This is a genomic window from Rhodococcus baikonurensis (assembly GCF_040489275.1).
GTDB lineage: Bacteria > Actinomycetota > Actinomycetes > Mycobacteriales > Mycobacteriaceae > Rhodococcus_F > Rhodococcus_F baikonurensis.
The window spans coordinates 624,217-666,713 of the sequence record NZ_JBEUOQ010000003.1 but is presented as its reverse complement, the minus strand read 5'-3'; the positions used below and the strand labels follow the sequence as shown (position 1 = coordinate 666,713).

Genomic DNA, 42,497 nt, shown 5'->3' with positions numbered 1-42,497 from the left:
ACGACTCGTCACCGAACCGCACCGCAACCCGATCACCAAACCGCGCAGCAGCATCATCGAACCACGCCGACAACGTCGAATCCACACCACCATCGATCTGGCCAGCGCTGAAGCGGGACAGCAGGTTTCGTTCACCATCGACCAAGATGTCAACGTCACCCACCGCTACGGTGGGATCAGCAGTCACCGCACGGAAGGTCCGTACCAGCCGATCACCGAATTCCAGAACGGTCGACTCGTCGAAGAGATCCGTCGCATACGTCAAGGCGGCTGACATCCCTGCGGGTGCGCCGGCCTCGTCGGTTCGTTCGGTCAAGGTCAACTGGAGATCGAATTTCGCCAGCGCAAGATCGGCACTTTCGATCGACACTTCGAGGTCGCCCAATTCGAGCGTTGTCTGTTCGTGATTCTGGAACGTCAACGCCACCTGGAACAACGGATGACGAGCCTGCGAACGAACCGGATCGAGCGCTTCCACGATCCGCTCGAACGGAACATCCGCATGCGCGAACGCCTGCAGATCCACCTCACGCGCAGAAGCCAACAACTCCGCAAACGACATCGACGGATCAACCTCGGTACGCAACACCAAAGTATTAACGAACATACCGATCACATCGTCGAGCTGCGCCTCACCACGACCCGCGATCGGGGCACCGATCGCGATATCCGTGGTTGCGGACAAGCGCGAGAGCACGACGGCGAGAGCCGCGTGGACAACCATGAAGGGTGTCGAGTTACTGCTGTGCGCAATCGAATTGACAGCTTTGTGCAGAGCGGCGTCGATCTCGAACTCGACCTCCGCTCCGTGCCCTGACGCGACCTCGGGGCGCGGACGATCACCAGGCAGATCCAACTGCTCCGGAAGATCAGCCAACGCACCCGACCAGAACGCAATCTGCTGCGCGATGACGGACTGCGGATCGTCCTCGGACCCGAGAACCTCACGCTGCCACAACGAGTAATCCGCGTACTGCACCGGCAACGGCGTCCAAGCCGGCACCGACGCTCGTGTACGTGCTTCGTACGCAACCATCACGTCGCGGGTCAACGGACCCATCGAGAAACCGTCGGTCGAGATGTGATGCACCACGAAAACCAGGACGTATTCGCTGTCGCCGACTTTGAAGAGCTTCACGCGCAACGGAACTTCGGACGTCACGTCGAAGCCGTCCGTGGCCAGCTCGGCGACGCCTGCAGCCAAGCGATCTTCCGTGATCGACACGGGGCTGAGATCGACCACAACGTCTCGAACGTCGCGGACTTCCTGGTACCCGACGCCGTCGACGTCCGGGTACAGCGTCCGCAGTGATTCGTGTCTGCCCACGACATCGATCACGGCGGCTTTGAGAGCTGCCACATCGAGGGCGCCGGAAATCCTGATCGCCGCCGGCACGTTGTTCACAGCCGACGCCGGTTCGAACCTGTTCAGGAACCACATGCGCTGCTGCGCCAACGAAAGTGGGATCCGAGCTGGCCGGGGCTGCGGCACCAGCGGCGCTGTGGCACCCGAGCCGGCGTGCAGCTCGAGCCGGACGGCGAGTGACTGCACGGTCGACGCTTCGAAGAGCGCACGAACCGGAACGCTTGTGTCGAGCGCCTCCCCCAGTCGTGCGGCGACCCGGGTCGCGACCAGCGAGTTGCCTCCGAGTTCGAAGAAATCATCGTCTCGGCCGACCTGTGCCACTCCGAGAACTTCGGAGAACACCTGCGCGACAGTCTCTTCGACGGTCGTGACCGGCGCTTGGTAGACCTTCGACTCGAACACGGGCGAAGGGAGAGCTTTGATATCCGTCTTGCCCGCGGTGGTCAACGGAATCGAATCGAGCACCAGAACCGAGTCGGGAACCATGTAGCCGGTGAGGAACGTCGACACCGACTCGATGACCTGTGCGGGATCCACCTCGGCGCCGGTCTGTCGCACTACGTAGGCAACGAGGCGATCGCCGAAGTGATCGTCGGAGCGTACAAGAGCTACAGCTTGCGCAACGCCCGCGCATCGGGTCAGTGCGGCCTCGATTTCGCCGAGTTCGATACGGAACCCACGGATCTTGACCTGGAAGTCGCTGCGGCCCACGTACTCCACCGCGCCACCGTCGATCCACCGGACCACATCACCCGTGCGGTACAACCGCTCAGCGGGCGCCCCGAACGGGTCCGCGACAAAACGACCCGCTGTCAATGCCGGCTGTCCCAGGTATCCACGAGCGACCTGAACACCCGACACGTACAACTCACCCGCGACACCAACCGGAACGGGCTGCAAGCGGCCGTCCAAGATCCGCGCGGCCATACCCCGAATCGGGCCGCCGATGTTCATGCGGTCAAACGCGGTCAGCGCATCACTGATGTTCGACGCGACCGTCGACTCCGTCGGACCGTACGCATTGAAGAATCCACGCACACCGCCGTCCGGGAGTGGCACCGCCCACTTGGCAACGAGAGACCGCGAACTGGCTTCGCCACCGACGACAACCACCCGCAACGCGTCGAGCCCACTCGGATCCACCGATGCCAGAGCAGCGGGCGTCACGAACGCATGGGTCACGCCCTCCGCGCGCAAGATCTCAGCCAATTCCGCGCCGCCGTACACCGTCGTCGGCGCAATCACCATCGTCGATGCCGCTCCGAATGCCATCAGCAACTCGAGAACAGAAGCATCGAAACTCGGCGATGCGAAATGGAGCGTCCGAGCATCGTTAGTCAACGCATAGCGATCGACCTGCTCGGCACAGAAATTCGCCACACCGGCATTGGTGACCACAACGCCCTTGGGCAGACCCGTGGTGCCGGAGGTGTAGATGACGTAGGCAGGCTGCCGCTCGTCGATCGCACTGCGTCGATCCGAATCACTCACCGGCGCGCAAGATTCTGCCGCACACGCCGCCGCTGTCTTCTTGTCGTCGAGAACAACCCACGTCAACGCCGACGGCAATCCTGCCTCGACGTCACTGAGGGCAAGACCCAGTACCGCACCGGAATCGGTAATCATGTGGGCGATACGGTCAACCGGATACGTCGGGTCGACGGGCACGAATGCAGCACCCGTTTTCGCCACTGCCCACAGGGCGAGAACCGAATCGGCCGAACGCGGAATCGCGATCGCGACCCGATCCTCCGGCCCGACGCCCTTCGCAATCAGAACACGAGCGAGTTGCGACGACCGCTCGTCGAGTTCGCGGTAGCTGATCGACTGACCGTCGAAGCGAATCGCATCCGCCGACGGATCCACAGCGGCCGCCGCTGTGAGGATCTCGACCAGGGTTCCCGAGACCGCCTGACCTCCACGAACATCGGCCAGCGCACCACGTTCAGCCGCATCGAGAATGTCGATGTCACCGACGACAATCGAGGGAATCGATACGACAGTCTCTAGAATACGAACCAGTCGCCGAGCAAACCCTTCGACCGTCGACACGTCGAACAGATCTGCAGCAAACGTGAATTCGGCCGAGAGCCCTTGCTGGATCCCGTCTTCGCCGATCGACTCGGTTACTGCGAGTTCGAGGTCGAACTTTGCAGTGGTGGTGTCGATTTCGGCGGCCTTGATAGCCAGGCCCGGTAGTTCGAGTGTCGTTTGCGCGAGATTCTGCAAGGACAGGACAACCTGGAACAGCGGATGTCTGGCCTGCGACCTGGCCGGAGCCAAGACGTCCACCAACCGCTCGAAGGGCACGTCCGAGTGAGCGAACGCTCCGAGCGCAGAATCACTCGCCGCAGCCAGCAGATCCGTGAATGCCTGGGCCTGGTCTACCTCGGTGCGCAGAACAAGCGTGTTGACGAACATACCGACGAGATCGTCGAGCGCCTCGTCGCCGCGACCGGCAACGGGAGTGCCCACGGCGATATCCGAGGTTCCGCTCAGTCGGGCCATCAGAACGGCAAGCGCCGAGTGCAACGCCATGAAGAGCGTCGCGTTGTTCTCCCGTGCCAACGCGTCCAATCGACGGTGCACATCACCGGAGATCTCGAAGGCGAATCGTTCGCCGCGCATCGAGGCTACGTCGGGTCGAGGCCGGTCCGACGGAAGCTCGATCACATCCGGTAGGTCAGCCAGAGTCGAGGTCCAGTAGGAAATCTGCTGCGAGATCAATGATTCCGGGTCGTCTTCGGACCCCAGAACCTCACGCTGCCACAACGAATAGTCGGCGTACTGCACAGCCAACGGGTGCCACGCCGGCGCAATCCCGTCCTTGCGTGCCGAGTAGGCAATCATGAGATCGCGTGCCAGAGGCGCCATCGACCAACCGTCGGCGGCGATGTGATGAACCACGATCGCGAGGGTGTGCTCGGTGTCGCTCACCGTCAACAGGCGGACACGGATCGGCACGTCGACGGTGACGTCGATCGCCGAGGATCCGATTGCAGCGACTCGACTTTCGAGCTCGTCCTGATCCGAAACCGACTCCACGGTCAGTCCGCCGAACGCCTCCGAAAGCGACAGAATCGACTGCTTCGGTCCGGAGACCCCGTCCGGATACACCGTCCGGAGAACTTCGTGCCGGGCCAGTACATCCTCGAGCGCCATTTCCATCGCGGCCACATCGAGATGGCCAGTCAGGTGCAGTGCGAAAGTGATGTTGTAAGCAGCGGAGTCGGTATCGAAACGGTTCAGGAACCACATGCGCTGCTGCGCCAACGACAACGGGATTTCTGCGGGACGCGCCTGTGCGACGAGTGCCTTCTTCCCGCCGACACCTACGTGCGACTCGATATGTGCGGCGAGCGCCTCGACGGTGGAAACGTCGAAAAGCGTCCGCACCGGCACGGTGGTATCGAGCGCCCGTCCCAACCTCGAGGTGACCTGGGTGGCCACCAGGGAGTTGCCACCGAGTTCGAAGAAGTCGTCGTCGAGGCCGACTCGTTCCACGCCGAGAACATCCGCGATCACCTGCGCGACAATCTCTTCCACCGGAGTGGTGGGCGCACGGAACTCGCGAACCTCGAAAACAGGCTCCGGCAAAGCCCGGCGATCCAATTTGCCCACCGGTGTCAACGGAACCTCGGCGAGCTCCATGATGACGGAAGGAACCATGTAGCTCGGCAGAGATTCTGCAACGAACGAGGCGAGCAGGTCCCGATCGAAACTCGAACCGTCAGCCAGTTCGACGTAGGAAACGAGGGTTGTGACACCCGCCGCGCCTTCGCTTCCGATCGTCACCGCGAAGCGCACAGACTCGTGCGAGGACAGAACTGCGTCGATCTCACCGAGCTCGATACGGAATCCGCGAACCTTGACCTGGAAGTCACTGCGGCCGACGTATTCGAGGACCCCCGCGTCGCCTTGCGTGTCTCCGCCTGTCCAGCGCACGACATCGCCGGTCCGGTACATCCGTTCGCCATCCGGCGAATACGGGTTGGCCACAAATCGTTCCGCGGAGAGACCTCGCCGCTCGTGGTAGCCGCGAGCCAATGCAGCGCCCGCAAAGTAGAGCTCTCCCCTGGTACCGACTGGAACCGGATGCAGACGCTCGTCGAGTACCAGTGCAGACATGCCCTCGACGGGACGCCCGATGTCGATCGATCGGCCGATCGCGAGATCGCCGAACGACGAAATGATAGTGGTCTCGGTCGGACCGTACCCATTGAAGTAGGCGCGCCCTGGAGCCCATTTCGCCAGCAACTCGGGAGTGGTCACGTCACCGCCGACGGAGACGACTCGCAATTCAGGCAGCTCTGCCGGCTCCATGGTCCCGAGTACTGCGGGTGTGATGATGGCGTGTGTGACCTTCTCGGCATGAAGAAGATCCGACAACTCGTGTCCACCGATTATCGTCGACGGAACGATCACCAAAGTTGCACCCGCTGTGAAGGCAACCATCCATTCGAGCACTGACGGGTCGAAGCTCGGTGAACAGATATGCAGGAACCGCGAGGTCTGATCCACCCCGTACCGACGCTGAGCTGCGTCCCTGACACCACGGAGACCACCGTGAGTGACGCTGACACCCTTCGGTTTTCCCGTGGAACCGGATGTGTAAATCACATATGCAACGTGTGAACTGTGAATCGGAGCGATTCGGTCCTCGTCCGTGACCGGCGCTGATGATTGCGCCGACAGTTCTCCGTTCAGAGCCTGGCTGTCGAGGACCAACCAATCAGTGACCGCAGGGAGTTGATCAACGAACTGTGCCGACGTGAGTCCGATCGCGGCCGAAGAATCGGCCAGCATGTGCCGGACACGATCTTCCGGATAGCTCGGGTCGACTGGCACGTACGCCGCCCCTGACTTCGCCACCGCCCATACTGCACAGACCATCTCGTACGAGCGAGGAAAGGCGAGAGCAACGATGGTCTCGGGGCCTGCGCCACGTCCGATCAGAACCCGTGCGAGTTTCGACGACTGCTCATCGAGCTCGCGGTAGGTGATCGATCGACCCTCGAAGCGCACAGCAACCGAGTCCGCTTCAGCCGTGCCGGACAGGAAGATGTCGACGAGACTCTGCCGGGGCATCGCGTCGTCCGAGGTAACGACCGTCAGATCGGTGCGCTCAGAGCGTGAGAGCAGGTCTATATCACCGACGACCGTTTCAGGTCGGGTAGCCACTGCATCGAGAATGCGCACGAACCGAGTAGCGAATGTGTTCACCGTGGCCGGATCGAACAAGTCCGTGGCGTAGGTGAAGGTGGCACTCAAGACATCCGAGTCTTCGGTTCCTTCAGGATTCTCGGACACCATGAGTTCGAGATCAAATTTGGCGACCGGAACTTCCAATTCAGCTGCCACTGCTTTGACGCCCGAGAATTCCAGTTCGCGTCGTCCACTGATCTCCGCAGTGAGCGCAACCTGGAAGAGCGGGTGACGAGCCTGCGAACGCGCTGGGCTCAGCACCTCGACCAACCGCTCGAACGGTACATCGGCGTGCCCGTAGGCAGACAACCCCGATTCCCTTACCCGAGCGAGCAACTCGTCGAACCGTTCGTTCGGATCGACCTCGGTGCGGAGCACCAGGGTGTTCACGAACATGCCGATCACGTCGTTGAGGGCTTGATCGCCTCGCCCGCCGATCGGGGCACCGATCGCGATGTCGGAGGTACCACTGATCCGGCTCAACAATGTTGCATAGGCCGCCTGCAACACCATGAACAGCGAGACGCTCCTCGAGCGCGCCAACTCGTTCAGCTTGCGCGTCGTGCGTTCGCTGATCTGAAAATGGTGCTTGGCACCGTGATTGGACGCGACGGCAGGACGAGGTCGGTCTGTGGGCAGATCCAACTGATCCGGCAGATCAGCGAGCGCCCGGCGCCAGTAGTTGATCTGGCGAGACGATTCCGATCGGGGGTCTTCGTCGGATCCCAGTGCTTCGCGTTGCCACAGCGCGTAATCGGCGTACTGAATCGGCAGCGGCGTCCACGCCGGCGCCGTCTTCTCACTTCGCGCCGAGTATGCGACGAGAAGGTCACGTGCGAGCGGACGGAACGACAGTCCGTCTGCAGCGATGTGATGGAGAACCATCACCAGCACGTAGTCCGTCGGAGACACCTCGAAGAGGGCAACCCGTACCGGAATTTCGAGCGTCACGTCGAAGCCGCGAGACGCCACGTCGAACAGGGCCGCGTCGAGATGCGAATTCCGAATCTTGACCGGGTTCAACTCCACTGCAGCCCGGTCGACCGGCAGAACCAGCTGTTGCGCGGTTCCGTCGACATCGGGGTAGATCGTGCGCAGAGACTCGTGCCGCTCGAGAAGGTCCATCACCGCGGCATGCAGGGCGGACGGGTCCACCGAACCGGTGAGCCGGACCGTGAACGGAAGGTTGTACGCGGGTGTCGACGGGTCGAGACGGTTGATGAACCACATACGCTGCTGCGCAAGCGAGAGCGGGACGACCTCGGGACGAGGCTTGGCGATCAGCGGGGTGAGCTGCCTGGCGTTGCCCGCCACCGACTCGGCGCGGGCCGCCAAGGTAGCGACCGTGGTGGATTCGAAAAGCTCCCGAACGCCGAGTTGCACTCCCAATGCCGAACCCACTCGGGTCACCAATTGTGTTGCAACCAGAGAGTTTCCACCGAGATCGAAGAAGTCGTCATCGATACCGACGCGCTCGACACCGAGCACGTCGGCAAACACGTCAGCCACGACGCGTTCGATTTCGGTGCGGGGCTCGCGGTACTGCTTCGCACTCGCGAACACCGGCTCGGGCAACCCGGCACGATCCAATTTGCCACTCGTGTTGAGCGGCAACGCATCGAGCACCATCAACGCGGCCGGAACCATGTACGACGGGAGGCTTCGACCGGCGAACTCGCTGAGGACAGCAGCATCGATGTTTCGGCCAGGCCCCGGTACGACGTAGCCGACCAATTGATCACCGGTCGGGGTGACGGTCACCAAGACGACAGCCTGGGAAACATCGGGGTGTGCCAGAAGAACGGTCTCGATTTCGCCGAGCTCGATGCGCTGCCCACGGAACTTCACCTGGAAGTCGGTACGCCCGATGTAGTCGAGATTTCCGTCCTCACGGCGTCGGACAAGGTCGCCGGTCCGGTACATACGCTCACCGGCCGTGCCGTACGGATTGGCGACGAACCGATCCGAGCTCAGATCAGGTCGACCCACGTACCCACGCGCGAGTTGGACGCCCGCGAGGTAGAGCTCACCCGGCTGCCCGATGGGCGTCGGTCGAAGTTGCCCGTCCAGTACGTGTGCCTGAGTGTTCCACTGCGGCATACCGATCGGCACGGAAGTAGTGTCCGAGGACACGGCCTCGTAGTACGTGACCGACACCGCGGCTTCAGTCGGACCATACAGGTTGTGCAGTCCGGCTCCACAGAGTTCACGGAAGGCGGAAGATGTCTCCGGTGGGAGCGCCTCGCCGATGACGAACACGTGGCGCAACGAATCACAAGATCCGGCAGGTGCGTTCGCAGTGAACAGCGTGAGCATGGATGGCACGAAGTCGGTGATCGTGACGCCGAGTTCCGCGATCTTGTTTGCCACGTAGATCGGGTCTCGATGACCGTCCGGAGTCGCAACTACCAGTGTGGCGCCGACCTGCAACGGCATGAAGAATCCCCACAGCGACACGTCGAATGTCGTGGCGGTCTTCTGCAGGTAGATGTCCGACGCCGAAAGCCCGTACTCGGTGTTCATCCACTGAAGCTGATTGTTGATCGCTGCATGAGTGACCGCGACACCCTTGGGTCGCCCGGTCGACCCCGAGGTGTAGATCACGTACGCAGTGTTCGAGAAATGCAAGGGAGACAGGCGATCTGCGTTGGCGATCGACCTACTGTCGAGCTGTTCGTAGTCGAGGGTGTCGATCTCGATCACCCGTGTCCCCTCGGGCAGATCCACATCGTCCCGCGCAGTAGTCACAACACACGTGGGCTGCGCCGACTCGAGAATATATGCGGTGCGGTCGGCTGGATGGTCGGGATCTACCGGCACCCAGGCTCCGCCGGCCTTGGCGATCGCATACAGACCGACCATCAAGTCCAGAGACCTGCGGATCGACAGTCCCACAAGCGATTCGGGCCCAACACCCATGCCGATGAGCTGACGGGCCAAACCGTTTGCGCGGGCGTCGAATTCGGCGTACGTGAGGCTGGCGCCTTCGAAAACAACAGCGGTGGCATCGGGAGTACGCTCGACCTGACGCTCGAATGCTTCGGTGATGGTTTGCGAGGCAACGTGGAAGCCGGTGCGGTTCCACAATGCAACCTTGTTCCGCTCCTCGTCGGTTGCGACAGGGAGATCCCAGACCTTGCGGCTCGTTTCGGCCGAGACGAACTTCTCGAGGAACTCCACGAACCGCGAGTGATTTCGCTGGGCGTCAGCGGGCCCGTACAGATTGGGATTCGACTCGAAGTCGATGTGCGTACGGGTGTCGCCGACGCTCTGGTACAGGTTGACACCGAGGTCTTCGATCAACCCCGTGGACAGGATGTGAAGCTCGCCGACGAGGGGCCCGAACGCCAACTCGGTGGAAAACATCATGATGTTGATCCACGGGCCGAAGAATCCGCCCCGACCCGGCCCGTCACCGCCGCGAACCATGTCCTCGTGTCGGTACCGCTGATGGCGCAGTGCGCCGGACATTTCGTTCCTGACGTCGTCCAGAAGATCCTGGACGGTGGTGTCCGCAGTGACGGTCAGTCGCAGCGGAACGACGTTGGAGACCATGCCACCGGACCGGCGCAGCACGGCTGTCGTTCGACCGGAAACGGGCAAACTCAGCGACACGTCCTCTCGTCCGGTCATCTGAGCGAGGTACGCCGCAAACGCCGCGACGACAGTGCCGGCAACAGTGGTCTTCTCTACGCGCTCGAGGAACCGCCCGAGCAGCGCCTCGACGTGGTTGGACAGCGCTGCACTGTCGATCCGACTGACCGGAGCAGGCGCGGCACTTCGACCCGCGAGGCTCGAGATCTCGTCGAGATTCTCGATCTTGTCTGCCCAGTACTTGCGATCGGTTTCGAACCGACTCGACTGGCGGTACTTGTTGTCTACCTCGTAGACGTTCCGGAGATCGGAGGCCTCACTCGGCTCCGGATCCCGGCCCTCCACGCGCGCCGAGTACAACTCCGCCACACGAGTGACGAACGTCGAGGCACCGAAACCGTCGAGAATTGTGTGGTGAACCCGTGTGTACCAGTAGTAGCGGTTCTCACCGAGGCGCAAGATCGTGGCAGAGATCAGTCGGTCCGCAAGCATGTCGATCGGCCGACTGCGATCTGCTCGCATCCACCGCATGGCTGCGTCGTGTGAGTCGTCTTCACTACGAAGGTCGACGTAGCCGACGGAATCATCGAGTGTGGGGTCGATGATCTGGTACGGCTGGGCGTCGATCTCGAAGATCCGAACGAAGGCCGACCCAATTTCGCGACCGGCGTCTGCACAGGCCTGACGAAGAGCATCAAGCTCGAGAGCACCACGGAGTTCGACGTACTGAGCGATGTTGACCGGTACGGCGGGATCAAGGTGCTGCGCGAACCACATACCGAGCTGGGCCGCTGAAAGCGGGAATGCGTCTGATCGCTGAACGTCTTCCGGCGAGCTGCCGACCTCCGGCTTGCCGCTCCCCAGTTCTCCGTTACCCAGCGAATTCACGCCCACAGCCTCTCTTCCACACCATTGCGCACCCGTGCGAGCCGAACGTCCGATTCGCAGCAGCTACCGACCTCATCCAACCTCGACGAGCCAGAACCACCCATTGTCTCCGATACATAGGTGACAAGAGAAATCCATACCCCGGTATATCGACGGTTTTGCTGCAATTCGTTACAAATCGCCCAGCGCATCTACCCCCCGATCGCCTTGCCGAAACGCACGGTTCAGACGCTGTGCGCGACATCTCCACCCCTGGAACAATCAATCTGCAGCCGACGATCTGCACCCCCATCCACATCAGTCACCTCGGACAATTTACAGGCCCGTCAGCTACTCGGCGCCCGAGCTCGAACCAGATTCGACAGTTGCTGATCGAGACTATCGGTACACGCCGACAGACCGACGAAAGAACGCGCCGACCAGCGGTCGGCGCGTTCTTCGATTGGAGGCACGAAGCTTCAGGAAAAGCCCACACCAGTCACACTCTTCAGGTGTTCGCTGGTGACCCCTGGAGCTAGCTCCACAAGCTCAAGCCCGTCCGCGGTGACGTCCAGCACCGCGAGGTCGGTGATGATCCGGTGGACGACTCCCTGCCCGGTAAGCGGCAGGGTGCACGCCTCGACGATCTTGGGGTTGCCGTCGCGATCGGTGTGCTCCATCACGACGATGACGCGGCGGGCTCCATGGACCAGGTCCATCGCCCCGCCCATACCCTTCACCATCTTGCCCGGCACCATCCAGTTGGCAAGGTCGCCGGTCTTCGACACCTGCATCCCGCCGAGCACCGCGGTGTCGATGTGTCCGCCGCGAATCATCCCGAAGGAGAGGGCCGAGTCGAAGAACGCGGCACCGGGATTGACGGTGACGGTTTCTTTACCGGCATTGATGAGGTCGGCATCGACCTGATCGTCCGTCGGGTACGGCCCGGTGCCGAGGATGCCGTTTTCGCTGTGAAGGACCACCTTGACGCCCTCGGGCAGGTAGCTGGGGATCAGCGTCGGCAGGCCGATGCCGAGGTTGACGTACTCACCCGGCCGCATCTCGGCGGCAGCGCGAGCGGCCATCTCGTGGCGGGTCCAGCCGATACGAGTTTCCTCTGCACTGGTCACTTGGTACCTCCTGAGACGGTCCGCTTCTCGATCCGCTTCTCCTGCGGGCCTGTATGCACGACGCGCGCGACGAACACTCCAGGTAGGTGCACGTGCGCGGGGTCGATGTCGCCCGGCTCGACGAGGTTCTCCACCTGCGCGATGGTGATCCGGCCGGCCATGGCAGCAAGCGGGTTGAAGTTCATCGCCGTCTTGTTGAAGACGAGATTTCCTTCGGTGTCGCCGTAGTCCGCGTGCACGAGCGCGAAGTCAGCGGTGATCGCCTCTTCCAATACATACGTGCGGCCACCGAACACTGCCGTCGCCTTCGGTGGCGACGCCACGGCGATCGAACCGTCCGGGTTGTATCGCCACGGCAAGCCGCCCTCGGCGATCGGTGTGCCGACGCCGGCCGGAGTGTAGAACGCCGGAATGCCGGTACCGCCTGCTCGCAGCCGCTCGGCCAGCGTCCCCTGCGGCGTCAACTCCACTTCGAGCTCACCGGCGAGATACTGGCGGGCGAACTCCTTGTTCTCCCCCACGTACGACGCCGTCACCCTGGCGATCCGGTGCGCGCCGAGCAGGATGCCGAGACCGTAGTCGTCGACACCGCAGTTGTTGGAGAACACCTCGAGATCGGTGGCGTCGCCGTCGGCGATCGCCGCGATCAGTGCGTCGGGAATACCGCACAGCCCGAAGCCGCCCACTGCGAGCCTGGATCCGCTCGCGATGTCGGCAACTGCCTCAGCTGCCGTATTCACGACTTTGCTCATCCGCTAGTTCTCCTTCTGCTGAAAGATTCCGGCTCGGTGAAGAAGCTTCTCGGCGTGACGAAGAACGGGAGCGTCGACCATCTTGCCCTCGAACGCGAACACACCACGTTCAGTAGACACCGCGGCAAGCACTCGTGTGGCCCAGTCGATCTCTTTTTCCGAAGGTGCGAAGGCACCACGGATGACCTCGACCTGACTCGGGTGGATCGCAACCTTCACGTCGAAGCCGACTGCGACGGCGTCAGCGGACTCGACGCCGAGGCCCACGAGGTCCTTGATGTCGAGGTACACGGAATCGACCGCCAACCGGCCGTAGCTCTTCGCGGCCAGCAGAGACGTAGATCGGACATGCTTGGCAACGTCGCGGTACGAACCGTTCGGGTGCCTGCTCGAGTTACCACCGAGACCGGCAACCAGATCCTCGGCTCCCCACATGACACCGATGGCGTTCGCAGCAAGCGCGATGTCGGCCACGGCGAGGGCTCCTCGCGGGGACTCGACGAGCGCAACCACGTCCGCCGGTGCGAGCGAGAGGACGTCCTCGGCCGATTCGCACTTGGACAGCATGAGACGCGAATAGTGTGTGCCGTCCAGCGCGATCAGATCGAGTTCGTGATCAGGCGTCCCGACCGGATTGACGCGCACGACCGTCCGCTCCGGATCGAGAGGAGTGTCGATCAGGGCCGCACGTGCGGCTTCCTTGTCGGCCGGAGCCACACCGTCTTCGAGATCGAGGATCACGACGTCGGCAAAGGCCGCGGCCTTCGCGTAACGTTCGGGACGATCCGCCGGGCAGAACAACCACGCCGGCCCCGGCGGCGTCCACGTCATGAGGACACCTCAGCCGGGCGGAGCTGCACCAACGTCTTGCGCGTGGCAAGTGCGACGACGTCACCGTGCTGGTTGCGACCGGTGTGCACCAGCGTCACGATGCCTTCACCTGGACGGCTCTTCGACTCACGCTTGTCTGCGATGAGCGTCTCGGCATACAAAGTGTCGCCGTGAAAGAGCGGCTTCGGGAAGCTGATCTCGGAGAAGCCGAGGTTGGCGACGATGGTGCCCTGCGTCAACTGCGCGACCGAGAGGCCCACGATGGTCGACAGGGTGAACATCGAATTGACCAGCCGCACACCGAATTGAGTGTCCTCGCTGTACGCGGCATCGAGATGCAACGCCTGCGTGTTCATCGTCAAAGTCGTGAAAAGGACGTTGTCAGCCTCGGTCACCGTCCGGCCTGGGCGGTGCTCGTAGATCGCGCCGACCTCGAACTCCTCGAACCAGAGCCCGCGCTGAGTGATCTTCTTGGGGTTCGTCACAGCCCTGCCTCACGGGCGATGAGCATCAACTGCACCTCGGTGGTTCCCTCACCGATTTCGAGGATCTTGCTGTCACGGTAGTGGCGCGCGACGGCGTACTCGTTCATGAAGCCGTATCCGCCGTGGATCTGCGTGGCGTCGCGCGCGTTGTCCATGGCAGCTTCGGAGGAGATGAGCTTGGCGATGGATGCCTGCTTCTTGAACGGCTTGCCCGACAACATGAGTGCGGCCGCGTCGTAGTACGCGGTACGTGCGACGTGGGCGCGAGCCTCCATACGCGCGATCTTGAACGCGATGGCCTGGTTGTGTCCGATGGGGCGACCGAACGCCTCGCGTTCCTTGGCGTATTTGATCGACTCGTCGACGCAGCCCTGGGCGGCACCGACACTCAACGCTGAAATGGCGATGCGGCCTTCGTCGAGGATGCGCAGGAAGTTCGCGTAGCCGCGGCCGCGCTCACCGAGCAGATTCTCTTCGGGGACACGAACATCCGCGAACGTGAGCGGATGGGTGTCGGAGGCGTTCCAACCGACTTTGTTGTACGCCGGTTCTGCCGTGAAGCCGGGCGTCGTGGTCGGCACCAGGATCGTCGAGATCTCCTTCTTGCCACCGTCCTTGACACCCGTGACCGCGGTGACTGTCACGAGCTTGGTGATGTCGGTGCCAGAGTTGGTGATGAACTGCTTGTTGCCGTTGATGATCCACTCACCGCTGTCGAACTTCGCGGTGGTCTTGGTTCCGCCGGCGTCGCTACCCGCACCGGGCTCGGTCAGGCCGAAGGCCGCCAACGACTTGCCGCTGGTGAGCTGCGGAAGCCACTCCTGCTTCTGTGCCTCGTTACCGAAACGGTAGATCGGCATTGCGCCGAGGGACACACCAGCTTCGAGAGTGATCGCGACGCTCTGGTCGACCTTGCCCAACTCTTCGAGCGCCAGGCAGAGCGCGAAGTAGTCGCCGCCCATTCCGCCGTACTCCTCGGGGAAGGGCAGGCCGAACAGTCCCATGTCGGCCATCCCGGCCACCACCTCGTACGGGAAGGTGTGGTTGGCGTCGTGCTCGGCAGCAACCGGTGCCACGACGGTCTTGGCGAAGTCGGCAACGGTCTTGGCGAGCTGCTGGTATTCGTCCGGAAGCGCTCCGGTGGCAAGGTAATCGGACATCAGGCGTCTTCCTTCTGCGTCGTGTTCTCGGTCTTTGCTTCTGCAGTCTCTTCTTCGGCAGGTACCACGCGGGCCAGAACCTGATCCACCATCACCTGATCGCCTTGACGGACAAGCACTTCCACGATCCCGTCGATCGGGGACGTCAGGGAGTGCTCCATCTTCATGGCCTCGACCACGACGAGTGGTTGTCCCGCGCTCACTGCCGCGCCGTTCTCGACGTTGACCGCGATGACGGCACCGGGCATGGGGCTGGCGATTTCGGCATCACCGGCATGCTTGTCCTCACCGCGGACGCTGACTTCGGCAACCTCGCGCACGTGCCAGGTTCCGCTGCCCGCGAGCCACAAACCACCGTCGGTCTCGGCGACGACAAACGTGCGTCGACGTCCGTCGATCACTACCGCCAGTTCGGATCCCGTCAGGGTCGCGCTGAATGCGCGCGGCTGGGAACCTTCGACATCGACCTTTGCATCCGCGGGAACCCCGACGATCGCAACGTGCGCCGTTCGGGTGCCGGCGGAGAGCCTGATGCTGGTCGGAGCGGGAGTTCCGACGCGCCATCCACTCGGGACGTCCCAGGGATCAACGGATTCCGAAGTTGTCCACCGCGAGAGCCAGCGATAGGCCGCGGCAGCAATGAGAACCTCGTCGGAGGCGTCGGCTGCGACGAAGTCTTCGACGCGACGATCGAGCAGACCGGTGTCGAGGTTGCCCGCGATCACGTCCGGATCAGCGAGAAGGAATCGTGCGAACTCGATGTTGGTCACGACGCCGAGCACTGCGGTGTCACCGAGTGCGCGATCGAGCTTGCGCAGTGCGCCCGCGCGGTCGGGAGCGTGGGCGATGACCTTGCTGAGCATCGGGTCGTAGTCACTGCCGACGACGGTGCCCGCGAGCAGTCCGGAATCGACGCGCACGCCGGAACCGGACGGCTCGACCAGATCGACGACGCGGCCGCCGGTCGGCAGGAACCCACGGCCCGGATCCTCCGCGTACACACGAGCTTCGATGGCGTGCCCGGTCAGTGTGATGTCGCTCTGGGAGAAGGCCAACTTCTCCCCTGCTGCCACACGAACCTGCCATTCGACCAGATCCAGTCCGGTCACCATTTCGGTGACGGGGTGCTCGACCTGCAGGCGGGTGTTCATCTCCATGAAGAAGAACTCGTCCGGCTTGTCGGCGGAGACGATGAACTCGACAGTGCCGGCGCCGGTGTAATCGACGCTTCGAGCGGTGTTGCACGCTGCCGCGCCGATCCGGTCACGGGTCACCTGATCGAGCAGTGGCGACGGAGCCTCTTCGATGACCTTCTGGTGGCGTCGCTGCAGGCTGCATTCGCGCTCACCGAGGTGAACGACGTTGCCGTGCTGGTCGGCGAGAACCTGGACCTCGATGTGCCGGGGCCGCAGGACGAATCGCTCGAGGAACAGGGTGTCGTCACCGAACGACGAAGCGGCCTCACGGCGGGCACTGCGAAGAGCCTCAGCCAGATTGGCCGGATCCTCGACCAGTCGCATTCCCTTGCCACCGCCGCCTGCCGAAGGCTTGACCAACACCGGGTAGCCGATGTCCTCGGCCGCTGCGATCAGTTCTTCGTCGGTCAGATTCGGGCGCGCGATACCCGGGACCACCGGCACGTCGAACGCGGCAACCGCGTTCTTCGCGGTGATCTTGTCGCCCATCACCTCGATAGCCCGCTCGGAGGGGCCGAGGAAGGCGATTCCGGCAGCCGCGCATGCAGCCGAGAACGCCGAGTTCTCCGACAGGAAGCCGTAACCGGGGTGAATACCCTGAGCACCGGTGGACTTGGCAGCGTCGATCACCTTGTCGATGACGAGGTAACTTTCACGCGCCGCGGCCGGTCCGATGTTGACGGCAGTGTCGGCCTCGCGGACGTGGCGAGCATTCGCGTCGGCGTCGCTGTAGACGGCAACGCTGCGAATTCCCAACTCACGCAACGTGCGGATCACGCGAACCGCGATCTCACCGCGGTTGGCCACGAGAACAGTATCGATAGTGCGCAACTCAGTCATTTCGCTCACATCCGGAAGACGCCGTAGGAGACCGGCTCGATCGGCGCATTTGCGCACACCGAAAGGGCCAGGCCGAGAACAGTTCTGGTATCTGCGGGGTCGATGACACCGTCATCCCACAGCCGTGCGGTGGAGTAGTACGGATTGCCCTGAGCCTCGTACTGCTCGCGGATCGGCGCCTTGAAGGATTCTTCGTCCTCGGCCGACCACGGATTACCCGCACTGTCGAGCTGGTCACTACGAACGGTCGAGAGCACCGACGCGGCCTGCTCGCCGCCCATGACCGAGATGCGCGCGTTCGGCCACATCCACAGGAAGCGAGGTGAATACGCCCGTCCACACATCGAGTAGTTGCCGGCGCCGTACGAGCCGCCGATGACAACCGTCAGCTTGGGGACCCGTGCACACGCAACTGCCGTGACCATCTTGGCGCCGTGCTTGGCGATGCCGCCTGCCTCGTAATCGCGTCCCACCATGAAGCCCGCGATGTTCTGCAGGAACAGAAGCGGCACACTGCGCTTGTCGCACAGTTCGATGAAATGTGCTCCCTTCATGGCGGATTCGCCGAAGAGCACGCCGTTGTTGGCGATGATGCCGACCGGATGGCCCTCGATGTGGGCGAAACCGGTGACGAGCGTCTTGCCGTACTCGGCCTTGAACTCCTGGAACGCACCACCGTCGACGAGCTTGGTGATCACCTCGTGCACGTCGTACGGAGTACGGGGATCGGTCGGAACGACGTCGTAGAGCTCGCTCTGATCGGCGACGGGCGGAACGGTGGAGATGACGTCCCACGGGCGTTCGGAGCGGGGGCCGAGTGTGGCAATGATGTTGCGCACGATGCGAAGTGCATCGCGGTCGTCCTCGGCCAGGTGGTCGGTGACGCCGGAAACCTTGGAGTGCAGGTCGCCGCCGCCGAGCTCTTCCGCCGTGACGATCTCACCGGTGGCCGCCTTCACCAGCGGCGGACCACCGAGGAAGATGGTGCCCTGGTTGCGGACGATCACTGCTTCGTCACTCATCGCGGGCACGTAGGCGCCGCCCGCAGTGCACGAACCGAGAACTGCGGCGATCTGGGGAATCCCCTTGGCGCTCATGGTCGCCTGGTTGTAGAAGATCCGGCCGAAGTGCTCGCGGTCCGGGAAGACTTCGTCCTGGCGCGGCAGGAAGGCGCCGCCGGAGTCGACGAGGTAGATGCAGGGAAGGTTGTTCTGCAACGCAACTTCCTGCGCGCGCAGGTGCTTCTTCACCGTCATCGGGTAGTACGTGCCGCCCTTGACCGTCGCGTCGTTGGCGACGATGACGCACTCGCGGCCCGACACACGGCCGATACCGGTGATGACGCCGGCGCCGGGGCACTCGTCGTCGTACAGGCCGTTGGCCGCCAGCGGGGACAGCTCGAGGAACGGGCTGCCCTGATCGAGCAGCGAGTCAACGCGATCTCGCGGCAGCAGTTTCCCTCTGCTCACGTGGCGCTCGCGAGAGCGCTCGTTGCCGCCCAGCGCTGCTTGCGCCAGTTTCTTCTTCAGTTCGTCCACCAGAACGGTGTGATCGGACCGGTAGCCCGATCCTTGCGTGATTCCACTGGGAGTCATCCCGCCGCCTTCGCCATGAGTTAATGCTCGATAACTGAAACTAGATTAACTATGATTAACTGAGTTGTCCAGAACGCAAGCGAAGAAAGATCGAGAGAATGACCTCTGAGCAGGTAGCAGCTCCGACGCGACGCGATCAGATGAAGGCCGACCGTCGTCGTCAACTCTTGGACGCCGCCGCCCGGTTGATCGCCGAGCGCGGATTCGTGAGTGTGCGACTCGAAGACCTCGGCGCGGCCGTCGGCATCAGCGGCCCGGCCGTGTACCGGCATTTCCCCAACAAGGATGCCGTCCTCGTGGAACTTCTCGTCGGCATCAGCACACGACTGCACGAAGGCGGATCAGCGGCAGCAGAGGCAGCGGACTCACCGAGCGCTGCTCTCGACGCACTGGTGGAGTTCCACCTCGACTTCGCACTGGGCGAGCCAGACCTGATCCGTATCCAGGACCGCGACCTCGAAAGCCTGCCGGCCGACGCGCGTCGACAAGTACGCCAAACGCAGCGCAAGTACGTCGAGGTGTGGGTCGGTGTGCTCGAGCAACTCGATCCCCAACTCGACCAGGCGGATGCGCGCATCAAAGCGCACGCCACCTTCGGTCTGATCAACTCGACCCCTCACAGCGCCAACCCCGCTTCGCCGGCACGCGCACGCCGCGTCCTGCGGGATATGACACTCGCCGCACTGCGCACCCACTGAAACCGGACACGGCACAATCGGTGGCAGACTGGTTACACCAGCTAACAGATGAGGGTGCCGAACGTGGAAGACAGCAGTGGGGTCAGCCGGGCCGATTTCGCCGAACTGCGGACCGAGTTCTCCCGCTTCATGATGTTGTACCAATTCGGAATCTCCGAACTGATGACCAAGGTGAACATCCTCAAGGACGAGTTCACTCACATCAATCAGTACAGCCCCATCGAACACGTGACGTCACGAGTCAAGTCGCCGGACAGCATCCTGCGTAAGGCTCAACGCCTGAACATCCCGCTCACGATCGACGACATCTCGAAGAACATCTTCGACATCGCCGGCGTGCGCATCACCTGCAGCTTCATTTCCGACACGTACCGGATCGCCGAGATGCTCACCAGCCAGACGGACCTTCGGGTGATCGAGCGCGAGGACTACATCGCCGATCCGAAACCCAACGGCTACAAGAGCTTGCACCTGATCGTCGAGGTCCCGGTTTTCATGAGTGACCGCGTCAGGCACGTTCCGATCGAACTCCAGATCCGCACCATCGCGATGGATTTCTGGGCGAGCCTCGAACACAAGATCTACTACAAGTACAACCGCGAGGTTCCCGTCGAGCTCCTCGACGAACTCACCGAGGCTGCTGCCGCGGCACACCGCCTCGACGTCAAGATGGAACGCCTCAACGACGAGTTCGCGAAGATCAAGGCGCTACCGCATCCTGACGACGAAATCCTCGAGCAGGATCTGCCTGCCCAGTTCCTCGAGGCGCTGCATCTTCAGCGACGGGCGCTCTGAATTTAGGCACCCCTCCCCTGAGCGAACGCGCCTTTCGGCGCACCTGAGGCGACGAGAGTGCCGTTCGCTCACAACTGGGGGCGGACAACTAGGGCAAACAAAAAGAATTGCGCCCTCCCGAAGCTCGGGAGGGCGCAATTCTCGACTTGCGTTGGCTTGCTATTTCTTGCCAGTGACGGCGCTGTAGCCGATCGAGAGCACGGCCGCCGCGGCGATGCTGATGATCCAGCGGATCCAGTCGATTCCGCCCGTATCGCCCTTGTCCGAGATCGCTCCCCAGACCCAGTACCCGATAAGCGCTCCGGCGATACCCAGCACGACGGTCACGATCATGCCGTACTGCTGCTTACCTGGCAGTACGAGACGAGCCAGGATTCCGATGACTGCGCCGAAAATGATGGTTCCGATAATTTGCCCCATGACAGCCCCTCTCACACGTCGTGCATGCACGCGGACGGAAGATCACCGCTCAGGGAAACAATAACCACAGTCACACACAACTGTCGCTTGTTGACCGAATTGTTGTCCGATATGCAACCTCGACGCGTTACACCCACGACATTCGCGAGTTATTATTTCGCAATCAAGCAGACCTACCGTTCTCGTCCATGCCCACTCCCGTAAAACTGCCGAACAGCGAGCTCGCGCGACTTGCCAACAAGCCTCCCTGGTACCGATCACTGTTCGTGCAATTGATCGCCGCTATCGTCATCGGTGTTCTCATCGGCTGGTTGTGGCCGGAATTTGGCGCGAACCTCAAACCCCTTGCCGACGGGTTCATCAAGCTGATCAAAATGCTGATCGCGCCGATCATCTTCTGCACCGTAGTGATCGGGATCGCCCACGTCGGCGATCTGAAAGCGGTGGGGCGCATCGGCGTCAAGGCTCTCATCTACTTCGAGGTCGTGACCACCTTCGCCCTGTTGTTCGGGCTGCTCATCGGAAATCTGATGAAACCGGGTGCGGGATTCAACATCGATCCGGAGACGCTGGCGAACGGTGCGGACGCCGTGGCCGCCAAGACCGGAAGTGGCGAACTACCCCACACCGTCGAATTCCTGCTCAACATCATTCCGGTGTCTATCGTCTCTGCCTTCGCCGAAAACGCACTCCTCCAAGTCCTCTTCTTCGCCGTACTGTTCGGACTCGCCTTGGCCAAGGCAGGCGAGAGTGGACCACCGATCGTGTTCGAACTCGTAGATCGCCTGAGCCATTTGTTCTTCACGATCATCGGCTGGATCATGAGACTGGCGCCGTTGGGCGCTTTGGGCGCGATGGCGTACATCGTCGGCCAGTACGGGATCGCTTCGCTCGGAAGTTACGGAAAGCTGATCGCCGCATGCTATCTCGCGGCCGTCCTGTTCATCCTCATCCTGGCCGCGATAGTCAGGTACTTCGCGGGCGTGAACCTGTGGAAGTTCGTCAAGTACATCAAGGACGAACTCTTCCTCGCTTTGGGAACGGCGTCGACCGAAGTAGTTCTGCCCCGAATCATGGTCAAGCTCACCAACGCCGGATGCTCGCGCACGACAACAGGATTGGTGGTGCCGACCGGCTACTCGTTCAATCTCGACGGCGCGACGCTGTACCTGTCGATCTGCATGCTGTTTCTGGCTCAGGCTCTCGGAGTGGACCTGACGCTCGGTGAACAGATCACTGCCGTCCTGGTACTGATGCTCACGTCCAAGGGAATGGCCGGGGTTCCTGGGTCTTCGTTCCTGGCGCTGTCCGCCACCGTGGCGGCAATCGGCCACGGCGCAATTCCGGTCGCCGCCGTGGCTCTTCTACTGGGCGCCGATCGAATCATGGATTCGATGAGAGTCTCGGTGAACCTGCTCGGGAACTGTGTCGCAACCTTCGTGGTCGCCAATTGGGAGGGGCAGCTCGACAAGGAGCGCATGCGCCGAGTGCTTGACGGAGAAGACGTTCCGCCGCTCCAGGAAGTTGATTCGATCACGGGGAAAACGGTTCCGGCACCCGAAACCGAGGGCGCCGTGCCCCGTTGAGGAGATGGTGACCACTGGCTGCACGTCGGAATCGGTGCTGAAGGTTCGCGGAGACGTACTTCACCGGAATACTCAGACCAGCACACCCGAACGCAAATATTTGCAGGGGGGTGGCGAGCTTGCCGACTAAGGACTGGTGAATTCACAGATATTCCAAGTGCGCTGGGCTAACTCGGCACCAGTGAAAGCATCCTCCACTATCTCAATATTGCTACGCGGTTGCCATTGTTCAGATCCGAAGATCAGCGAACTGCCAGCATTATGTTTGCCGAAAATAGAAGGACTAAAGTCCACTGTTCAGCCGACAAACAGACTCGAGTGAGCAAAGACTCAAACATTGCGGAAACCATTCTTCCGAACACAGAAACGCGCATCTAGCTGCACTTATGTCGACGCCTCGACGGAGTGGGCATTTGCAAAAATGACCGAAATCTCACCACTCCAAATTGCCGAAACGGACACCCATTGCTATCGTAACCTTTGCGAAGGACTGGACTAATTGCCCAGCAAAGGAGCCAAGTGACCGAGTCCATGCAAGAAATTGAACACTTGTCCACTAATCGACTCTCCGTGGTTGTTCCAGTATTCAACGAAGAAAACTCCCTTTCGAACTGCATCGAGCGCTTACTGATCCAGTCCGAAATCGACGAGATTCTGGTCGTCGACAACAACTCGACGGACAGCACCGCATCGATCATTCACAAGTTCGCCGAGAAGCACGACCGAGTGAGATATGTCTTCGAGGCCCGGCAAGGCGTCGTTCATGCGCGGAACGCCGGCTTCGACGCCTCGACCGGCAACATCATCGGTCGGATCGACGCAGACACGCGGGTCCAACCGGGATGGGCCCGTGCGGTCAAAGGTTTCTTCCAGCGCACCACTGCGCATTCAGCGGTCGCCGGACTCACCTATCTCTTCGAATCGCCGTTTGCCCGAATCCACCGTTTCGCACTGGACCGTCAGGTCAAGCAGGGAAAGTTCGATTGCGAACGTCAAGTACTTGCTGTCGCCGGAGCGAACATGGCGATCAGAAAAAGCGCATGGCTGGCCGTCCGCGAGCGAGTCAGCGACCGGCCGGACATCCACGAAGATATCGACCTTTCACTGTGCCTTCGGAAGGAAGGGATGACGATCGGTCAGATCGCCGACATGCGAGCAGAAACGTCCGGTCGACGCGGTGAAACCCCTCCGTTGGAGTACCTGAAGTACAACCAGGCATCCGAATCGGTTTTGCACCTTCACAACATCATGAATTGGCGCCTCAAACTGACAATCTGGGGCGACTCGATGCTCCACGCGCTCGTGTGGCCCGTTTACCGCCTCTACAACTTCGAGCAGGAGCGCCTGGAGTTCAGGCGCTTGTTTGGCAGATCGCAGGGTCGAATCATGCCGGTTCACCAGTAGCCCATCGATTTCGATAATCACCGCAGATTCGAAGTGATAGTGCAGAATACGGTCTCGTAGCTGATCCACACGATCGTTCGCCGACAACTGGTCGAAGTATACCGATGCCCGGTCACCATCGACGACAATTCGGCCGCGAGGGCGAGGTCGACAAGCTCTTCGTCGATCACCCGTCGCGTTGCGCCATTGATCAGTGGAATCTTGAATACCTTACCGACGGCGGTTGGCAACTCGACGACGAGCTCATGCGCCGAGTACACGGGGGCGAAGACGTTCCATCGCTCGGGGAAGTCGATCCGCACGGGAAGGCCGTTCGGCATAGTTCGATCTGAATCTCGCAGTAAACCTACTCCGAGGCCAAACAGTCGGGCAGTCCGTCTCATCAAGTCATCCACCACGGTATGAAATGCGTGAGATACGGCATAAGTTCTGGCACTCGAACGACGGCCCACACATCGACCGACAGCCAGCGCCGCCACAGCCCTCTTATCGATCAGATATCCCGCTACCTGCAATTTTACAAAGAAGAATCTCAACAAAAAGAACAAATCGTACACCAGCAGCCATGCGGCCGTTTCGGCATGGCGTACCTACCGAGTGCCTCGATTTTGAAGGTGAAAAATTGATTGATACCGTTATTTTGTGAAGATTCGCCCAAACCGTACACCTCAGGAACAAATGTGACATCCACAGAGCAATCGACTGAGAATCCTCACCGAAATAAATTGTCGGTCGTTGTACCTGTGTTTAACGAAGAGGCAGGAATCGCGGACTGCATTGACCGTCTGCTCGCCCAAGGTGACGCAATCGACGAAGTCTTGATAGTCGACAACAACTCCACCGACCGAACTGCCTCGATAATAAAACGCTACGCAGGGTCACACGAAAAAGTTCGATATATCTTCGAGCCACGCCAAGGTGTCGTACATGCCCGAAATGCGGGTTTTGACGCGTCTTCTTGTGAACTGGTCGGCCGAATCGACGCCGACACCCGGGTCCAGACCGGATGGGCGACCGCGATTAGCGAATTCCTCGGCCCCAACTCCACCCATTGCGCCGTTGCGGGCGTTACATACCTCTTCGAATCCCCTTTCTCGCGCGTCCACCGGTTCGTACTTGACCGACAAATTCGACGTGGAAAGTTCAATCATGATCGCCGGGTGCTCGCTGCTACCGGAGCGAACATGGCTGTGAAGAGATCTGCGTGGCTAGAAGTGCGGAAGAATTTGAGCGAGCGCACTGACATTCACGAAGACATGGATCTCTCGATATGTCTCCAGAAGATCGGGTTGACAATCGGACAGTGCGACTCTATGCGCGTCGAAACATCGGGGAGACGGGGAGAAACACCTCCGCGCGAATACTCGAAGTACAACCGCGCTTCTGAATCGGTCCTTCGACTCCACAACGTCATGAATTGGCGCTTCAAGTTCCTGATCCGGCTGGACACAGTTGTCCACGCCTTAGCATGGCCGATATACCGTGCATACAATTTCGAGCAGGAGCGTTTTGAGTTCAGACGCTTGTTCGGCAAATCGCAAGGACGAATCATGCCGGTCAACCAGTAGCCAATCCAGCCTCGCTATTCACTACAGGTGCGAAGTGACAGTGCAGCAGAGACCCCCTCGTTGCAGATGCGCACAAAAGTTCGCCGTGTCCTCCACGAGGTACACCGAAACCCGCTCATCGATGACCGTTCGGGCCGCTGACCGCCGAGTACCGGGCGCTTATCCGAGTGTAATTACGGACACGCACCACACCGGATCTCACGACACCTTCAACGCCGTGATGCGGTCTTCACTGGAGCGCAACAGCACCTTGTCCCCCGCCCACAGCTCCCGCGGCATCGCCCAGGGGGTGAACTCGTCGTCCCCGTCCTGATCCACCCGAACCTCCCAACTACGTTGGCCCGTAAGGACATCCGTTCCGTAGACGTTTTCCTCGTCGATAACGACATCGCCGTGCCAGACAACCGCCCCGGCGCGCTCAGCGTTCGATCGCCACAGGACCTCACCGGTGAAGAGGTCCACGAACTGGACCTCGGGCTCGGAACCTGAACGAGTCACGACGACCACGTTGCCGATCACCGCCAACGACTGCGCGGCATCGAACACCTCGCTGTTCGTCCACAGTTGATCGCCAGATTTCCGGTCGAAACCACTGTGTCCCAATATAATCGGAGTCGACCCTCCCGCCGGATCATCTCGGCTGTACCGCCCCCCGAAATACGAGGACTCCGAGGGGAGTTCGTCCGTCCTGGCGAACTCGCGCCCGTGCGGATCGAGCGCGTACTCACTTGTCGGACGGCCATTGCCTTCGCAACCGCCATCCGACACCAAGGTCACGCCGTCAGACGATGTGTGCGCGGTCGAGCAGGTGGAGTAACCGTGTACCCAGCGCTGTTCGCCCGTCTTCAGATCGAATCCCAGAGACTCGTCGAGAGTAATCACACCCAGATCACCGTGAACTGACATCATACGATCGACGTATCCGTCTTCCCACGATCCACCGATGTCGAACGCCTTGGACCAGTTCGCTTCCGGATCGTCGACCGTTCCGCTGTGCACGCGAACGTCGTTGCTCTCGATATCACCTTCGAGCGCGAGGACTGTGTCACCCGAGACAACCGCAATGATCGGCGCCCACGGCGTCTTGATGTCTCGTCGCTCTCCAGTCTCGATGTCGAACAGCAAGTACGAACCACCGGATACGTACGGCCCGGAGAAACACAGCAACGAGTCGCCGAGCAAGGTTTCGGAACAACCACCGATGTCGACCGCCGACGTGCGCCAACGGACAGCGCCGTCCTCGGCGTCCAATCCGACCAATTCCGCGTCGTCCAACGAATACGCCTGACGATCAGGCATACCGATCATCGTGACCACGAGTGATCCGGCGTCGATGAATCCGCCCATGTCCATGTTGAATTCGGTTCCAACAAGTGGGTTCCGAAATATCGCGAACTCGCGCCCGAGAATCTCGGAGGCCTCGACGCTCCATAGCGGCGACGAGATCGCTGTCGGTTCGGAACTCGTCGACGTGACCACCGTGGCGATGGCGGCAGTGACGGTGACTACGGCTGCGGCGGCCGCGATCCTAAGGCGCGTCTTCGGGGAGAATCTGGTGGTCATCGAATCTCCAGGCCGTCGATCGTCGCGAGAAATTCCAACTGCTCGAACGTCATCGGCACGTTCGGGGCCTCGGCCGACGAGCTCACCGTTACTTGCGTCCCACCGGGGTGGGTAACTACTACAGACCTGTGGACATTCTCCCAGCGACTCTCATCACGTTCGATCACGGACCCGTCCTCGGCGGTCACCATTGAGAGCGGATGCCCGTCATAAGAAGGGTCGTACTTGTTCGGCGGCGTAGGAAGCGGCTGCCCACTGGTAATCGAGATACTGAGGCGTGACTCGTTGCCGTCCGACCGCGCAACGAGATCCTGGCACGCGGTGGTGGTGTCGTTTTCGGCCAGAACCAGATCACCCAGCTGACTGCCGAGGTCAGGCCCGCCGGGCGCAGCTGCGTGCCAACCCGATCGGAGCGCGTCGCCGAGCGCGTCGACGATTCCTCGATCCAGTTCCCGCCCAGATGACTCGTCCGCCCAACCGCCGCAATCAGTCTGAAGCGGGGCAGTGCCCGGGGGAACAGGCGTCGTGATCAGCAGTTGTGGCATGGCGACAAGGGTTGCAAGTTCGTCGAGCGTCAGTGGCACCACGCCGGAACTCTCGGCGTCCCTACCTCCGTCGTTGTTCGTGTCGTTGACATACGCCTGAATCCGGGTCCCGTCGGCGCCGTACAACATTGCCGACCGATTAAGGGTGCGTACACCATTGGTTTCGGTCCACGTATCCTGCAGATCCACCACAGACTGATCGGCCAGCACCCGACGTTCGACGAGCGACCCCGCGACACACGATGGGATCGGATCAGAACTCGAGTGCAGCATCAGGCTGAGCGCGCCGATCTTCCCGTCCCGAATCAGCGTCCCGGACGCTGTGGTGGACGCCAACTCCTCTAGCGAGAATCCCTCGGGCAGCCCATCTGTGTTCGAAGGTGCAGAGATCGGCCCGAACTGCAGCGAATTACCCGGGCTGGCGAACTTCAGCTCGACATCTTTCGGGAGCGCCTGTTTGACCGCGTCGGACATCGCGGCTGCCTTGGCGCTCGAGAACCACGGAAAGCGCGGATCGTCGTACGTGTCAGAACCGTCCAGAATGTAGGAGAAGAACGAATCCTCCTCTGGCGCTTCGACACTCTCACAACCCGGAATGGTGGTCGGGTACACCGCGCTCGGCGTGACGTACGAGAATTCAGGCACGTCCTCCGGCGCCATCTCTTCCGGTGTGGACGTCATGCTGATCGACGAAGACGCAGCTACCGAGATGTCATCGGACGGCGAACTGCTCCAACGATCCACCAGCCCGGCAACCACTGTCCCGCCGGCGATCAGGGAGACGACCGTCAGCGCGAAGGTCCACTTCTCGGCCCGACTCGAATCGGTTTGCTCCTTCGACACGTACCCTCGCAGTCACCGTCACGGCTCGCCCCCGATGCGCGTCGCCTCTGGTAGTCCTGTCGCGATCACAGCGATTTCTGTTACCAACCGGATGGTTTCCTATTGCGCTCGCGCCGTATGAACACACAAGAACGGGGTGCCAGTTGCTGTGCAACCGGCACCCCGTTCTGACGACCTGAGCGCTTACACCCTCACAGGCACCTGTTTCGGGTCTGGATCGGAATCCGGGTCCTGCTCGATCGGAATTCGCCGAATCGCTTCACCCTCGATGTCGACGTTCGGCAGGATCTTGTCGAGCCACGCGGGCAACTTCCACGCCGAATCACCGAGGATCGACATGACCGCAGGAATCACGATCATGCGGATGATGAAGGCGTCGAAGAAGACTGCCGCCGCGAGGCCGAAGCCCATCATCTTGCTTGTCGTCTCCGAGGACAGCATGAATGCACCGAAGACGGAGATCATGATGATGGCCGCCGACGCAACCACGCGGGCGCCATGGGTGTAGCCGGAGATGATGGCGTCCTTGGCCGACAATCCGTGCACGTATTCCTCGCGCATTCTCGTCACGAGGAAAACTTGATAGTCCATCGCCAACCCGAACACCACACCGATCATGAAGATCGGCAGGAACGAGATGATCGGTTGTGTGTGCTCGATCAGACCGAAGTCGCCCTCCTGGAAAATGGCCACCGTGGCGCCGAAGGTCGCACAGACGGAGAACAGGAATCCGAGAGTTGCGGTCAGTGGCACCAGGATCGAGCGGAAGACGACCATCATGATGATGAACGCAAGCCCGACCACGACGATGAGATACGGGATGAGCGCGGAACTGAGCTTCGACGACATGTCGGCAACAATCGCGGTTTGACCCGCTACACCGAGTTCTGCGCCTTCCGACTTCACCGTCGATCCGTAATCCCGGATCTGATTCATCAGCTCGTGGGTTTCAGGACCGCTCGGCGACATCTGTGGGGTGACCGCGATGAGCGCAGAGTTGGCGCCCGCCATCGGGTTTGCCGCGTCGGGTCCGTTTCCGACCCACATCAACTGATCCGGCGTTGCGACGTTGTCGAGGCCCTTGATGTGCGCGACAGTGCCTTCGGCAATCGCGGTGATGTCGGTACCGTCCGGAGCGTCGAGCACGACGAACAATTCGCCGTTGACGCCTTCACCGAACCCACGTTGCAGCAGGGCAAGTGCCGGCCGCTCTTCGTCCTGAGTGAACGAGAGTCCGAGTTCGAGCTTCGTCATCGGAATAGCCGCGATCACCAGAAGCACCAGCGCAGCACCCGCGATCGGCCACGGGTACTTGGTGACTATCTTGGCCCAGCGATGTCCGTTGGATTCCATCGTCTCGGGCTCGTCACCGTGGCGCAGCCCGGGGATACGAGGCGAGAACGCGAACCGACCGAAGATACCCAGAACCGCTGGGATCAATGTGATTGCGCCGAGCACAGCGATGATGACGGCAACCGCTGCCGAGATTCCCATCTGCGTGATCATCGGAACCCCGACCACCGCCAGGGCTGCCAGCGCTACCACCACTGTCAGGCCTGCGAATACGACAGACGAACCGGCAGTACCTACTGCCCGCCCGGCTGCCGCTTCCCTGGTTCCGCCCAGGTTGAGCTCACTGCGGTAGCGCGACACGATGAACAATGCATAGTCGATCGAGACTGCGATGCCGATCATCGTGACGATTCCCGTGACGCCTTCGTTGATGTCGAAGAAGCCCGAGCCGAGTGTGACCGTCAGAGTGGCCAGCGCAATTCCCAGAATTGCAGTGAACAACGGAATGAAGGCCGCGATGAGTGCGCCGAACGCCACGATCATCACGATGAACGCCACCGCGAAGCCGAGCATCTCCGACAGGCCGCCCGCGGCCTGCACCTGCATCATCGAACCGGTTCCTTCGACTTGCAGACCACCGGAGCGGAATTTTGCCATCAAATCGAGGAACGCAGTCTTGTTGGCCTGCGTCTGATCCTCGATGCGAATCGACTGATTGAGCTGGATCAGCCCGACCTTGCCGTTGTCGCCGAGAACGGCTGACGCCACCGCTGGATTGGTCTCCGCGAGAGTGACCGGATTGACGATCTTCTCGGGATCGACGATGTCCGGCAACGTCTTCGCCTGCGCGATCAACTGGTCGATCTGATCGCTGTGTGCGGCAAGTCCGTCGTCTGCCGCGATGAGAATGCTGGTCGACGCCTGAGTTTGCTGCTCCGCTGCAGCTGCAAAGTTCTCGTTCATCAACTCGGTCGCACGCTGTGAATCGGTGCCCGGAAGATTGAATTCCTTGGAGAACGTCGGATTTGTGGCGCTGATAGCGCCCCCCACCACCGCGATCACGATAATCCACGCGGCCACCACAAGATACTTGTGGCGGAAAGCGAACTTCCCCAACCTGTAAAGATACGTAGCCAACGTAGGCCTCTCTCGCCGTGGACTGGTCTGTCCGAAGAACACGGAGTCTTTCGGTGCCAAGGTCATACGGTACGGACCGATCGGCCCGTTGGCACCCGGTATATCTGCGAAAACGGCATATCCGGCGCGCTCTCCTTCTCCTTTTCAGACCGCTCGGTACCGTGGACACGACACGGGCAGGCGCCTCACCAGAGCAGACGTCACGCAGTACGAAAGGCAATCCCATGAATCACGGCCAGGCCGTCGATCGCGATCACCTCCTTGCCGGCCAACGGCGACTCGACGCGCTCGGCCCACGATTGACCGGATCGCCTGCACACCACGCGGTGGTGGAAGAAGTCGCGAACGAACTGACCGCACTGGGCCTCGAAGTCCGGCGTGATTCACACACTTTCGAACGTTGGGATCTACCGGCAACCTCTGACGGACTTCGCATCGAATTGCCGACGGGGCCGATCAGTGTTTCGTCTGCATTCCCCTACTCCGGATTGACCGGACCACAGGGAATCTCCGCTCCTCTGGTCTATGTCAGCGCGCGACGCCCCAAATGGTCCGCGGCCAAAGGCGCGATCGCAGTGATCGAGGTCCCGCACATCGATCTTCCCCGCAAGCTCCTGGTCAGCGAGTGGGGTCCGATCGCCACCGACGAGACTCTTCGAAATCCGGTTCTCTCCGCAACTCTTCTGGGCCCGAAACTCGACAAGGCTCGCAAGGCCGGAGTGCTCGGCGTGATCGCAGTGTGGCATGACATTGCTCCGGACAACGCGCTGGGACAATATCTTCCGTTCACGCAGCCGTACCACGACATCCCCGCCGTCTGGGTGGCCGGCGACGAGGGCAGGAAGGTTGTCGCTGCAGCGCGTTCCGGCCAGCGGGCGACTCTGGTTCTGGATGCAACTCTGCATCCAGGCACCCGGACCGACACCGTGTGGGCGGTATCCCCGGGGACATCACCGGAAGAGACAATTCTGCTCATCACTCACAGCGACGGAACCAACGGCGTCGAGGAGAACGGGCATCTGGGAATGTTGGCTTTGGCGCGGCACGCCGTCGCGCAGCCGCATCGACGGTCGTACGTTTTCGTCCTGACGACCGGCCACCTTCGAATTCCGGCGGTGTCCAAGCACGGGCAGGCAACGTCCACCTGGCTCGAAGCGCACCCCGAGATGTGGAAGGGCGAAGCCGGTCAGGCGCGAGCAGTGGCCGGGATCGCGATCGAACACCTCGGTGCACTGGGCGATACCGAAGACACCTCGACCGGCAGCTATGCCTTGGAGACCAGTCCGGAGCCGGAACTGCTTTACGCAACAAGTCGGGAAGTACACGACATCGTTGCACCACTGTGGCGCGACATCGGAGCGGGCGATCGCCGAATCGTGGCGCCAGGACCGGTCATTCACTTCGGTGAGGGTGAACCACTGTTCGAGCGGAAGATACCGGCAGTCGCCTTGGTCACGGCGCCGCAATACCTACTGGCTCTGCGTGATGCCGGCGCCGTCACGCACGTCGATCTCGACGCGATGGTCAAGCAGATCGAAAGCTTCCGCGATCTGCTCGACGCGTTCGACGAGACCGACACCGCGGCTTTCGGCCCGGTGGTCTCGCGCTCGGTGTTCGCGAAGTTCTCGGCACTACTTCAGTTGATGCAGATTTTGTCGAAAGCCAAGAAATAGCGCTGTGCGCCTTTATTAACCGCCCGCGGTTAATAAAGGCGCACAGCAGTTGTCCTACTTGTCGTGAATGATCACGCCACGGATGTTCTTGCCGTCACGCAGATCCTGGTAGCCCTGGTTGACGTCTTCAAGGCTGTAGGTATTGGTGATCAGTTCGTCGAGCTTGAGCTGTCCCGCATCGTAGAGACGGAGCAGACGCACGATGTCGTACTGCGGATTCATGGATCCGAACAGCGTGCCCTTGATCGTCTTCTGATTCAGCGTCAGATCGGTTCCCGACACGTGAACGGTCAGCTTGGCCGGATCGGCGAGACCTGTGATCACCACGGTGCCGCCCTTGCCGATCACTGCAGTCGCTGCACTGACCACGTCCTCGTCGACGGTGCCGACAAGGATGAGCGCAGCGTCGGCGCCCTGTCCCCAGGTCAGCTCGTTGACCTTGGCAGCAGCGCTCTCGGCATCCGCAAAGGCATGCGTGGCACCGAACTTGAGTGCGGTCTCACGCTTGAGCGCAACCGGGTCGACCACCACGACGTACTTGCAGCCTGCCGACACGGCGCCCTGAACGGCGTTGATACCGAGGCCACCGATGCCGTAGATCACCGCGGTGTCACCGGCGCGGAGGTTACCGGCGTTGACGGCCGTTCCCCAACCCGACGGCACACCGCAGCCGACGACCACTGCCGTCTCCAAGGGAAGCCAGTCGTCGATCTTGACTACCGAGTGCTGAGAAATGGTGGCGCGCTCGGAGAACGTTCCGAGCATGCACATTCCGCCGAAATCCATTCCGTTGCCGTGGAAACGGAAGGAACCGTCGGGCATCGAGCCTTCGAGGATGGTGGCACCCATGTCGCACAGGTTCTGGCGACCGGTCGAGCAGTAGCGACAGGTACCGCAGTTGGGAATGAAGCTACACACGACGTGGTCGCCCGGCTTGACCTTCGTGACACCGGGGCCGACCTCTTCGATGATGCCCGAGCCTTCATGTCCGCCGACGATCGGGTAACGCGGCGGGAGATCACCGTCGGTCAGGTGCAGATCCGAATGGCACAGTCCGGCAGCGGTGTACTTGATCAGCACCTCACCCACGCCGGGGCCGTCGAGGTCGAGTTCCATGATCTCGAAAGGCTTTCCGGGCTCGAGCAGTACAGCAGCTTTGGTCTTCACTGGTGATCTCCTTGATTGTCGGACGAGAGAATGAGCGATGGGGTCGGTCAGAGGGCGATGTTGACGGCCTTGGTCTGGGTGTAGAGATCGATGGCGGAAGCGCCGAGCTCGCGGCCCCAACCCGACTGCTTGTATCCGCCGAAGGGCATTGCGGTGTCGAATCCGTTGTACTGATTGATCCACACCGAGCCGGCCTTCAGACGCTTTGCCGTGCGGTGGGCCTTGGAGATGTCCCGGGTCCAGATGCCTGCGGCGAGACCGTAGATGGAATCGTTTGCGGCAGTGATCGGTCCGTCGTCCGCGTTGAACGGCAGCGCCGCCACGACGGGTCCGAAGATCTCCTCCTGAACGATGGAGAATTCGGGCTTGACGTCGACGAAGACGGTGGGCTCGACGAAGTAGCCCTGATCGCCCCAGCGGTTACCGCCGGTGAGTGCGCGTGCGCCGTCGGCAATTCCCTCACGCAGGTAGCCGGTCACCTTGTCGAACTGCTCCTGCGAGACCAGCGGTCCGAGCTGGGTGGTGGGATCGAGGCCGGGTCCGATCTTGACCTGGCTCGCTGCGTGCGCGACGGCCTCGGTGAACTTCTCGAAGATGGTGTCCTCGACGTACAGCCGTGTGCCCGCAACGCAGCACTGTCCATGGTTGAACAGCCAGGCGTTGAGCGAACCCTCCACTGCGGAATCGAAATCCGCGTCCGCGAAGACGATATTGGGGCTCTTGCCACCGAGTTCGAGCGTGACCTTCTTCAGATTACCCTTGGCGGCGTCCACGATCTTCTTGCCCACCTCGGTGGAACCGGTGAACGCGACCTTGTCCACGTCGTCGTGGCCGGACAGTGCAGCGCCAGCATCGCCGAAGCCGGGAACGATGTTGACGACGCCCGGCGGGAAGCCGGCTTCTTCGAAGACCTCTGCGAGAAGGAGCGCGGTGAGCGGGGTCTGCTCGGCGGGCTTGAGGATCACCGTGTTGCCGGCAGCGAGAGCGGGTGCGAGTTTCCACGACGACATCAGCAGCGGGAAGTTCCACGGCACGATCAGTCCGCAGACGCCGATGGCCTCACGGAGTGTGTAGGCGTGGAACTCGCCTCCCGGCGAGAAGGGCATCGACACGTTGACGGTGCTGCCTTCGATCTTGGTGGCCCAGCCTGCGTAGTAGCGGAAAACGTCTGCGGCCCATGCAACGTCGACGGCAGTGGCGATGGCAACGGACTTGCCGTTGTCGAGAGCTTCGAGCTGGCCGAATTCTTCGGCGCGGGCGGTGAGAATGTCGCCGACACGCCAGATCATCCGCTCGCGCTCGTTTGCCTTCATACGTGACCAGGGGCCGTCTTCGAAGGCTGTGCGAGCGGCGCGCACCGCGCGGTCGATGTCTTCGGCTTGCCCGTGCGCCACGTCTGCGAGCTTCTGTCCGTCAGCCGGGTTGTACGTCGCGAAGGTCTGCCCCGAAGCGGCGTCGACGAATTCGCCGCCGATGTAGAGCTTCTTCGGTCGGTTCAGGAAACCCTGTACCGCGGAACTGATGGTGTGTTCGGCTACTGCCGTCATCGGAAACTCCCCTGAAGTAGTGAGGTGCGAATGTGATGCACGCCATACTTCCGCGCTTCCAGGGGTGCTAACTGTCCGAACTTTGTACAACTGGAATCGGACAGAAAATTACACAGTGATATCGAGAGCCCGCATGCGTGTGTAGAGAGTGCTTCGGCTGATTCCGAGCTGTGCCGACGCGTGAACCTTGTTGCCGCCGCAGTCCTTCAACGCTCCGATGATCGCCTGACGCTCGGCCTTCTCCCGCCCGGCCAACCGCGACACCTTGGTGGTGGTGCGATAGCCCTCGGGCAGATCTGCGACGTCGATGCGATTGCTCGAGCGATCGCCCGAGGCGCGATGGAGTACGACGCGCAATTCGGCCAGATTGCCCGGCCAGCTGGCCGCCGCGAGCGCTTCGGCGGCGCTGGCGGTCAACCTCAGTTCGGGCGAGATCCCCTCCAACATCGCCTGCGCCAACTCGGCGATCTCGGCTTGTCTCTCGCGCAGTGGGCTGATGGCAATTCTGGAGGCACAACGCGAGATGAGCGACGCGATTGCCGGCGGTAGATCCGCGACCGCGCCGCTGGTCAGTACGATCCTCGGCCCCTCGGCGCTGGCATCGATCAGGTCTGCGACCAGCGGCAACACCGAGTCCGGAAGGAGTTGGACCTGTTCGATCACCACGACGCCCGAACGCTTACGAGCGGCTCGCACGAGATCGGTGACCCATTGCTCACGGCCGTCGAACGCGATTCGCGTGGCATCGAGCCAACTCGCATCAACGCTGCCGACGACGTCCGATGCTGCCGAGGTTCGGCCGGAACCCGCTTCACCCGAGATTGCCACGGCGGTAGAACCCGCGCGCGCTCGCAACAGGTCTCGACGCAGACGCTCGCCCGGAGACGGTGCACGCTCGTGTGTTCGGCGGATCGGTGCCCGTTCCCGCTGGAGCGGTTCGACCAGGAAGAGCGCACCGCCGTCGGCGCCGGAAATCCGGTCGGCTTGAACTCGCGCCAGCGCACCGGACGCCAATTCGACTGTCACCAATCGTGATTGGTCCGGGTTGAGGTCGGCAATCAAGGAACGCAGCGATACGTGGTCGGCGGTGTCGAGCAGATCCAAGGCGGTTCGGTTGCTCAGCAGGATGTCGTCACCGATGGCCGCGACGGCGATGTGGCGTTGATGTGACACTCGCTGAAACGCGTCGACCAACCGCTGCTCCGACGCTTTGGAGCCTTCGAGCAGCCGCTTCTCGATATCTGCTGCCGCACGCGCAAGGAAGGGCGCGAACAGTGGGTTAGCCTGCGAGACAACGCCGGTCATGTCGAGAATGCCTTCGACGCGACGTGTGACGGGATGCAGGATCGGCTGGCCGTAGCAGCTCAACCCCTTGAGGCTGTCGAGAAAATGCTCGTCACCGTGGATCACGACACTTCGTCCGACCTCGAGCGGCGTACCGAGCGCATTGGTGCCGGCGTGCTCTTCACCGAAGCGTGAACCGTTGACAACACCCAACCGCTCGATCGTCCGCTCGACGCGACTGTCGGAGTACACCGAGGCCACCACTCGGCAATCCCGATCGGCCAGCAGCACACAGAACCCGGTGCCCGCGATCTGTTGCGACACCTCGTCGAGCACGGGTGCGGCGGCCCGGAGTAGACGCGACTCGCCGTCCTGCTCCTCGGTGTCCACGGCGATTGCCGACGACGGATCGAGGCCACTGAGTCGAGAGCGCTTCCAGGAGAGCGCGATCTCGGGGCGTACCGGCTCACGCTCCCCTGGGTTCGCGGACATACTCTCAGGCCTGACCGATCAATTCGATCGCCTGTTCTCGCATTGCGATCTTGCGAACCTTGCCCGTGACTGTCATCGGGAACTCGTCCACGACATGGACGTAACGCGGAATCTTGTAGTGCGCGAGTTTGCCGGTGCAGAAGGCACGGACCGAATCGGCGTCCAGATCGTCTGCACCTTCGCGCATCTGGACCCACACCATCAATTCCTCGCCGTACTTAGCATCGGGAACACCGATGACCTGCGCGTCGAGAATGTCGGGGTGGGTGTAGAGGAACTCCTCGATCTCACGCGGATAGACGTTCTCACCACCGCGAATGACCATGTCCTTGATGCGTCCGGTGATGGCGACGTACCCCGCCTCGTCCATGACTCCGATGTCTCCGGTGTGCATCCACCTGGCAGCGTCGATCGCCTCGGCAGTCTTCTCCGGGTTCTCCCAGTAGCCGAGCATGACCGAGTAACCACGCGTGCACAGCTCACCAGGTTCGCCGCGCGGCACCGTCAATCCTGTTGCCGGATCGACGATCTTGATCTCGAGGTGCGGCCCCACCCGCCCGACCGTTTCGGTGCGTTGCGCGATCGAATCGTCGGAGCGAGTCTGCAGCGACACCGGCGACGTCTCCGTCATGCCGTAGCAGATGGACACCTCTGCCATGCCCATCCGATCGATGACCTGCTTCATCACCTCTACCGGGCAGGGCGAACCAGCCATGATGCCGGTACGAAGGCTCGACAGATCGAAGCTCTCGAAGTCCGGCAAAGCCAACTCTGCGATGAACATCGTCGGAACGCCGTAGAGAGATGTGCACTTTTCGGCCTGGACGGCTTCGAGCGAAGCGCGCGGATCGAATGCCGGGCCCGGAATGACCATGGCAGCACCGTGACTGGTGCACGCAAGATTTCCCATCACCATACCGAAGCAGTGGTAGAACGGCACCGGGATGCACACCCGATCGATTTCGCTGTAGTGGCACAACTCGCCGACGAAGAAGCCGTTGTTGAGAATGTTGTGGTGGCTGAGCGTCGCACCCTTCGGGAAACCGGTAGTGCCCGAGGTGTATTGGATGTTGATCGCATCGTCCGCCGACAGCGCAGCCTGGGCAGCTGCAAGCGGAGCCGGATCGCTTGCCTGCGCCGCCAACCCGTCTGCAAGCACGGCGTCCCACTCGGGTGAGCCGAGCAAAAGCACCGACGTCAGATCCGGGCACTGCGGCCGCACTGTCTCGATCATCGACGCGTAGTCCGAGGTCTTGAAGCTGGCCGCCGACACCAGGGTCGAGATTCCGGCCTGCTCGAGCACGTACTGCAACTCGTGCGAGCGGTATGCCGGGTTGATGTTGACCAGGATCGCCCCGATCTTTGCCGTCGCGTACTGCGTGAACGTCCATTCCGGGCAGTTGGGAGCCCAGATCCCCACCCGATCACCCTTCCCCACACCACGGGAAAGGAGTCCGGCAGCGAGCCCGTTCACCTGTTCGGCGAACTCTCGGTACGTCCATCGTCGACCGCTGGCATGGTCGATCAACGCATCACGGTCACCGTGCGCGGCAACCGTGCGATCCAGGTTGTCTCCGATGGTGTCGCCCAGCATCGGACCGTCCCATACTCCGGACGTATAGCTGGGCAGCGGCGTACTCATGTGTTCTGTCCTCTCCGGTTACCTGTTCAGGCACCTATGAGAGGGGCCGCATCGGCGGACCCTCTCATCTACGAATTTACTCGATTCGGTGTGATGCACGACATACTTCCCGGTGCAGGGTGTCCGTAACTGTTCGAAGTCCGGACACCCCACCCGACTACTGTGCGCCTTTATCAACCGCCGGCGGTTAATAAAGGCGCACAGTGGTTACAGCGCGTGATCCTTGGTCTCGACGAGCGCCCAGGTGCAGACAAGACTCACCACACCGAGGATTGCCAGCATGATTCCGATGGCCATGCTCCCGTAGGCCGAGGCCAGCGGTGCGGCGATCAGCGGCGGCACTGCGCCGCCGAGCACTCCGGCGAGGTTGTAGCCGAGGCCGGCACCGGTGTAGCGGTAGCGGGTCTGGAACATTTCCGGAAGCAGCGCACCGCAGGGGCCGTACGCGATTCCGAAGATCATCAGCGTGCCGAACATTCCGAGGATGAACGCGATCGGTGTTCCGGTGTCCAGGAGCGGGAACAGAACGAGCGCCCACACCACAGCCAGACCACAAGAGATCATGATGACCTTGCGACGCCCGATGCGGTCCGAGTACAAGGCGGAAACGATGATCGCCGCACCGAAGACGAAGGCCGACGCGATACCGACCGACAGGACGAATGGACGAGAGAAGCCGAGGGTCTTGGTTCCGTAGCTCGTGAGGAACGCCGTGCCCATGTAGAAGAACGCGAACAGGCACGCGAGGGCACCGGCCGATAGCAGGATTTCCTTGGTCTGGAATCGCCAGGCATCCAGGAACGGGAGGGTGCGCAGTGCTTCGTTCTTCTGCTCGGCGACGCGCTCTGCCTGCTCCGCCTTGAAGACCGGGGTCTCCTCGATAGCGAGTCGCATGTAGAGGCCGATGCCGACCAACACGATGGAGAACAGGAACGGGATACGCCAGCCGTAGTCGAGGAAGGCCTGATTGGTATCGCCGAGAACAGCGCCGGTGATGAGGAAGGTACTGCTCGAGAGAACGAAAGCGATTGCGGGGCCGAGCTGCGGGAACATCGCATACAGACCACGTTTGCCCGGTGGGGCGTATTCCGCGGTGAGCAGGGTTGCGCCCGCCCATTCGCCACCGACCGCGAAGCCTTGGCCGAATCGCAAGAGCACCAGGATGATCGGAGCCGCAACACCGATGGTTGCCGCACCGGGCAGCAAGCCGATCAGGAGCGTCGAGATACCCATGAGCAGGAGCGTCGAGATCAGAGTCTTCTTGCGACCGATGCGATCACCGAAGTGTCCGAACAGCATTGCGCCGACGGGCCGCGCGATGAATGCGACTGCGAAGGTCGCAAACGATGCGACGGTTCCCGCCGTGGCACCGAGCGCGGGGAAGAATACCGTCGGAAAGACAAGTGCCGCAGCGGTTCCGTAGATGAAGAAGTCGTAGAACTCGATGGTCGTGCCGATGCAGCTCGCGATCGCGACGCGCCGCACACTGGTGGTGTTCTGCGGGGGTTGCGTCGCACCTGCGGCACTCGCACCCCCGGCGCCGGCGGCACTGGTGCCGCCCGTGGGAGAGACTGTGGTCACTCGATTCCTCCGTGGTCCCGTGGTGTCGCCCTGTGGGCATCACCGTCGATAAGAGGAAAGGTAGTGATGTGGCTCACCCCCGCACTACCCCCAAAAGGGGGTGAAGTGATCTGAGTCACGACTTGTATGCAATGGTAACGAGTTTCACGGCCGCTGACATGCCACAGGCCGTCCGATTCGTTCTCACGAATCGGACGGCCCATTGTGAACGGCGTCAGGGTAGAACGCTACGGATCAAGCCTTACCGGCAGCCCCGAACAGCTCCTGACGGATCTCCCCCCACACCGTGGCATAGGAGTCGATGATCGGTTCCGAAATCCACTTGGACTCCCCCGCTTGAACTTTCGCGAGAGCGTCCGAGAAGAGATCCTGGTAGCGAGACAACCGCGGAACGAAAGCCGACAGATCGTCGAACAGGTTTGCCGCCCGGCGATCCAGCTCTGCAAGGGAATCCGCGTCTGCGCCGTCGACGAGTGCGACGAACTCGGCGTCCAGGGGAAGGAACGCCTCGTACACCTCACCGATGGAGTCCTCGTCGATCGAGACCCGCTCAGCGTCCAACTGATCTTCGAGTTCTGACAAGCCCTTCTCGGTCAGGCTGATGGCGTCGTCCGATTCGACCGCTTTGCCCTGCTCGACAAGTGCGTCGTACGCAGCTTGACCGGACGCTGCGCTGACGCCCAAGTGCTCGGCCAGGACCACCGCTCCGACCCGCTCCTTGAGACGTACTGCTTGAAGCAGCGCCAATTCGTCCACGTTGCCAGCGAAGGCCATCGATTTCTCCTACTCACGTGCCGCCTCTGCGGCTCCAGCATGTCAGCGGACACCCCTGGGTCTCCGCAGCCCAGCGAAGGGCTCGAAAGAATCAGATCACACACGCTTAGCCGTGTGTCGAGTAGCTGACGAGGGGCTCCCCGACTGACAATTCGGACGATCCGGTATGTTTGCAGCGTGATAGCTCCGATGGTGTCTGTGATAATCCCCTGCCTAAACGTCATGAAATACATCGACGTCCAGCTGACTGCGTTGAGCGAGCAGAACTTCGGCGGAGTTTTCGAGGTCATCGTGAGTGACAATGGATCGACAGACGGTCTCGAACAGCACATTGCAAATCACCCGCTCAGGGCTGAGCTCGACCTTCGATATATAGATTCTTCTCAGAGAGCTGGAATCAGCTTTGCCCGGAACAATGGGTCGGCACATGCGCGTGGGCAGTTTCTTGCATTTTGCGACGGTGACGACCGCGTCCACAGTTCCTGGCTGACGCAGCTGCTTCTTTCGGCAGAATTCGCAGATCTGATTGCCGGCGGCGTGGAATCAGAATCGATCAATTCGTCGGAAGTGCATTCGTGGCGGCCACTTGCCTCGACGGACGGGTTGGTTCTCGGCCGCTTTCTTCCTTCTGCGATGGGTTGCAACATTGGAATCTGGAAGCGCGCCTTCGATTCGATCGGCGGCTTTGACGAATCGATGACAGCGGGCGAAGATGTCGAGTTTTCGTGGCGAGCCCAGATCTCAGGCCTGTCCTTCGCCCACGCGCCTAAGGCAACCGTCGCCTACCGGCTTCGATCAACCCTTAGCGGAACGTGGCACCAGACCGTGTCGTACGGTATGGCTGAAGTCGAGCTATTTCTTGCATTTCGTGACTACGGGGTCCGACGACCGACGATAAAATCTTCGCTCACCACTCTTGCCGGCCTAATCTTGCTGAATCCGTTGATTCCACAAAGGCTCAGCGGAATGCCGCGGGGTCGATGGATCGCCTTTGCCGGTCTACAGGTGGGCAAGCTTAAATGCGCCGCCAGGAATCGCACCTTCTACTTCTGAGCGCCCGATATCGTTTCAGGCGACGGAATCGACCTGATCGGGGATCACGCTGCCGTCCGCACGAGTCACGGCGCCTTTGGCCCCGGCCGCGTCGGTGTAGGCCTCGGTCGAGCAGTGATAGGGGGCATCTGCCTGGGCTTTGGGTTCGATGAACATGGGGTTGACCAGCCATTTCCCGTCACTGTTGTCGTAGGCATTGCACATCAGTTCGGGATTGTTCCGGTTGATCACCAGACGCGCACCGGTCGCATCTCCGAGAAAAGTCACGTCGGTGACGGAATCACCGGCAGCAAACACCTGACGCCGATCGGCAGGCAACTGCTCGAACGCCGTAGGCCCTTGGACCCCGTAGACAACCTCGTTGACCTGGCACCGCTTGCCGTCGATGTACGGAATGACCGAGTCGTCACC

General features: G+C 61.5%; 27 protein-coding genes (1 of these 27 running past the window's edge). 7 read left to right on the top strand and 20 right to left on the bottom strand.

Going from position 1 to position 42,497, the window contains the following annotated elements; translation table 11 throughout:
- The 8 genes from ABWI03_RS10810 to ABWI03_RS10775 all read right to left on the bottom strand — a co-directional run.
- Positions 1 to 10,942, bottom strand: a 10,942-nt coding sequence (locus ABWI03_RS10810) for an amino acid adenylation domain-containing protein (protein ID WP_435054178.1), incomplete at its 3' end; no start/stop codon positions are given.
- 569 nt (positions 10,943 to 11,511) lie between these two features.
- Positions 11,512 to 12,162 carry a 3-oxoacid CoA-transferase subunit B gene (locus tag ABWI03_RS10805; protein WP_283376683.1) on the bottom strand — a complete coding sequence of 217 codons (651 nt, stop codon included), beginning with the start codon at positions 12,160 to 12,162 and terminating at the stop codon, positions 11,512 to 11,514.
- Positions 12,159 to 12,914, bottom strand: coding sequence for a CoA transferase subunit A (locus ABWI03_RS10800; protein WP_007730192.1), 756 nt, complete (start codon positions 12,912 to 12,914; stop codon positions 12,159 to 12,161). Before ABWI03_RS10800 ends, ABWI03_RS10805 begins: the two co-directional genes overlap by 4 nt.
- Before the next feature lie 3 nt (positions 12,915 to 12,917).
- A complete protein-coding gene (locus ABWI03_RS10795) occupies positions 12,918 to 13,745 on the bottom strand; it encodes an HpcH/HpaI aldolase/citrate lyase family protein (protein ID WP_298774431.1) in 828 nt (275 codons plus the stop codon).
- On the bottom strand, positions 13,742 to 14,230 hold the full coding sequence (locus tag ABWI03_RS10790; RefSeq protein ID WP_003942078.1) for a MaoC family dehydratase: 489 nt from the start codon (positions 14,228 to 14,230) through the stop codon (positions 13,742 to 13,744). The genes ABWI03_RS10795 and ABWI03_RS10790 overlap by 4 nt, the downstream gene beginning before the upstream one ends.
- Positions 14,227 to 15,390 (bottom strand): acyl-CoA dehydrogenase family protein, encoded by a 1,164-nt coding sequence (locus ABWI03_RS10785; protein ID WP_007730190.1) that lies wholly within the window; start codon positions 15,388 to 15,390, stop codon positions 14,227 to 14,229. The genes ABWI03_RS10790 and ABWI03_RS10785 overlap by 4 nt, the downstream gene beginning before the upstream one ends.
- On the bottom strand, positions 15,390 to 17,426 hold the full coding sequence (locus tag ABWI03_RS10780; RefSeq protein ID WP_298774428.1) for an acetyl-CoA carboxylase biotin carboxylase subunit: 2,037 nt from the start codon (positions 17,424 to 17,426) through the stop codon (positions 15,390 to 15,392). Before ABWI03_RS10780 ends, ABWI03_RS10785 begins: the two co-directional genes overlap by 1 nt.
- 5 nt (positions 17,427 to 17,431) lie before the next feature.
- A complete protein-coding gene (locus ABWI03_RS10775) occupies positions 17,432 to 19,021 on the bottom strand; it encodes a carboxyl transferase domain-containing protein (RefSeq protein WP_042453308.1) in 1,590 nt (529 codons plus the stop codon).
- A gap of 98 nt (positions 19,022 to 19,119) precedes the next feature.
- Here ABWI03_RS10775 and ABWI03_RS10770 point away from each other — a divergent pair, with 98 nt between their 5' ends.
- Together ABWI03_RS10770 and ABWI03_RS10765 are read left to right on the top strand one after the other, a co-directional pair.
- Positions 19,120 to 19,719 (top strand): SACE_7040 family transcriptional regulator, encoded by a 600-nt coding sequence (locus ABWI03_RS10770; protein ID WP_003941968.1) that lies wholly within the window; start codon positions 19,120 to 19,122, stop codon positions 19,717 to 19,719.
- 48 nt (positions 19,720 to 19,767) lie between these two features.
- Positions 19,768 to 20,514 carry a GTP pyrophosphokinase gene (locus tag ABWI03_RS10765; protein ID WP_019744227.1) on the top strand — a complete coding sequence of 249 codons (747 nt, stop codon included), beginning with the start codon at positions 19,768 to 19,770 and terminating at the stop codon, positions 20,512 to 20,514.
- Positions 20,515 to 20,673: 159 nt separating this feature from the next.
- On the opposite strand, the gene ABWI03_RS10760 is transcribed toward ABWI03_RS10765, so the two are convergent.
- Complete coding sequence (locus tag ABWI03_RS10760; RefSeq protein WP_003942027.1) at positions 20,674 to 20,934, bottom strand: GlsB/YeaQ/YmgE family stress response membrane protein; 261 nt, start codon at positions 20,932 to 20,934, stop codon at positions 20,674 to 20,676.
- Positions 20,935 to 21,122: 188 nt separating this feature from the next.
- Here ABWI03_RS10760 and dctA point away from each other — a divergent pair, with 188 nt between their 5' ends.
- Complete coding sequence (dctA, locus tag ABWI03_RS10755; RefSeq protein WP_298774423.1) at positions 21,123 to 22,520, top strand: C4-dicarboxylate transporter DctA; 1,398 nt, start codon at positions 21,123 to 21,125, stop codon at positions 22,518 to 22,520.
- Positions 22,521 to 23,090: 570 nt separating this feature from the next.
- Positions 23,091 to 23,924: a glycosyltransferase family 2 protein gene (locus ABWI03_RS10750; protein ID WP_298774421.1), complete on the top strand. Its 834-nt coding sequence runs from the start codon at positions 23,091 to 23,093 to the stop codon at positions 23,922 to 23,924.
- 17 nt (positions 23,925 to 23,941) lie between these two features.
- Here ABWI03_RS10750 and ABWI03_RS10745 read toward each other — a convergent pair whose 3' ends face one another.
- Positions 23,942 to 24,244 carry a hypothetical protein gene (locus ABWI03_RS10745; protein WP_298774419.1) on the bottom strand — a complete coding sequence of 101 codons (303 nt, stop codon included), beginning with the start codon at positions 24,242 to 24,244 and terminating at the stop codon, positions 23,942 to 23,944.
- Positions 24,245 to 24,604: 360 nt separating this feature from the next.
- On the opposite strand from ABWI03_RS10745, the gene ABWI03_RS10740 reads away from it, so the two are divergent.
- On the top strand, positions 24,605 to 25,492 hold the full coding sequence (locus ABWI03_RS10740; protein WP_298774416.1) for a glycosyltransferase family 2 protein: 888 nt from the start codon (positions 24,605 to 24,607) through the stop codon (positions 25,490 to 25,492).
- 198 nt (positions 25,493 to 25,690) lie between these two features.
- Here the strand turns inward: ABWI03_RS10740 and ABWI03_RS10735 are convergent, their stop codons facing one another.
- The 3 genes from ABWI03_RS10735 to ABWI03_RS10725 all read right to left on the bottom strand — a co-directional run bounded on the left by ABWI03_RS10735 (position 25,691) and on the right by ABWI03_RS10725 (position 30,873).
- Positions 25,691 to 27,055: an outer membrane protein assembly factor BamB family protein gene (locus tag ABWI03_RS10735; RefSeq protein ID WP_298774414.1), complete on the bottom strand. Its 1,365-nt coding sequence runs from the start codon at positions 27,053 to 27,055 to the stop codon at positions 25,691 to 25,693.
- Positions 27,052 to 28,443 (bottom strand): hypothetical protein, encoded by a 1,392-nt coding sequence (locus tag ABWI03_RS10730; RefSeq protein ID WP_298774412.1) that lies wholly within the window; start codon positions 28,441 to 28,443, stop codon positions 27,052 to 27,054. Before ABWI03_RS10730 ends, ABWI03_RS10735 begins: the two co-directional genes overlap by 4 nt.
- A 183-nt stretch (positions 28,444 to 28,626) precedes the next feature.
- Complete coding sequence (locus ABWI03_RS10725) at positions 28,627 to 30,873, bottom strand: MMPL family transporter (protein WP_298774410.1); 2,247 nt, start codon at positions 30,871 to 30,873, stop codon at positions 28,627 to 28,629.
- Positions 30,874 to 31,097: 224 nt separating this feature from the next.
- Between ABWI03_RS10725 and ABWI03_RS10720 the strand changes: the two genes are divergently transcribed.
- Positions 31,098 to 32,546, top strand: coding sequence for a zinc-binding metallopeptidase family protein (locus tag ABWI03_RS10720; RefSeq protein WP_298774408.1), 1,449 nt, complete (start codon positions 31,098 to 31,100; stop codon positions 32,544 to 32,546).
- 54 nt (positions 32,547 to 32,600) lie between these two features.
- On the opposite strand, the gene ABWI03_RS10715 is transcribed toward ABWI03_RS10720, so the two are convergent.
- The 6 genes from ABWI03_RS10715 to ABWI03_RS10690 all read right to left on the bottom strand — a co-directional run bounded on the left by ABWI03_RS10715 (position 32,601) and on the right by ABWI03_RS10690 (position 41,033).
- Positions 32,601 to 33,713, bottom strand: coding sequence for an NDMA-dependent alcohol dehydrogenase (locus tag ABWI03_RS10715; protein WP_298774404.1), 1,113 nt, complete (start codon positions 33,711 to 33,713; stop codon positions 32,601 to 32,603).
- A 47-nt stretch (positions 33,714 to 33,760) separates the two neighbouring features.
- Positions 33,761 to 35,260 (bottom strand): aldehyde dehydrogenase family protein, encoded by a 1,500-nt coding sequence (locus ABWI03_RS10710; RefSeq protein ID WP_298774401.1) that lies wholly within the window; start codon positions 35,258 to 35,260, stop codon positions 33,761 to 33,763.
- 108 nt (positions 35,261 to 35,368) lie between these two features.
- Positions 35,369 to 37,036, bottom strand: coding sequence for a sigma-54-dependent Fis family transcriptional regulator (locus tag ABWI03_RS10705; RefSeq protein WP_298774399.1), 1,668 nt, complete (start codon positions 37,034 to 37,036; stop codon positions 35,369 to 35,371).
- Positions 37,037 to 37,040: 4 nt separating this feature from the next.
- Positions 37,041 to 38,678 (bottom strand): AMP-binding protein, encoded by a 1,638-nt coding sequence (locus tag ABWI03_RS10700; protein WP_298774397.1) that lies wholly within the window; start codon positions 38,676 to 38,678, stop codon positions 37,041 to 37,043.
- Between the two features lie 207 nt (positions 38,679 to 38,885).
- Positions 38,886 to 40,163: an MFS transporter gene (locus tag ABWI03_RS10695; protein WP_298774454.1), complete on the bottom strand. Its 1,278-nt coding sequence runs from the start codon at positions 40,161 to 40,163 to the stop codon at positions 38,886 to 38,888.
- Between the two features lie 330 nt (positions 40,164 to 40,493).
- On the bottom strand, positions 40,494 to 41,033 hold the full coding sequence (locus ABWI03_RS10690; protein ID WP_166811284.1) for a hypothetical protein: 540 nt from the start codon (positions 41,031 to 41,033) through the stop codon (positions 40,494 to 40,496).
- 189 nt (positions 41,034 to 41,222) lie between these two features.
- Here ABWI03_RS10690 and ABWI03_RS10685 point away from each other — a divergent pair, with 189 nt between their 5' ends.
- A complete protein-coding gene (locus tag ABWI03_RS10685) occupies positions 41,223 to 42,086 on the top strand; it encodes a glycosyltransferase family 2 protein (protein WP_298774452.1) in 864 nt (287 codons plus the stop codon).
- 15 nt (positions 42,087 to 42,101) lie between these two features.
- On the opposite strand, the gene ABWI03_RS10680 is transcribed toward ABWI03_RS10685, so the two are convergent.
- Positions 42,102 to 42,497 carry the final stretch of an HAD-IB family phosphatase gene (locus ABWI03_RS10680; RefSeq protein ID WP_298774395.1) on the bottom strand. 903 nt of this gene lie beyond the right edge of the window, so only the last 396 of its 1,299 coding nucleotides appear in the window; its start codon lies beyond the right edge, outside the window — the gene reads right to left on this strand; the stop codon is at positions 42,102 to 42,104.

Coding starts and splice junctions, on each gene's coding strand:
- ABWI03_RS10710 (WP_298774401.1), bottom strand. CDS start 35,260: ATGACGGCAGTAGCCGAACACACCATCAGTTCCGCGGTACAGGGTTTC.
- ABWI03_RS10685 (WP_298774452.1), top strand. CDS start 41,223: ATGGTGTCTGTGATAATCCCCTGCCTAAACGTCATGAAATACATCGAC.
- ABWI03_RS10705 (WP_298774399.1), bottom strand. CDS start 37,036: ATGTCCGCGAACCCAGGGGAGCGTGAGCCGGTACGCCCCGAGATCGCG.
- ABWI03_RS10720 (WP_298774408.1), top strand. CDS start 31,098: ATGAATCACGGCCAGGCCGTCGATCGCGATCACCTCCTTGCCGGCCAA.
- ABWI03_RS10800 (WP_007730192.1), bottom strand. CDS start 12,914: ATGAGCAAAGTCGTGAATACGGCAGCTGAGGCAGTTGCCGACATCGCG.
- dctA (WP_298774423.1), top strand. CDS start 21,123: ATGCCCACTCCCGTAAAACTGCCGAACAGCGAGCTCGCGCGACTTGCC.
- ABWI03_RS10690 (WP_166811284.1), bottom strand. CDS start 41,033: ATGGCCTTCGCTGGCAACGTGGACGAATTGGCGCTGCTTCAAGCAGTA.
- ABWI03_RS10700 (WP_298774397.1), bottom strand. CDS start 38,678: ATGAGTACGCCGCTGCCCAGCTATACGTCCGGAGTATGGGACGGTCCG.
- ABWI03_RS10795 (WP_298774431.1), bottom strand. CDS start 13,745: ATGACGTGGACGCCGCCGGGGCCGGCGTGGTTGTTCTGCCCGGCGGAT.
- ABWI03_RS10775 (WP_042453308.1), bottom strand. CDS start 19,021: ATGACTCCCAGTGGAATCACGCAAGGATCGGGCTACCGGTCCGATCAC.
- ABWI03_RS10760 (WP_003942027.1), bottom strand. CDS start 20,934: ATGGGGCAAATTATCGGAACCATCATTTTCGGCGCAGTCATCGGAATC.
- ABWI03_RS10735 (WP_298774414.1), bottom strand. CDS start 27,055: ATGACCACCAGATTCTCCCCGAAGACGCGCCTTAGGATCGCGGCCGCC.
- ABWI03_RS10785 (WP_007730190.1), bottom strand. CDS start 15,390: ATGTCCGATTACCTTGCCACCGGAGCGCTTCCGGACGAATACCAGCAG.
- ABWI03_RS10770 (WP_003941968.1), top strand. CDS start 19,120: ATGACCTCTGAGCAGGTAGCAGCTCCGACGCGACGCGATCAGATGAAG.
- ABWI03_RS10765 (WP_019744227.1), top strand. CDS start 19,768: ATGAGGGTGCCGAACGTGGAAGACAGCAGTGGGGTCAGCCGGGCCGAT.
- ABWI03_RS10745 (WP_298774419.1), bottom strand. CDS start 24,244: ATGCCGAACGGCCTTCCCGTGCGGATCGACTTCCCCGAGCGATGGAAC.
- ABWI03_RS10780 (WP_298774428.1), bottom strand. CDS start 17,426: ATGACTGAGTTGCGCACTATCGATACTGTTCTCGTGGCCAACCGCGGT.